Below are 57,671 nucleotides of genomic sequence, written 5' to 3' on the forward strand. Positions count from 1 at the left end.
CGCCGCAATCCTAACGGCGAACCCCTCCAGCCTAAATGCTGCGCGGCCGGGTAACGCGGTCTACCAGGTAGACCAGGCCGTGATAGTCGATGCCGCTGTGGCTCGACAGGCCAATCTCGCAGGTGCGGCTGGTGGAGATGCCTTCGCTGCAATACTGCACCGCATCCTTCAGGCTGCGCAGCGAGTGGGCATTGAGCTCGGGGGTGGTGAAGCCTTTGTCGCCGGCAAAGCCGCAGCAATGAATGCCTTCCGGGATTACCACCTGTTTGCTGCAACGTCGCGCAAGGTCGATCAAGGCCTGGCTCTCACCCAGGTGCTGGGTGCTGCACGTCACGTGTACAGCCACCGGCTCGTCCTGGGGGGTGAACTCCAGGCGGTCGAGCAGGTGGGTGCGGATGAAGCGCACGGGGTCGTACAGGTCCAGCCGTGTTTCGCCCAGGTCTTGCACCAGGCGCAGGGTGCAGGGGCTGGTGTCGCAGTAGATCGGGTCAAGGCCGCCGCGGCTGGCGTGCAGCAGGGCGTTGATCAGTTCCTGGCGCTTGTGCTCGGCCTGCTCGGGGTAGCCCTTGGAGGCGAACGGCTGGCCGCAGCACAGGCTGTCGGCGTTGTCGGGGAACACCACCTGGTAGCCGGCCTTTTCCAGCAGGGCGCGGGTTTTGTCCAGCAGCGAACTTTGCTCGCGGTCGGCATAGGCCGGGCCCATCACCCGTGAAACACAGGCGGCCAGGTACACCACGCGGGGGCGGGCGTCGTTGCTGGCCGGGCCGAAGTCCAGCGGGCGCAGCGGCTGTGGCATCGCGGGCGTCCACTGGGGCAGGCGGCCTTTGCTGGCTTTGCTCAACGAGGCGGTCAGGCGGCTCAGGCGGGGGGCGCCGAGCAGCTTGCGTGCGGTGTTGGCGGCAGTCAGGGTCAGGCGGGCGCCGCCCAGTGCGGTGTGGAAGTGATCGGCCAGCCAGTCGGCGGTCTTGCCGTGGTCGGCAGCTTGGCTGCGCAGTTTTTTCACCAGTTCGCCGGTATTGATGCCCACCGGGCAGCGCTGGGCGCACAGGCCGGTGGCGGCGCAGGTGTCGATGCCTTGGTACTGGTAGGTTTGCATCAGTTCGCGGGTGTCGATGCCGGCGCGCTGCTTGGCCTGAATGTCACGCCACATGACGATGCGCTGGCGCGGGCTGAGGGTCAGCCCCTTGGACGGGCACACCGGTTCGCAGAAGCCGCACTCGATGCACTTGTCGACGATTTCGTCGGCGGCAGGCAGCGGCTTGAGGTTCTTCAGGTGGATGTCCGGATCGATGCTCAGCACCACGTCGGGGTTGAGGATGCCGTTGGGGTCGAGCAGGCGCTTGAGCGTCCACATCAGCTGGTAGGCGTCATGGCCCCATTCCAGCTCTACGAACGGCGCCATGTTGCGCCCGGTGCCGTGTTCGGCCTTCAGCGAGCCGCCGAACTCCACGGCCACCAGTTGCGCCACGTCGTCCATGAACGCCTGGTAACGGGCGACTTCCTCGGCGCTGTTGAAGCCCTGGGTGAAGACGAAGTGCAGGTTGCCTTCCAGCGCGTGGCCGAAAATGATCGCTTCGTCATAGCGGTGTTTGTCGAACAGCTGGATCAGTCGGTTGACGCCTTCGGCCAGCTGCTCGACGGGGAAGGTCACGTCTTCGATGATGACCGTGGTGCCGGTCTGGCGCACGGCGCCAACAGCGGGGAAGGTGTCCTTGCGGATTTTCCACAGCTGGTTGTACACGGCCGGGTCTTCGCTGAAGTCCACCTGTTGTTCCAGCGGGAAATCGGTGATGGAGGCCATCACCTGTTGCAGTTGCTCATGCAGCAGGCTCTGGCTGGCGGCGCGGGACTCGATCAGCAGGGCGCAGGCGTTATCCGACAGGCCTTTTACCCACAGCGGCATGCCGGGCATGTTCTGCACCGAGCGCAGGCTGCGGCGGTCGAGCAGTTCCACAGCGGAAACCGGCTGACGCTTGAGCACGGTGACCGCGCGGCAGCAGCTTTCGACACTCGGGAACACCAGCAGGGCACTGGCCTTGTGCGGGTGGTCGGGCACGGTGTCGTAGGTGACGGCGCTGATAAAGCCCAGAGTGCCTTCGGAACCCACCAGCAGGTGTTGCAGGATGTCCAGCGGCTGGTCGAAGTCCACCAGTGCGTTCAGCGACAGGCCGGTGGTGTTCTTCAGCCGGTATTTGTGCCGAATGCGCTCAGCCAGTGCCGTGTTGGCGCGGGTTTCGCGGCCCAGGCGGGCCAGCGCTTCCAGCAGGTCGGCATGGCTGCGTTCAAAGGCGGCCACGCTGGCCGGGTCTTCGCTGTCCAGGCGAGTGCCGTCGGCCAGCACCAAGCGCAGGCCGGCCAGGGTGTGGTAGGTGTTTTGCGCGGTGCCGCAGCACATGCCGCTGGCGTTGTTGGCGACGATGCCGCCGATCTTGCAGGCGTTGATCGAGGCAGGGTCCGGGCCGATCTTGCGCCCGAAGGGGGCCAGCCAGGCGTTGGCCTGGGCGCCGATGACGCCGGGTTGCAGGCGGATCTGCTCGCCCTGGCCGCGAATTTCTTTACCCCCCCAGCTATCGCCAAGCACGATCAGCACCGAGTCGGTGATGGCCTGGCCAGACAGGCTGGTGCCAGCGGCGCGGAAGGTGACCGGCACCCGCTCGCGCTGGGCCAGTTTGATCAGGCCGACCACTTCGTCTTCGGACTCGACACGCACCACCAGCTTGGGGATCAGCCGGTAGAAGCTGGCGTCGGTGCCAAAGGCCAGGGTGGAAGTGGGGTCGTCGAAGCGGCGTTCGGCGGGTATCAGGCGCTCGGCATCACGCAGGAACGCAGCGGGCAAGCTCATGCAGTCTCCTCGCGGGGCCGTGGCGTCTGTGCGCCACATGCCCCGGGTCAATCAGGCGGTCGTTCTTGCAGGCGGTCAGGCGCCCAGTTCGCGTACCAGCGAGTCGCGGGTGATCTCGCTGATCGACTTGGCGCCAGTCAGCACCATGGCCACGCGCATTTCCTTCTCGAACAGCTCCAGCAGGTTTTTCACCCCGGCCTGGCCATGCACGGCCAAGGCGTAGAGGAAGGCGCGGCCGATCAGCACGGTGTCGGCGCCCAGGGCGATCATGCGCACCACGTCGAGGCCGCTGCGGATGCCGGAGTCGGCGAGAATCTTCAGGTCGCCTTTGACCGCGTCGGCAATCGCCGGCAGGGCGCGGGCACTGGACAGCACGCCATCAAGCTGGCGGCCGCCGTGGTTGGACACCACGATACCGTCGGCGCCGAACTTGACCGCATCGCGGGCGTCATCGGCGTCGAGGATGCCTTTGATGATCATCGGGCCGTCCCAGTACTCGCGGATCCACTCCAGGTCTTTCCAGGAGATGGACGGGTCGAAGTTGTTGCCCAGCCAGCCGATGTAGTCGGCAAGGCCGGTGGGGTTGCCACGGTACTTGGAGATGTTGCCCAGGTCATGCGGGCGGCCCATCACGCCGACGTCCCACGCCCATTCAGGGTGGGTCATGGCCTGCAGCACGCGGCGCAGCGGGCCGTTCTTGCCGCTCATGCCGGAATGGGCGTCGCGGTAGCGGGCGCCGGGTACGGGCATGTCGACGGTGAACACCAAGGTCTTGACCCCGGCAGCCTTGGCTCGCTCCAGCGCGTTGCGCATGAAGCCGCGGTCTTTCAGCACGTACAGCTGGAACCACATCGGCCGGTCGATGGCCGGGGCCACTTCTTCGATCGGGCACACCGACACCGTAGACATGGTGAACGGGATGCCGTGGGCCGCAGCCGCGCGGGCTGCCTGCACCTCGCCACGGCGGGCGTACATGCCAGTGAGGCCGACCGGGGCCAGCGCCACGGGCATGCTCAGGGTTTCGTCGAACAGCTTGGTCTCAAGGCTGAGCTCGGACATGTTGTTCAGCACGCGCTGGCGCAGGGCAATGCTGGCCAGGTCCGACACGTTGTGGCGCAGGGTGTGCTCGGCGTAGGCGCCGCCGTCAGCATAGTGGAACAGGAAAGGAGGCAGCTTGCGTTGGGCCGCGGCGCGATAGTCGGTAGAGGCAGAAATGATCATGGATTCTCGCAGCGTTGCTTGTGGGGAGTGCCGGGCGCGCGATGGCGCCCGGCCCCTTTCACTTTAGTGATGAACCAGCATGCCGGTCAGCCAGTAAGCCTGGATCAGGGTGATCAGGCCGACGATGGTGGCGAAGAACAGGCTGTGCTTGACGGTGAAGCGGAACAGGTCGGACTCCTTGCCCACCAGGCCGGTGGCGGCGCAGGCCACGGCGATCGATTGCGGCGAGATCATCTTGCCGGTCACGCCGCCGCTGGTGTTGGCGGCTACCAGCAGGGTGTCGTTCACCCCGATCTGGTGCGCGGTGGTGGCCTGCAGCGAGCTGAACAGCGCGTTGGACGACGTGTCGGAACCGGTCAGGAACACGCCCAGCCAGCCGAGGAACGGCGAGAAGAACGGGAACGCGGCGCCGGTGCCGGCCAGTACCAGGGCCATGGTCGAAGACATGCCCGAGTAGTTGGTGACAAAGGCGAAGGCCAGCACCATGCCGATCGACAGAATAGGCCAGCGCAGCTCCCAGAAGGTCTCTTTGAAAGTGGTCAGACCAGTTTTGAAGTTGATCTTCAGCACTGCCATGGAAATCAGCGCCGAGAGGAAGATCGCGGTGCCGGTGGCGGAGATCGGGTCGAGCTTGAATACCGCTGGCATGGCGGTTGGCGCGGCAACGATCGGTGCGGTCTTGATCACCAGTTGGTCGAGGTGCGGGATGGCGAAGTTGAACACGAAGTTGTACATCGCGCCGCCCGGGGCGAACGCTGCCTTGAACGGCTTCAGGGTCCAGATGGTGACCAGCACGGTGAGGATCAGGAACGGCGACCAGGCCTTGAAGATCTCGCCAAAGCTGTACGGGCTAGGCTGGCTGCCGCTTGGCTGCACAACCGCTGCGCCGACGCTGCCTTTGGCTTCGCTGAACGAACGCTTGGGCTGCCACACTTTCAGGAACAGGGTCAGGGCGATCAGGCTGGCCAGGGCCGAGGTGATGTCGGGCAGTTCCGGGCCAATGAAGTTCGACGTGAAGTACTGGGTGACGGCGAAGCTCAGGCCGGCGACCAGGGCGGCAGGCCAGGTTTCTTTCACGCCACGCAGGCCGTCCATCATGAACACCAGCCAGAACGGTACGAACAGCGACAGCAGCGGCAGCTGGCGGCCGGTCATGGCGCCGATGTGGAAGGCGTCGATGCCCGTCACCTGGCCGGCCACGATGATCGGGATGCCCAGGGCGCCAAAGGCTACCGGTGCGGTGTTGGCGATCAGGCACAGGCCGGCGGCGTACAGCGGATTGAAGCCCAGGCCCACCAGCAGCGCGGCAGTGATTGCCACCGGTGCACCAAAGCCTGCCGCACCTTCCAGGAAGGCACCGAAGCAGAAGCCGATCAGCAGCACTTGCAGGCGCTGGTCGTCGGTAATCGACAGCACCGAGCTGCGGATCACTTCGAACTGGCCGCTCTTGACCGTGAGTTTGTACAGGAACACCGCCGCAACGATGATCCAGGCAATTGGCCAGAGGCCATAGAGGAAGCCATAACCCGCGGCGGCGAAAGCCATGTCGACAGGCATCTGGAAGGCGAAGATGGCCACCAGGATCGACAACGCGAGGGTGATGCTGCCGGCTACGTGGCCTTTAAGGCGGAACACGGCGAGGGCAAGGAAGAAGAACACGATGGGAATGACCGCCGCCAATGCGGACAGGCCAAGACTACCAAGCGGGCTATAGAGTTGTTGCCAGGTTTGCATATGGGGTGGCCCCTAATTGTTGTTGGTCAGCACTGGCATTGGATAATTGGTAAGACCAATTTACAATGACTGGGCGCTAGGTTAAAAGCGCTGTTATGGGTGTGTCAATTTGTCCCGTGCAAAACTTTGGTCGCGTGCCGATGAGCGGGCACCTGATGTGCTGGGAAAATCGCGACTTGATGGGTGTTTGCGCGGCCTGGATCGGCGAGAATAGGCGCCCCCTGAAATTTGCCGGGGGTTTGTGGAGAGCATGTGATGGTTTTTGATCAGGTCCGCCAACGGCGCCTGTCCGACGACATTGTCGATCGTCTGGAAGGGATGATTCTGGAAGGTACGCTGACCTCGGGGCAGCGGCTGCCGGCCGAGCGCGTCCTTGCCGAACAGTTCGGCGTGTCCCGCCCGTCACTGCGTGAGGCGATCCAGAAACTGGTGGCCAAGGGGCTGCTGGTCAGCCGGCAGGGCGGGGGCAATTTTGTTGCCGAGTCGTTGGGGTCCACTTTCAGCGACCCGTTGCTGCAGTTGCTAGAGCACAGTGCCGAGGCCCAGCGTGATTTGCTTGAGTTCCGCCACACGTTGGAGGCGTCCTGCGCCTATTACGCTGCCCAGCGTGCCACCGAGCCGGATCGGGCGCGGTTGAAGGCGGCCTTCGATGCACTGCAGGACTGCTATGCCCGGGTCGATGAAGTGACCCGTGCGGAAGAGGGCGCAGCCGATGCAAGCTTCCACCTGGCGATTGCCGAGGCCAGCCACAACGCGGTGTTGCTGCATACCATCCGAGGGCTGTTCGACCTGCTCAAGCGCAACGTGGTGACCAACATTGGTGGCATGTACCAGCAACGCACCGAGACCCGGGACATGCTGATCAGCCAGCACCGGGAGCTGTACCTGGCGATTGTCGAGGGCAGGGCGGAGGATGCGCGGGAGGTGTCCAGCCGGCACATTTTGTATGTGCAGGAGGTGCTGGAAGAGGCGCACGAAGAAGCGCAGCGCGTGGCGCGGGCGGAGCGGCGCAGCGGGCGTTGAGATTTGTATGGGCAGTGCTGGCCTCTTCGCGGGTAAACCCGCGAAGAGGCCGGAACAGGCTGAAGAAGAGCTAGTCTTCCTTGCCCTTGTTTCGTACAGCCCGCTGCAGCTCGCGGTTGGAATCGCGTTCGCGCATGGTGTCGCGCTTGTCGAATTCCTTCTTACCCTTGCCCAGTGCGATTTCGCACTTGATCAGGTGCTTGCTCCAGTACAGCGCCAAGGCTACGCAGGTGTAGCCTTTTTGCGCCACGGCGGCCTCCAGGCGCTCCAGCTCGCGCTTGTTCAGCAGCAGCTTGCGGGTGCGGATGGGGTCGGCGATGACGTGGGTGCTGGCGGTGGTCAGCGGGGTGATGTGGCTGCCGAACAGCCAGGCTTCACCGTCCTTGAGCAGCACATAGCTGTCTGTCAGGTGTGCCTTGCCGGCGCGCAGGCTTTTTACTTCCCAGCCGGACAGGACCAGCCCGGCCTCGAACTTGTGTTCGATGAAGTAATCGTGTCGCGCTTTCTTGTTTTGCGCGATGGTCCCGGTCGGATGTTTTTTTTGCTTAGCCATAGGGGCGGCATTATAGGCAAGTCCGCGCGTCGTCCGCTATGGGATTTCGGTGTGCTTGAGCCACTGGAATGAATACCGGACAATACAAACCCTGTCATACGCACAGAACCTGTTTTCGGCACGCTGCGAAGCGTCGCCACCCAGCCTTGGAAGTGACGCCTGGATGACTACCCATATTCAACGCTCTGCCCTGCTGCCATACCCCGCCCAGGCGCTCTACGATCTGGTCAACGATGTGGCCAGCTACCCTGAGTTTCTGCCGTGGTGCTCGGCCTCGACGGTAATGGAAGCCAGCGAAACGCATATGCGCGCCAAGCTCGAAGTGGCCAAGGGGGGCATGAGCCAGCACTTCGTCACGCGTAACGTGCTGGTACCGGGGCAGTCCATCGAGATGAACCTCGAAGAAGGGCCGTTCACCCAGCTGCATGGTGTGTGGGTGTTCAAGCCGCTCGGTGAAAAGGCCTGCAAGATCAGCCTCGACCTGTCCTTCGACTATGCCGGTCCGATTGTGCGCGCCACGTTGGGCCCACTGTTCAACCAGGCGGCCAACACGTTGGTTGATGCTTTCTGCCAGCGCGCCAAGCAACTGAATGCCTGATTGAAACGAGCGAAAATAAAAAGCCCGGAACACGTCCGGGCTTTTTTGTGCCTGCTGGCCCTATTAGCGGGTTTCCAGCGGTGCAGGGGTCGGGACCGGGGTGGTCTCGATGGTGTCGATTTCGCGCTGGATGGCCTCTTCGGTCGAGCCAGGCTTGGCTGGTTTTTCCACAGGCTGCGCGGTTGGCTGTTCGGCTTGGCCTGGCTCGGTGGCCGGGCTGACCGTGGTGTCGCTGCTGCCGCCGAGGATTTCCTGGTCGCGGCTGACGCCTGGCATGAAGTCGCCAGACAGGCTGACCAGTTGGTCGCTTTCGTTGAAGAACACGCTCATGCGTTCTTGCTGACGTTTACCGCCACCTGGCTGCAGGCTGTACAGGTAGTCCCAACGGTTGGTGTTGAAGGTGTCCTGAATCAGCGGGTTGCCCATGATAAACCTTACTTGCCGTCGGGTCATTCCGGGGCGCAATTGGTCTATCATGTCTTGCGTGACGACATTGCCCTGCTGGATGTCGATTTTGTAAACCCCGGGAAACGAGCAACCGGCGAGTGCGAGCAGTCCCGCGAGGGCGAGGCTGTTTAGCAAGAGCTTGGTGTTTTGCATCGGTGGGCGACTTCCACTATCTTGGCTGGACAACGTAAACCCCGATCATACCCGTATTAAGAGAAGCTGCGAAGCAGCATCGGCGAGAAAGCTGACCATGGTTGAAAATAGCGAATTGCGCAAAGCCGGTCTCAAGGTGACCCTGCCTCGAGTCAAGATCCTTCAGATGCTCGATTCCACCGAGCAGCGTCACATGAGCGCCGAAGATGTCTACAAGGCGCTGATGGAGGCAGGCGAGGACGTAGGCCTGGCCACCGTCTATCGCGTACTGACCCAGTTCGAAGCGGCTGGCCTGGTGGTTCGCCACAACTTCGATGGCGGCCACGCCGTGTTCGAGTTGGCCGATGGCGGTCACCACGACCATATGGTGAACGTGGATACCAGTGAAGTCATCGAGTTCATGGACGCCGAAATCGAGAAGCGCCAGCGCGAAATCGTGGCCGAGCATGGCTACGAGCTGGTGGACCATAATCTGGTCCTGTATGTGCGTAAGAAGAAGTAACGATTTTTTATCGTTATGAATGGCAAAGGCGACCCTAGGGTCGCCTTTGTGCTTTTGGAGGGTCCGAACAAGAAGGGGTCAGGCTTTGCCGCTCACGACCATCTTGCGCGCATGCGCCAGGGATTCTTTGGTCAGGTCGATGCCGCCTAGCATTCGCGCTACTTCCTCGACCCGCTCACGCTTGCCCAGGCTGGCCACGGCCGTGTGGGTGGTATCGCTGTTGCGCACCTTGTGCACGAACAGGTGGTGATGCCCTTGCGCGGCCACCTGAGGCAGGTGGGTCACGGTCAGTACTTGCCCGCGCTCGCCCAGGCGGCGCAGCAGTTGCCCGACGATTTCTGCAGTGGGGCCGCCGATGCCCACGTCGACTTCGTCGAACACCAAGGTGGGGATCCGCGAGGTCTGCGCGGTAATCACCTGGATCGCCAGGCTGATACGCGACAGTTCGCCGCCTGAGGCTACCTTTGCCAGCCCTTTGAGCGGTTGACCGGGGTTGGCGCTGACCAGCAGCTCGATCTGCTCCAAACCGTGGGGCGACAAATCTGCGCCTTCGTTGGGCGTCAGTTCGATGCAGAAGCGCCCACCAGGCATGCCCAGGCGTTGGATTTCCTGCTCCACCGCGCCTGCTAGCTGCTGCGCCGCTTGCTGGCGCAGGCTGCTGAGTTCACGAGCCTTCTCTTTATAGTGCTGGGCGAAGGCGGCAAGCTCTTCGCCCAATCGCTCGATTGACTCGTCGCTGGCGTTCAGGCCCTCGATCTCTTCCATCAACTGCTGCTGCAGGTGAGGCAGCTCGGTGGGGTGCACGCGATGTTTGCGCGCCAGCGTATAGATGGTGTCGAGGCGCTCTTCCAAGGCTTGCAGGCGCATAGGGTCGGCGTCGAAGTTGTCGAGGAAGCGGTTGAGCTCGCCCACGGCTTCTTCTACCTGGATCTGCGCGCTGGCAATCAGGTTGGCCGCTTCAACCAGGGCTTTGGGTGAGTGGGTGGCTGCACCCAGCCGGTTGAGGCTGGAGGTGAGGGCGCTCAGCACGTTGCCCGAATCGCTTTCGCTGCACTGATCGATAACCTGGCGGCAGATGCCGAACAGCGCTTCGGCGCTGGTCAGGTTCTTGTGCTCCTGCTCCAGGTGCTCCAGTTCGTGTTCACCCAGGCCAAGGTTGTCCAGCTCTTCCAGTTGATAGCTCAGCAACTGGTGGCGGGCGCGCTGCTCATCGCCGGAGTTGGACAGCCGTTCCAGCTCCAGGCGCGTCTGGTTCCAGCGCTTGGCCGCCAGTTGCACCTGGCGGGCCAGGTCGACGGCACCAGCGTACTCGTCGAGCAGGCGGCGGTGAGTATCGGTCTTGAGCAGCGACTGGTGTTCGTGCTGGCTGTGGATATCGATCAGCAGTTCGCCCAGCGCCTTGAGGTCGCCGAGCGGGCAGGGCGTGCCGTTGATGTAGCCGCGGCTGCGGCCTTCGGCGGTGATGACCCGGCGCAGGATGCACAGGCCTTCGTTGTCCAGGTCGCGTTCGGCCAGCCAGGCATGGGCCTCGGGAATGTCCACCAGGTCGAAGGTGGCAAGGATATCTGCCTTGTCGGTGCCGGGGCGCACCACGCCGCTGTCGGCCCGGTCGCCCAGGGCAAGGCCGAGGGCGTCGAGCATGATCGATTTGCCGGCACCGGTCTCGCCGGTGATGACGGACATGCCGCGGGCAATTTCGAGGTCGAGGTGCTCGACGATGGCGTAGTTGTGAATGGACAGGTGCACCAGCATGGGGGCGGCTCCCGAAAGTCAGGTCTGGTTATTTATACAGTACTTTTTTCAGGCCTGCCAATGCTCCTTGGCAGATTCTGTTGCTGCCCGGAAAACCACCTTGCCCCTTGAAGCTGGTTTTTCCGACCCCATATAGCCGACATCCAAGGCGAGCCTGGCTCGCAGTCCACAAAATTGCGCAGGAGAGACCCCATGGCTGACGAACAGCTGAATGAAAAAGACCTTAACGTTGAAGACACCGGTGCAGAAACCACTGCGGACGCCCGTGTTCTGGAACTCGAGGAGCAGCTGGCCGCCGCCAAGGATCAGTCGCTGCGCGCTGTAGCCGACTTGCAGAACGTGCGCCGTCGCGCCGAGCAGGATGTGGAAAAAGCCCACAAGTTTGCCCTGGAGAAGTTCTCCAACGACCTGTTGCCGGTAATTGACAGCCTGGAACTGGCCCTGGCGCACTCCAATGACGAAGACGAGCAAGTCAAAGCCATTCGCGAAGGCGTCAAGCTGACCCTCAAGATGTTCCAGGACACCCTCAAGCGCTACAACCTCGAAGCCGTGGACCCGCACGGTGAGCCGTTCAACCCGGAGCACCACCAGGCCATGGCTATGCAGGAAAGCGCTGAGGTCGAGCCGAACAGTGTGCTGAACGTGTTCCAGAAGGGTTACCTGCTGAACGGCCGCCTGCTGCGCCCCGCCATGGTGGTGGTCAGCAAGGCGCCGAGCGCGGCGCAACCCTCTATCAATGAAAAGGCTTGAAATCCATCGGGGCATCCCCATTTAGGTGTCAAGCCTTCAAGTATTACCGCAGTTGGCCAAAGTAGTCGCTGCTACCAAATTCAAGTTTCGGGAGAGTTAACATGGGCAAAATCATCGGTATCGACCTGGGGACCACCAACTCGTGCGTCTCCGTTCTGGAAAACGGTAACGTCAAGGTCATCGAAAACGCTGAGGGTGCGCGTACCACCCCTTCGATCGTGGCCTACGCCAACGACGGCGAAATCCTGGTTGGCCAGTCGGCCAAGCGCCAGGCCGTCACCAACCCGCACAACACCCTGTTCGCAGTGAAGCGCCTGATCGGCCGCCGCTTCGAAGAAGACGTCGTGCAGAAAGACATCAAGCTGGTGCCGTACAAGATCGTCAAGGCCAATAACGGCGACGCTTGGGTGCAGGCCAGCGGCAAGGACATGGCACCGCCGCAGATCAGCGCCGAAGTCCTGAAAAAAATGAAGAAAACCGCCGAAGACTACCTCGGCGAGCCGGTCACCGAAGCGGTCATCACCGTTCCGGCCTACTTCAACGACAGCCAGCGTCAGGCCACCAAAGACGCCGGCCGTATCGCTGGTCTGGACGTAAAACGTATCATCAACGAGCCGACCGCCGCTGCGCTGGCCTACGGCATGGACAAGGCCAAGGGCGACCACACTGTCATCGTTTATGACCTGGGTGGCGGTACCTTCGACGTGTCGGTCATCGAGATCGCCGAAGTCGACGGTGAGCACCAGTTCGAAGTACTGGCCACCAACGGTGACACCTTCCTGGGTGGTGAAGACTTCGACATGCGCCTGATCGACTACCTCGTCGACGAGTTCAAGAAAGAGTCCGGCATGGACCTGAAGAACGATCCGCTGGCTCTGCAGCGCCTGAAAGAAGCTGCTGAAAAGGCCAAGATCGAGCTGTCGTCCGCCCAGTCGACCGACGTCAACCTGCCGTACATCACTGCAGACGCCACCGGTCCGAAGCACCTGAACGTGAAGATCTCCCGCGCCAAGCTGGAGTCGCTGGTCGAAGACCTGGTCAACCGTACCATCGAGCCTTGCCGCATCGCCCTGAAAGACGCTGGCATCGATGCCAGCAAGATCGACGACGTGATCCTGGTCGGTGGCCAGACCCGTATGCCGCTGGTGCAGAAAGCCGTTGCTGACTTCTTCGGTAAAGAAGCTCGCAAGGACGTCAACCCGGACGAAGCCGTTGCCATGGGTGCTGCCATCCAGGGCGCCGTTCTGGCCGGTGACGTGAAAGACGTACTGCTGCTGGACGTCAGCCCGCTGACCCTGGGTATCGAAACCATGGGTGGCGTGATGACTTCGCTGATCGAGAAGAACACCACCATCCCGACCAAGAAGTCGCAGGTGTTCTCGACTGCCGACGACAACCAGGGCGCCGTGACCATTCACGTGCTGCAAGGCGAGCGTAAGCAGGCTGCGCAGAACAAGTCGCTGGGCAAGTTCGACCTGGCTGACATTCCGCCAGCTCCGCGTGGCGTGCCGCAAATCGAAGTCACCTTCGACATCGACGCCAACGGCATCCTGCATGTCAGCGCCAAAGACAAGGCCACCGGCAAGTCGCAGTCGATCGTGATCAAGGCCAACTCCGGCCTGTCGGACGAAGAAATCGAGCGCATGGTGCGTGACGCCGAGGCCAACGCCGAGGAAGACCGCAAGTTCGAAGAGCTGGCCGCTGCCCGTAACCAGGGTGATGCGCTGGTTCACTCGACCCGCAAGATGGTCGCTGACGCAGGTGACAAGGTTACCGCTGAAGAGAAAACCGCCATCGAGGCCGCCGTTGTTGCCCTGGAAGCCGCTGTCAAAGGCGACGACAAGGCCGCAATCGATGCCAAGGTTGAAGAGCTGTCCAAGGTCTCTGCCCCGGTTGCCCAGAAGATGTACGCCGAGCAGTCGGCTGAACAGCCTCAGGGTGGCGCGCAGCAGGCCGAGCCGGAAGCCAAGCACGATGACGTGGTTGACGCCGAGTTCGAAGAAGTGAAAGACAACAACAAGCAGTAATCCCTGCATGTTGTCGGCCAGTTCACCGCCGTTTGGCGGTGAGCTGGTAGGATGTCGCCGCGCGGGGGCTTGCTCCCGCGTTGGCGTATCTGGAATTCGAGAATTTTTACAGTATCTGTCAGCGCTCCTGGAGGGGGCGGCAGGTGCTGATGGCGCGGCGCAGATGCCAGACGCCCAACAAGGTGCAAATGACCTATGTCCAAGCGTGATTACTATGAGGTTCTGGGTGTCGAGCGCGGCGCCAGTGAAGCTGACCTCAAAAAGGCTTACCGCCGACTGGCGATGAAGTACCACCCGGACCGCAACCCGGGCGATAAAGAGTCGGAAGACAAGTTCAAAGAGGCCAACGAGGCCTACGAAGTACTGTCTGATGCCAGCAAGCGTGCGGCGTTCGACCAGTACGGCCATGCAGGCGTAGACCCAAGCATGGGTGGCGGCGGTGCTGGCTTCGGCGGCGCCAACTTCTCCGACATTTTCGGCGATGTATTCAGTGACTTCTTCGGTGGCGGCCGTGGTGGTGGTCGTGGCGGTGCCCAGCGTGGCAGCGACCTGCGTTACACCCTGGAGCTGAACCTGGAAGAAGCGGTGCGTGGCACCACGGTCAGCATCCGCGTACCTACCCTGGTCAACTGCCAGCCTTGCGATGGTTCCGGCGCCAAGAAGGGCTCGACTCCATCGACTTGCCCGACTTGCGGTGGCATTGGCCAGGTGCGCATGCAGCAAGGTTTCTTCTCGGTACAACAGACCTGCCCGCGCTGCCATGGCCAGGGCAAGATCATCACCGACCCATGCACCTCGTGCCACGGCGAAGGCCGGGTCGAGGAATACAAGACGCTGTCGGTCAAGGTGCCGGCGGGCGTCGATACGGGCGACCGCATCCGCCTGTCTGGCGAGGGCGAGGCGGGTACCCATGGTGGCCCGACTGGCGACCTGTATGTGGTGATCAGCGTGCGTGAGCACGAGATCTTCCAGCGTGATGGCAAGCACCTGTATTGCGAAGTACCGATCAGCTACACCGACGCTGCCTTGGGTGGCGAGCTGGAAGTGCCGACCCTGGATGGCCGCGTGAAGCTGAAAATTCCGGAAGGTACCCAGACCGGCAAGCAGTTCCGCCTGCGTGGCAAGGGTGTGGCGCCGGTGCGTGGCGGTGGTGCGGGCGACCTGCTGTGCCGTGTGGCGGTGGAAACCCCGGTCAACCTCAGCCGTCGCCAGCGCGAGCTGCTGGAAGAACTGCGTGACTCGCTGGAAGGCGACAGCTCCCACTCGCCCAAGGCCAGTGGCTGGTTCGATGGCGTGAAGCGCTTCTTCGGCGATCTCTGACAAGGAAAAGGCTATGCGACGTATTGCAGTGATGGGTGCGGCGGGGCGGATGGGCAAGACCCTTATCGAGGCCGTGCAACAAACGCCGGGTGCAGGGCTGACGGCGGCGATCGATCGCCCTGACAGCTCGCTCGTCGGGGCTGATGCCGGCGAGCTGGCGGCTCTTGGCCGGATTGGTGTGTTGTTGTCTGACGATCTGGCCAAGGTCGCCGACGAATTCGACGTGCTGATCGACTTCACCCACCCATCGGTGACCCTGAAAAACCTCGCATTCTGCCGCAAGCACGGTAAGGCGATGATCATCGGCACCACCGGTTTTACGGTTGAAGAAAAGCAGCTGCTGGCTGAGGCTGGCAAGGACATTCCAATTGTGTTCGCTGCCAACTTCAGCGTGGGTGTGAACCTTAGCCTGAAGCTGCTTGATCTGGCTGCCCGGGTGTTGGGCGATGATGTCGATATCGAGATCATCGAGGCGCATCACCGGCACAAGGTCGATGCACCGTCGGGTACTGCGCTGCGCATGGGTGAAGTGGTTGCCAATGCGCTGGGCCGCGATCTGCAGGAAGTGGCCGTGTATGGCCGTGAAGGGCAGACTGGCGCGCGTGATCGCAAGACGATCGGCTTTGCCACTGTACGCGCCGGCGATGTGGTGGGTGATCACACCGTTCTGTTCGCAGCTGAAGGCGAGCGCCTGGAAATTACCCACAAGGCCTCCAGCCGCATGACGTTTGCCAAGGGTGCCGTGCGTGCGGCGCTGTGGCTGGATGGGCGTGAGCCTGGCCTGTACGATATGCAGGATGTGCTCGAACTGCATTGAGCCTTGCAAGGGCCTGGCCCACGATTGGGGTGCGATGCACCCCTTTGTCGCAATCTTGTGTTTTAGAGACACATCCGCGGTAGACCCAAAACGCACTTTTCTGTAAGCTACAGCTTTAGTGTGTCCACTAAAAGCGCGCAGCGAATTGAATTCAGCACATGAAAGCGGGGTGACGTGTCCATACGTCACTCCGCTTTTTTGCAACCTGCGATCGCCCTTTCATGCTTGATTTACGGGAGGTCTTCTTGACAAAGCCAGCCATACTCGCCCTTGCCGACGGCAGTATTTTCCGCGGTGAAGCTATCGGTGCCGACGGTCAGACCGTTGGTGAGGTGGTATTCAACACCGCTATGACCGGCTACCAGGAAATCCTTACAGACCCTTCCTACGCGCAGCAAATCGTTACCCTGACCTACCCGCACATCGGCAACACCGGTACCACGCCGGAAGATGCCGAGTCGAACCGCGTCTGGTCCGCTGGCCTGGTCATCCGTGACCTGCCGCTGCTGGCCAGCAACTGGCGTAACACCCAGTCGCTGCCTGAGTACCTCAAGGCCAACAACGTTGTTGCCATCGCTGGCATCGACACCCGTCGCCTGACCCGAATCCTGCGTGAAAAGGGCGCCCAGAACGGTTGCATCCTCGCCGGTGACAACATCAGCGAAGAAGCCGCCATTGCCGCCGCCCGCGGCTTCCCGGGCCTGAAGGGCATGGACCTGGCCAAGGTCGTTTCCACCAAGGAACGCTACGAGTGGCGCTCCAGCGTGTGGGAACTGAAGACCGACAGCCACCCGACCATCGATGCGGCCGACCTGCCGTACCACGTGGTTGCCTTCGACTACGGCGTCAAGCTGAACATCCTGCGCATGCTGGTGGCCCGTGGCTGCCGCGTGACCGTGGTACCGGCCCAGACTCCGGCCAGCGAAGTGCTGGCACTCAACCCGGATGGCGTGTTCCTGTCCAACGGCCCTGGTGACCCTGAGCCTTGCGACTACGCGATCCAGGCGATCAAGGAAATCCTCGAAACCGAGATCCCGGTATTCGGCATCTGCCTCGGCCACCAGTTGCTGGCCCTGGCTTCCGGCGCCAAGACCGTGAAAATGGGCCACGGCCACCACGGTGCCAACCACCCGGTCCAGGACCTGGACACCGGCGTGGTCATGATCACCAGCCAGAACCACGGCTTTGCCGTTGACGAGGCCACCCTGCCGGGCAACGTCCGCGCCATTCACAAGTCGCTGTTCGACGGCACCCTGCAGGGTATCGAGCGCACTGACAAGAGCGCGTTCAGCTTCCAGGGCCACCCTGAAGCGAGCCCAGGCCCGACCGACGTCGCGCCACTGTTCGATCGTTTCACCGATGCCATGGCCAAGCGCCGCTGAGCATCCTGCTTCAAGGCCCCGGGCCGGCTCGCGCCGCGCCCGGAAGCGCCTGACCCAGATTGTTCAAAGCGGCTTGCCGACTGACCCCGGATTTGAGTGACAACCATGCCAAAACGTACAGACATCAAAAGCATCCTGATTCTCGGCGCTGGCCCGATCGTGATCGGCCAGGCCTGCGAATTCGACTACTCCGGCGCCCAGGCTTGTAAAGCCCTGCGCGAGGAAGGTTTCCGCGTCATCCTGGTGAACTCCAACCCAGCCACCATCATGACCGACCCGGCCATGGCCGACGCCACCTACATCGAGCCGATCAAATGGCAGTCGGTGGCCAAGATCATCGAGAAAGAGCGCCCAGACGCCGTCCTGCCGACCATGGGTGGCCAGACCGCACTGAACTGCGCCCTGGACCTGGAGCGCCACGGCGTTCTGGAGAAGTTCGGCGTAGAGATGATCGGTGCCAACGCCGACACCATCGACAAGGCCGAAGACCGTTCGCGCTTCGACAAGGCCATGAAGGACATCGGCCTGGAGTGCCCGCGCTCCGGTATCGCCCACAGCATGGAAGAGGCCAATGCGGTCCTCGAGAAGCTCGGTTTCCCATGCATCATCCGCCCGTCGTTCACCATGGGCGGTACGGGGGGTGGTATCGCCTACAACCGTGAAGAGTTCGAAGAAATCTGCACCCGTGGTCTGGACCTGTCGCCGACCAAAGAGCTGCTGATCGACGAATCGCTGATCGGCTGGAAAGAGTACGAGATGGAAGTGGTCCGTGACAAAAAGGACAACTGCATCATCGTATGCTCGATCGAGAACTTCGACCCGATGGGCGTGCACACCGGTGACTCGATCACCGTTGCTCCGGCACAGACCCTGACCGACAAGGAATACCAGATCATGCGCAACGCCTCGCTGGCGGTGCTGCGTGAAATCGGTGTTGAAACCGGCGGTTCCAACGTTCAGTTCGGTATCTGCCCGAACACCGGCCGCATGGTCGTGATCGAGATGAACCCGCGTGTGTCGCGTTCCTCGGCACTGGCCTCCAAGGCTACCGGCTTCCCGATCGCCAAAATCGCTGCCAAGCTGGCCATTGGTTACACCCTCGACGAACTGCAGAACGACATCACCGGCGGCCGCACCCCGGCGTCCTTCGAGCCGTCGATCGACTACGTCGTCACCAAGCTGCCACGCTTCGCCTTCGAGAAATTCCCGAAAGCCGACGCCCGCCTGACCACCCAGATGAAGTCTGTGGGTGAAGTCATGGCCATCGGCCGTACCTTCCAGGAATCCCTGCAGAAAGCCCTGCGCGGCCTGGAAGTCGGTGCCTGCGGCCTCGACCCGAAAGTCGACCTGGCCAGCCCGGAAGCTGCCGGCATCCTCAAGCGCGAGCTGACTGTGCCGGGTGCCGAGCGTATCTGGTACGTGGCTGACGCCATGCGTTCCGGCATGACCATCGAGGAAATCTTCGAGCTGACCGGCATCGACCTGTGGTTCCTGGTGCAGATGGAAGACCTGATCAAGGAAGAAGAGAAGGTCAAGACCCTGGCCCTGTCGGCGATCGACAAGGACTACATGCTGCGCCTCAAGCGCAAGGGCTTCTCGGACCAGCGTCTGGCCAAGCTGCTGGGCATCACCGACAAGAACCTGCGCCGTCACCGCCACAAGCTGGAAGTGTTCCCGGTCTACAAACGCGTCGACACCTGCGCCGCCGAGTTCGCCACCGACACCGCCTACCTGTACTCCACCTACGAGGAAGAGTGCGAGGCCAACCCGTCGACCCGCGACAAGATCATGATCCTGGGCGGTGGCCCGAACCGTATCGGTCAAGGTATCGAGTTCGACTACTGCTGCGTACACGCCGCACTGGCGCTGCGTGAAGACGGTTACGAGACCATCATGGTCAACTGCAACCCGGAAACCGTCTCCACCGACTACGACACCTCCGACCGCCTGTACTTCGAGCCGCTGACCCTGGAAGACGTGCTGGAAGTTTGCCGCGTCGAGAAGCCGAAAGGCGTGATCGTGCACTATGGCGGCCAGACGCCGCTGAAACTGGCCCGCGCCCTGGAAGAAGCCGGCGTACCGATCATTGGTACCAGCCCGGACGCTATCGACCGCGCCGAAGACCGTGAGCGCTTCCAGCAGATGGTTCAGCGCCTGAACCTGCTGCAGCCGCCAAACGCCACCGTACGCAGCGAAGAAGAAGCCATCAGCGCTGCTGGCAGCATCGGTTACCCGCTGGTGGTGCGCCCGTCGTACGTCCTGGGTGGCCGCGCCATGGAAATCGTCTACGAACTGGACGAGCTCAAGCGCTACCTGCGTGAAGCCGTACAGGTGTCCAACGACAGCCCGGTACTGCTCGACCACTTCCTCAACTGCGCCATCGAGATGGACGTGGACGCCGTGTGCGACGGTACCGATGTGGTGATCGGCGCAATCATGCAGCACATCGAGCAGGCCGGCGTTCACTCCGGTGACTCGGCGTGCTCGCTGCCACCTTACTCGCTGAGCAAGGAAGTGCAGGACGAAGTTCGCGTACAGGTCAAGAAAATGGCCCTGGAGCTGGGCGTCGTCGGCCTGATGAACGTGCAGTTGGCCCTGCAAGGCGACAAGATCTATGTGATCGAAGTCAACCCGCGCGCCTCGCGTACCGTGCCGTTCGTGTCCAAGTGCATCGGCACTTCCCTGGCCATGATCGCCGCCCGCGTGATGGCTGGCAAAACCCTGAAAGAGCTGGGCTTCACCCAGGAAATCATCCCGAACTTCTACAGCGTCAAGGAAGCCGTCTTCCCGTTCGCCAAGTTCCCAGGGGTTGACCCGATCCTCGGCCCTGAGATGAAATCGACCGGTGAAGTCATGGGCGTGGGTGACAGCTTCGGTGAAGCCTTCGCCAAGGCCCAGATGGGTGCCAGCGAAGTGCTGCCGACCGGCGGTACCGCGTTCATCAGCGTGCGTGACGACGACAAGCCACAAGTGGCTGGCGTTGCTCGCGACCTGATCGCCCTGGGCTTCGAAGTGGTTGCAACTGCTGGCACCGCCAAGGTTATCGAAGCGGCTGGCCTGAAAGTGCGCCGTGTGAACAAGGTGACCGAAGGTCGCCCGCACGTGGTCGACATGATCAAGAACGACGAAGTGTCGCTGATCATCAACACCACCGAAGGCCGTCAGTCGATCGCCGATTCCTACTCGATTCGTCGCAATGCGCTGCAGCACAAGATTTACTGCACCACTACCATTGCGGCCGGTGAAGCCATCTGCGAAGCGCTGAAGTTTGGTCCGGAAAAGACCGTTCGTCGCTTGCAAGATCTGCATGCAGGACTGAAAGCATGAGCATTACCAAGTACCCGATGACCGTCCAGGGCGCTCGCGCCCTGGAAGAGGAGCACCTGTTCCTGAGCAAGACCGAGCGCCCGCGCCTGAGCCAGGCAATCGGCGAAGCGCGCGAACTGGGTGACCTCAAGGAAAACGCCGAATACCATGCCGCCCGCGAAGAGCAGGGCATGGTCGAAGCGCGTATCCGCGATATCGAAGGCCGCCTACAGAACTCGGTGGTGATCGACGTGACCACCATCCCCCACACCGGCAAGGTCATCTTCGGTACCACCGTAGACCTGGAAAACACCGAGACCGGTGACCAGGTGACCTACCAGATCGTTGGCGAGGACGAAGCCGACATCAAGAAGGGCAAGCTCTCGGCCGGTGCGCCGATTGCCCGTGCCATCATCGGCAAGGAAGAAGGTGATATTGTCGTCGTCAAGACGCCTAGTGGCACGGTCGAGTACGAGATTGTCGAAGTCAAGCACATCTGACCGGCGCCTGCGGGCGCCGTCCCTCGAGGGGATCCTCTGGCAGCTGGCCCAGGTTTTCTGGGTTGGTGGCCTTTGGGTGTTTCACGTGGGGCTGGTGCCTGCGCTCAAAGTCAGTGGCCTGGCGCCGCTGCTGGTGCAGGATATCGCCGGGCAGATCGACCGCTGGTTGATCGGTGTGGCGTTGCTTGGCTTGTTGACCCAGCTGGCAGTGCTGGCAAGGGTGGACGGCCTGGCGGCCTGGTGGCGGCAGTTCCGTGGCCAGATGCTGTTGCTCGGCTTCGGCGCCTGCGTGGGGTACTACACCTTGCGCTACGGTATTTCCGTGGGCGAGCGCTGGCAGATGTTCTGCTTCTTGGTACTGGGCTTTTCCGGCATCGTGCTGGTGGCCCAGCCGGTGCCGGTCAGGGCGCGTTCGCCGCGCCACTGACCGGAGCCACCGTTACTTGTAGCGGTGGATGTTGGACAGCTGCTTGTTCGGCTGTGGATTCTTGCGGTAGATCAGGGCTTTCTTGCCAATGGTCTGCACCAGCTCGGCACGGCCAGCCTTGCACAGCTCGGCAATGGTTTCGGCGCGTTCTTCGCGGTCTTCCGAGCGAATCTCGACCTTGATCAGTTCATGGTCGACCAGCGCGCGTTCCAGTTCGGCGATGACGCCTTCATTCAAACCGTTGCCAGCAACGATCAGGACCGGCTTCAGGTCATGACCAATGGACTTGTATTGCTTCTTCTGCTCGTTATTGAGCGGCATAATCTGACCCTTTCCGTCTGATTCTGTAAAATTGACGGGCATTTTACCCGAGGGCCACCGGCTCCGCCCAGTCAATCACGACGCATATCATCGAGGTGCCCCGTGGTACAACGTTCCAAAAGCAGCGCAAACTGGCTGCGAGAGCATTTCAACGATCCTTTTGTGAAGCAGGCGCAGAAGGATGGCTACCGTTCGCGTGCGAGCTACAAACTGCTTGAGATCCAGGAAAAGGACCGCCTGATCCGTCCAGGCATGAGCGTAATCGACCTCGGTGCGGCCCCGGGAGGCTGGTCACAGGTGACCAGTCGTCTGATTGGTGGTCAGGGCCGGCTGATCGCGTCCGACATCCTGGAAATGGACTCGATTGCCGATGTGACCTTCATCCAGGGCGATTTCACCCACGACGAAGTCCTACAGCGCATTCTCGAAGCGGTCGGTGATTCGCACGTAGACCTTGTGATTTCCGACATGGCCCCCAATATGAGTGGTACGCCTGCGGTGGACATACCGCGCGCCATGTTCCTCTGCGAGCTGGCCCTCGATCTGGCGACCCGCGTGCTCAAGCCCGGCGGCGACTTCCTGATCAAGATTTTCCAGGGTGAAGGTTTTGACGTGTACCTGAAGGACGTGCGCAGCAAGTTCGACAAGGTGCAGATGCGCAAGCCGTCGTCGTCGCGGGATCGTTCCCGTGAGCAATACCTGTTGGGCAGGGGCTTCAAAGGGGCGTGAAAGGTGTCAAGCGGGGTGGCCGATAGTTAATTCCAATCGGCCACCGCGTCAGGATTGTCCGAACTTCGTGTAGTCTAGCTTTCACAAAGGGTTACAGACGGTGCCTGCGGCTGCGTGGGTAATGTAGTAAGTTAGGGCGATGAATATCATGCGAGGCACGGCTGCGTCGTGCGCCGGCCTCAGAGGGTAGCGAATTGAACGACATGGCAAAGAATCTGATCCTGTGGTTGATCATCGCAGCTGTCCTGGTGACAGTGATGAACAACTTCTCCAGCCCTAACGAGCCGCAGACCCTCAACTACTCCGACTTCATCCAGCAGGTCAAGGATGGCAAGGTCGAGCGTGTGACCGTCGACGGCTACATCATTACCGGCAAGCGCGCCGACGGCGACAACTTCAAGACCGTGCGCCCGGCCATTACCGACAATGGTCTGATCGGTGACCTGGTCGATAACCACGTCATCATCGAAGGCAAGCAGCCTGAGCAGCAGAGCATCTGGACGCAATTGCTGGTGGCGAGCTTCCCGATCCTGGTCATCATTGCCGTGTTCATGTTCTTCATGCGCCAGATGCAAGGCGGTGCGGGCGGCAAGGGTGGGCCGATGAGCTTTGGCAAGAGCAAGGCGCGCCTGCTGTCCGAAGACCAGGTCAAGACTACGCTGGCCGATGTTGCCGGCTGCGACGAGGCCAAGGAAGAGGTTGGCGAGCTGGTCGAGTTCCTGCGTGATCCGGGGAAATTCCAGCGTCTGGGTGGCCGCATCCCGCGCGGTGTGCTGATGGTTGGTCCGCCAGGTACCGGTAAGACCCTGCTGGCCAAGGCAATTGCCGGCGAAGCGAAAGTACCGTTCTTCACCATTTCCGGTTCGGACTTCGTGGAAATGTTCGTAGGTGTCGGTGCCAGCCGTGTGCGCGACATGTTCGAGCAAGCCAAGAAGCATGCCCCGTGCATCATCTTCATCGACGAGATCGACGCTGTGGGTCGCCACCGTGGCGCCGGCATGGGTGGCGGTCACGACGAGCGTGAACAAACCCTCAACCAGTTGCTGGTAGAGATGGACGGCTTCGAGATGAACGATGGCATCATCGTCATCGCTGCTACCAACCGACCGGACGTACTCGACCCGGCGCTGCTTCGTCCTGGCCGTTTCGACCGCCAGGTGGTGGTAGGCCTGCCAGACATCCGCGGTCGCGAACAGATCCTCAAGGTACATATGCGCAAAGTGCCGGTCGGCGAAAACGTCAACCCGGCGGTCATTGCCCGTGGTACCCCTGGCTTCTCCGGCGCCGACCTGGCCAACCTGGTCAACGAAGCCTCGCTGTTTGCCGCACGCTCCAACAAGCGCCTGGTCGAGATGAAAGAGTTCGAACTGGCCAAGGACAAGATCATGATGGGCGCCGAGCGCAAGACCATGGTCATGTCCGAGAAAGAAAAGCGCAACACGGCCTACCACGAGGCTGGCCACGCCATTGTTGGTCGCCTGGTGCCTGAGCACGACCCGGTCTACAAGGTTTCCATCATTCCGCGCGGTCGCGCCCTGGGTGTGACCATGTTCCTGCCGGAAGAAGACCGCTACAGCCTGTCCAAGCGTGCGCTGATCAGCCAGATCTGTTCGCTGTACGGTGGCCGTATCGCCGAAGAGATGACGCTGGGCTTCGATGGCGTCACGACCGGCGCGTCCAACGACATCATGCGTGCCAGCCAGATCGCGCGTAACATGGTCACCAAATGGGGCCTGTCCGAGAAGCTCGGGCCGCTGATGTACGCAGAAGAAGAGGGTGAGGTGTTCCTCGGTCGTAGCGCCGGCAGCCAGCACGCCAGTGTTTCTGGCGAGACTGCCAAGCTGATCGACTCCGAGGTGCGCAGCATCATCGATCAGTGCTACGCCACAGCCAAGCAGCTGCTGGTCGACAACCGCGACAAGCTCGAAGCGATGACCGAAGCGCTGATGAAGTATGAGACCATCGATGCCGATCAGATCGACGACATCATGGCTGGGCGTACGCCGCGCGAACCGCGTGACTGGGACGATGACAAGGATTCGGGTACGCCTGCGGCCCAGAATGACCGTCCGGAATCGCCAATCGGCGGCCCAGCAGCTCAACACTAAGGGCATCTATGAGCTCAGTGCAGTACCCGACCCGGTTGCCTTGCGGCAACCGGGTTCTTGATTTGTCGCGTACCCATGTCATGGGTATTCTCAATATCACCCCCGATTCCTTTTCCGATGGCGGACGCTTCAGTCAGCGTGACGAGGCTCTGCGCCATGCCGAGGCAATGGTCGCCGCCGGCGCCACGCTGATCGACATCGGTGGCGAGTCCACGCGCCCTGGTGCGCGGGCGGTATCGGTCACTGAGGAGTTGGAGCGTGTCGCGCCGATGGTCGAGGCAATCAATAGCCGCCTCGATGTGGTCATCTCGGTCGACACTTCTACACCTGCCGTCATCCGTGAATCGGCCCGTCTCGGTGCCGGGCTCATCAATGACGTGCGCGCCCTGGAGCGCGATGGGGCTCTGGACGCTGCGGCGGATACCGGCCTGCCGGTGTGCCTCATGCACATGCGTGGCGAGCCGGGTAACATGCAGGACGACCCGCATTACGATGATGTGACCGCTGACGTTACGCGTTATCTTGAGCAGCGGATGGCCGCCTGTGCGGCGGTGGGCATCGACGCAAACAGAATCATCCTTGACCCGGGCTTTGGTTTCGCCAAGACACTGGCGCACAACCTGAGCCTGTTCAAGCACATGGAAGCGCTCTATCGCCTTGGGCGCCCGCTGCTGGTGGGCGTTTCACGAAAGAGCATGATCGGCCTGACGCTGGAACGTCCGGTCGGCGAGCGGTTGTACGGCAGCCTTGCGCTGGCGGCGTTGGCCATGACCAAGGGGGCTAGCATCCTTCGTGTCCATGACGTGGCTGAAACTGTCGATGTGGTGCGCATGATTGCTGCGGTACAACACGCCGAATAAGAACATTGGAGTCCCTATGAGCAGAAAATACTTTGGTACCGACGGCATTCGTGGCCGCGTCGGCGAATACCCGATCACGCCTGACTTCATGCTGAAGCTGGGTTGGGCGGCCGGCATGGCCTTCCGCAAGCAAGGCCATTGCCGGGTGCTGGTGGGCAAGGACACGCGTATCTCCGGCTACATGTTCGAGTCTGCACTCGAAGCCGGTCTGGCCGCGGCAGGTGCCGACGTCATGCTGCTGGGGCCAATGCCTACGCCGGCCATCGCCTATCTGACGCGCACGTTCCATGCCCAGGCTGGCATTGTCATCAGTGCCTCGCACAACCCGCACGAAGACAACGGCATCAAGTTCTTCTCGGGCCAGGGCACCAAGCTGCCAGACGAAGTCGAGCTGATGATCGAAGAGCTGCTCGACCAGCCGATGACCGTGGTCGACTCGGGCAAGTTGGGCAAGGTTTCGCGCATCAACGACGCTGCCGGCCGTTATATCGAGTTCTGCAAGAGCAGCGTACCCACGGGTACTGGCTTTGAAGGCCTCAAGCTGGTGGTCGATTGCGCCCACGGTGCCACCTACAAGGTTGCGCCGAGCGTGTTCCGTGAGTTGGGTGCCGACGTGACCGTGCTGCATGCGCAGCCGGATGGCCTTAACATCAACGAAGGTTGCGGCTCGACGCACATCGAATCGCTGCAGGCCGCCGTGCTGGTGGGGCATGCCGACCTCGGTATCGCCTTCGACGGAGACGGCGATCGCGTGTTGATGGTCGACCACACCGGCGCCATCGTCGATGGTGACGAGTTGCTGTTCATCATCGCCCGGGATCTGCGCGACCGCGGCAAGCTGCAGGGCGGGGTAGTGGGCACGCTGATGAGCAACCTGGGCCTGGAGCTGGCGCTGAAGGACCTGGATATCCCGTTCGTGCGGGCCAAGGTCGGTGACCGTTACGTCATGGCCGAGCTGCTTGAGCGTGAGTGGCTGGTCGGCGGTGAAAACTCCGGCCACGTCGTGTGCTGCAACCACACCACTACCGGTGATGCGATCATCGCCGCGCTGCAGGTGCTGATGGCGCTCAAGCGCCGTGGCGAAACCCTTGCCCAGGCCCGCCAGGCCCTGCGCAAGTGCCCACAGGTGCTGATCAACGTGCGCTTCGGCGCCAGCAAGGTCGACCCGCTGGAGCACCCGGCTGTCAAGGAAGCCAGTGCCAAGGTGACCGAGGCGTTGGCGGGTCGTGGCCGTGTGCTGTTGCGCAAATCCGGTACCGAGCCGCTGGTTCGGGTCATGGTCGAGGGCGAGGACGAAAACCAGGTGCGGATGCACGCTGAAGCGCTGGCCAAACTGGTCGGCGAAGTTTGTGTCTGAAGGCGCTTGCCAGCGCAGATCTGGTTGGGTAAGATCTGCGCCCACTTTGACCGACGAGGTAAAGCATGCGTCGCCCTATGGTAGCTGGTAACTGGAAGATGCACGGTACCCGCGCTAGCGTCGCTGAGCTGACCAAAGGCTTGAGTAATCTCGCCTTGCCGAGCGGAGTGGAAGTCGCGGTATTTCCGCCGGCCTTGTTCATCAATCAAGTGATTGATGGCCTGGCAGGTAAAGAAATTACTGTTGGCGCACAGAATTCTGCTGTACAACCCGAACAGGGTGCGCTGACCGGGGAAGTTGCTCCCGAGCAGCTGGTTGAAGCGGGTTGCAAGTTGGTGTTGATTGGTCATTCGGAGCGTCGCCAGATCATTGGTGAAACCGACGAAGTGCTCAATCGCAAGTTTGCAGCAGCGCAGGCCAAAGGTTTGAAGCCAGTGCTTTGCATCGGGGAAACCCTTGAAGAGCGCGAGGCTGGCAAGACGCTTGAAGTTGTCGGGCGTCAACTAAGCAGTATCATCGAAGCATTCGGTGTTAAGGCTTTTGCCAATGCAGTAATTGCTTATGAGCCTGTATGGGCCATCGGCACTGGCCTGACGGCCACGCCTCAGCAGGCCCAGGATGTGCATGCCGCCATCCGCGGCCAGCTGGCGGCAGAAGATGCTGAAGTGGCTGCGAAGGTGCAGTTGCTCTACGGCGGCAGCGTGAAGGCGGCCAATGCGGCCGAACTGTTCGGCATGCCGGATATCGATGGGGGTCTCATTGGTGGGGCTTCCCTGAACGCAGACGAATTCGGTGCAATTTGTCGCGCCGCAGGAAACTGAACAAATGCTGGAAACAGTCATCGTTGTTTTTCATCTGTTGGCAGCGCTGTCGCTAGTAGTGCTGGTTCTGTTGCAACAGGGTAAGGGTGCTGAAGCAGGTGCATCTTTCGGCGCGGGTGCCTCAAACACCGTGTTCGGAAGCCAGGGCTCTGCAACGTTCCTAAGTAAATTAACTGCTATACTCGCTGCCACTTTCTTTTTGACAGCACTTGGGTTAGGATACTTCGCGAAGCAACAAGCTCACCAGCTTAGCCAAGCAGGTCTTCCAGATCCAGCAGTGCTAGAAGTGAAAGAGCCGCAAAAACCGGCAGTTAATGATGATGTACCGGTGCTCCAGCAGCAGAAGAGTGAAACCACCAGCAACTCGGGTGATGTACCTCCTCCGGCACAAGAGCAGAAGTAACGGGTTTCAAGTAGTAGTATTGCCGAGGTGGTGGAATTGGTAGACACGCAACCTTGAGGTGGTTGTGCCCATAGGGTGTAGGGGTTCGAGTCCCCTTCTCGGTACCAATTAAAGCTTGAGAGCCCGCTTTAGCGGGCTTTCTTGCAGGTGAAGGTTCTGATTTGACCCTCAATAGGGTTCGGTCTTATACTTTTGCCCCAGCTTTGTCGCGGGGTGGAGCAGCTTGGTAGCTCGTCGGGCTCATAACCCGAAGGTCGTTGGTTCAAATCCAGCCCCCGCAACCAGCTTCAGCGGAGCCCCTTTTCAGGGGCTTTTTGCTAACCGAACAGTTTTCGGCGTCGTTGTCCAACGGCGCTTTCAGGGATGGGCGCTTTGCCCATTTTTTATTTGCACAGCATGCACGAGGGGGTTCAGGTGTCGAGCAAGCTAGAACAGTTGCAGGCCTTGTTGGCCCCGGTTGTCGAGGGTCTGGGCTATCAGTGCTGGGGGATCGAGTTCGTTTCCCAGGGTAAGCATTCGGTACTGCGCATCTACATCGACAAGGAAGGTGGCATCCTGGTGGACGACTGCGAAGCGGTCAGCCGTCAGGCCAGCGCAATCCTCGATGTGGAAGATCCAATCAGCAGTGAGTACACCCTCGAGGTGTCTTCTCCAGGCATGGATCGCCCACTGTTCACTCTGGAACAGTTTGCCTCGCATGCCGGCGAACAAGTGAAGATCAAGCTGCGCTCACCCTTCGAGGGTCGTCGTAACTTCCAGGGCCTTCTCCGCGGTGTGGAGGAGCAGGATGTGGTGGTCCAGGTGGACAACCAGGAGTTCCTGTTGCCGATCGACTCGATCGACAAGGCCAATATTATTCCCAGTTTTGACTGAGACGTGCCGGGCCCGGTGAACTGTCCGGGCCCAATGGCTTGCGCAAGGCGAGGCGTACGATGAGCAAAGAAGTACTGCTGGTTGTTGAATCGGTATCCAACGAAAAAGGTGTACCGCCCGGCGTCATTTTCGAAGCGCTGGAAGTGGCCCTGGCCACTGCAACCAAAAAACGTTTTGAAGACGAAGTCGACCTGCGTGTGGAAATCAACCGCCACACCGGTAGCTACGAGACTTTCCGTCGCTGGACCGTGGTCGACGAAGCTGATCTTGATGATCCGGCAATCGAGACCTGGCTGGACAAGATCAAGGACACCCACCCTGAAGCCAAGGTCGGTGACGTGATCGAGGAGAAGATCGAGTCCATCGAGTTCGGTCGTATCGCCGCCCAGACCGCCAAGCAGGTCATCGTGCAGAAGGTACGTGAGGCCGAGCGTGCGCAGGTGGTCGATGCTTACCGTGAGCGCGTGGGCGAGATCATCTCCGGCACCGTCAAAAAGGTTACCCGCGACAACGTGATCGTTGACCTGGGCAACAACGCCGAGGCCCTGCTGGCCCGCGAAGACATCATTCCGCGCGAAACCTTCCGTGTTGGTGTGCGCCTGCGTGCGCTGCTCAAGGAAATTCGCACCGAAAACCGTGGCCCACAGCTGATCCTGTCGCGCACCGCGCCGCAGATGCTGATCGAGCTTTTCCGCATTGAAGTGCCGGAAATTGCCGAGGGCCTGATCGAAGTCATGGCTGCTTCCCGTGATCCGGGTTCGCGAGCCAAGATCGCCGTCCGCTCCAAGGACAAGCGCATCGACCCGCAAGGCGCCTGCATCGGCATGCGTGGTTCGCGCGTCCAGGCCGTATCCGGGGAGCTGGGTGGTGAGCGTGTGGATATCGTCCTGTGGGACGATAACCCGGCGCAGTTTGTCATCAACGCCATGTCGCCGGCTGAAGTCGCGGCGATCATCGTTGATGAAGATGCCCATGCCATGGACATCGCCGTCGCCGAGGATAACCTGGCTCAGGCCATTGGCCGTGGTGGTCAGAACGTTCGCCTGGCCAGTCAGCTGACCGGCTGGACCCTGAACGTGATGACCGAGAAGGACATCCAGGCCAAGCAGCAGGCCGAAACCGGTGACATCCTGCGCAATTTCATCGATGAGCTGGAAGTCGACGAGGAGCTGGCCCAAGTGCTGGTCGACGAAGGCTTCACCAGCCTCGAAGAAATTGCCTACGTACCGTTGGAAGAAATGCTCAACATCGATGGCTTTGACGAAGATATCGTCAATGAGCTCCGCGCTCGAGCCAAGGACCGTTTGTTGACCAAGGCCATCGCTACCGAAGAAAAACTGGCAGACGCCCACCCGGCCGAAGACTTGCTCTCCCTTGAGGGCATGGACAAGGACCTGGCGGCTGAACTGGCGGTGCGCGGCGTGGTTAACCGCGAAGACCTGGCCGAGCAGTCGATCGACGATCTGCTCGACATCGACGGCATCGACGAAGAGCGTGCCGGCAAGTTGATCATGGCCGCCCGAGCCCATTGGTTCGAGTAATTAGGCGCGGCCTGAGGAGAGAAGTGCATGACGCAAGTCACGGTGAAAGAACTGGCCCAAGAGGTCGAGGCACCGGTAGAGCGCCTGCTGCAGCAGATGCGTGAGGCAGGTCTGCCGCACACCGACGCCGGTCAGGTAGTGACCGACAATGAGAAGCAGACCCTGCTGACTCATTTGAAGAGCAGCCACAAAAGCAAGGCGGAAGAGCCGCGCAAGATTACCTTGCAGCGCAAAACCACCAGTACGCTGCGTGTCGCCGGTAGCAAGAGCATCAGCGTAGAAGTACGCAAGAAGAAAGTATTCGTGCAGCGCAGCCCTGAAGAAATTCAGGCTGAGCAGAAGCGTGAGCTGGATGAGCGCCGCGCGGCTGAAAATGCCGCTCGCGACAAGGTCGAGGCCGAAGTTCGCCAGCGCAACGAAGAGCAGGCTCGCCGTCAGGCCGCCGAAGCTGCTGTATCCGCACCTGCGCCAGCCGCCAAGCCTGAGCCTGCGCCTGCCGCTGCTCCGGCCCCGGTAGTCGCCGACGCCCCGGCGTCCGAAGACGCCGCAGCCCGTGCTGCCGAGCGCAAGAAGGACGAAGCCCGTCGCAACGAAGGCCGTACCCGTGACGAAGACCGTCGTGGCGGCGAGCGTCGTGGCGAAGCCCCGCGCGTGTCGATCAAGGTCAAGGTCAAGGAGAAGGAAAAGGCTCCGACTCCACGTGCCGCACCGCGCACCACCGATGAAGAAAGCGATGGCGTACGCCGTGGCCGCGGTGGCAAGAGCAAGCTGAAGAAGCGCAATCAGCATGGCTTCCAGAACCCGACTGGCCCCATCATCCGTGATGTGACCATCGGCGAGACCATCACGGTCTCTGAACTGGCCAACCAGATGTCCGTCAAGGGCGCTGAAGTCGTCAAGTTCATGTTCAAGCTGGGCACCCCGGTTACCATCAACCAGGTGCTCGACCAGGAAACCGCTCAGCTGATCGCAGAAGAGCTGGGCCACAAGGTCACCCTGGTCAGCGATACCGCACTGGAAGACTCCCTGGCCGAATCGCTCAAGTTCGAAGGCCAGACCGAGTCGCGTGCACCGGTCGTTACTGTCATGGGTCACGTTGACCACGGTAAGACCTCGCTGCTCGACTACATCCGTCGTGCCAAGGTGGCTGCTGGCGAAGCCGGTGGTATTACCCAGCACATCGGTGCGTACCACGTGGAAACCGACCGTGGCATGGTCACCTTCCTCGACACCCCTGGCCACGCCGCGTTTACCGCCATGCGTGCCCGTGGTGCCAAGGCCACCGACATCGTCATCCTGGTGGTGGCGGCGGACGACGGCGTGATGCCGCAAACCCGCGAAGCGGTTCAGCATGCCAAGGCAGCTGGCGTTCCGCTGGTGGTTGCAGTGAACAAGATCGACAAGCCGGGTGCCGATCTCGATCGCATCCGCAACGAGCTGGCCGTCGAAGGCGTTACCTCCGAGGACTGGGGTGGTGACACGCCGTTCGTCAAGGTTTCGGCGAAGATGGGTACCGGTGTCGACGAGCTGCTCGAAGCCGTCCTGCTGCAGGCCGAGATTCTCGAACTGACCGCTACCCCGACCGCTCCAGGTCGTGGCGTGGTCGTTGAATCGCGCCTGGACAAGGGCCGCGGCCCGGTGGCGACCATCCTGGTTCAGGACGGTACCCTGCGTCAGGGCGACATGGTCCTGTGCGGTTCCAACTATGGCCGCGTGCGCGCCATGCTCGACGAGAACGGCAAGCCTGTGAAGGAAGCCGGCCCGTCGATCCCGGTCGAAATCCTCGGCCTGGACGGTACTCCGGAAGCCGGTGACGAGCTGTCCGTGGTTGCCGACGAGAAGAAAGCCCGCGAAGTTGCCCTGTTCCGTCAAGGCAAGTACCGCGAGGTCAAGCTGGCCCGTGCTCACGCCGGCAAGCTGGAAAACATCTTCGAGACCATGGGTCAGGAAGAGAAGAAGACCCTCAACATCGTCCTCAAGACTGACGTGCGTGGTTCCCTGGAAGCACTGCAGGGCTCGCTCGGCAGCCTGGGCAACGACGAAGTTCAGGTGCGCGTGATTGGTGGCGGCGTCGGTGGTATCACCGAAAGCGACGCCAACCTGGCGCTGGCTTCGAATGCAGTACTGTTCGGCTTCAACGTGCGTGCCGATGCCGGCGCGCGCAAGATCGTCGAGCAGGAAGGTCTGGATATGCGTTACTACAACGTGATCTACGACATCATCGAAGACGTCAAGAAGGCCCTGACCGGTATGCTGGGCAGCGATGTTCGCGAGAACATCCTGGGCGTTGCCGAAGTACGTGACGTGTTCCGTTCGCCGAAGTTCGGCGCCATCGCTGGCTGTATGGTCATCGAGGGTACCGTGTACCGCAACCGTCCGATCCGTGTACTGCGCGAAGACGTTGTGATCTTCGAAGGCGAGCTGGAATCGCTGCGTCGCTTCAAGGACGATGCCTCCGAAGTGCGTAACGGCATGGAGTGCGGTATTGGCGTCAAGAGCTACAACGACGTCAAGGTCGGCGACAAGATCGAAGTCTTCGAGAAAGTCCAGGTTGCTCGTACCCTCTAAGGGTGAGCTGGCTGCAAACCGCTTCTCTACGCGGCGGTTTTCAGCACCTCTACAGGTAGCGCCCGGTCAGGCATTGGTCTGACCGGGCGTTTGCCGCTTTAAGTTACAGGTAACAAGAATGGCCAAAGAATATAGCCGTACCCAACGTATTGGCGATCAGATGCAGCGTGAGCTGGCCGAGCTGATCCGTCGCGAAGTCAAAGACCCGCGTGTTGGCCTGGTGACCATCACCGCCGTGGACGTCAGCCGTGACCTGGGCCATGCCAAGGTGTTCATCACCGTCATGGGCGAGGAAACGCCAGATGCCGTGCAGCAGTCGCTGAAGGCGTTGAACAGCGCTGCCAGCTTCCTGCGTTTGCACCTGGGCCGCTCGATGCAGCTGCGCAGCGTGCCGCAACTGCACTTCCACTTCGATGAAAGCGTCAGCCGCGGTGTCCACCTGTCGGCGCTGATCGAACGTGCAGTGGCCGAAGACCGCGCGCACAAGGAAGCCGACGAGCCGGACACCAAGGAGTAAGCGGTGGCCCAGGTCAAACGTATCCGCCGCAACGTCAGCGGCATCATCCTGCTCGACAAGCCGCTGGGTTTCACCTCCAATGCCGCCCTGCAAAAGGTGCGCTGGCTGCTCAATGCGGAAAAGGCCGGGCACACCGGTAGCCTCGACCCGCTGGCAACCGGCGTGCTGCCGCTGTGCTTCGGTGAAGCGACCAAGTTTTCGCAGTACCTGCTCGATTCCGACAAGGGCTACGAAACCGTCATGCAGATGGGGCAGACTACCAACACCGGCGATGCCGAAGGTGAGGTACTGCAGACCCGCGACGTGACCGTTGGTCGCGCCGACATCGAGGCGCTGTTGCCGCGTTTTCGTGGCCAGATCAGCCAGATACCGCCGATGTACTCGGCGCTCAAGCGTGACGGCCAGCCACTGTATAAGCTGGCTCGTGCAGGAGAGGTAGTGGAGCGCGAGGCGCGTTCTGTTACTATTAACCGCTTGGAGTTGCTCGAGTGCGAAGGCACCCGTGCACGGTTGAGCGTAGGATGCAGCAAAGGCACCTATATCCGTACCCTGGTGGAGGATATTGGCGAGGCCCTTGGCTGTGGCGCCTATGTCGCCGAGCTGCGCAGGACCCAGGCCGGGCCTTTCGCGCTGGCACAGACGGTCACCCTTGAGGAACTCGAACAGGCCCACGCCGAAGGTGGCAACGAAGCGCTCGATCGCTTCCTGATGCCATCGGACAGCGGCCTGCAGGACTGGCCTTTGGTGTGCCTGTCCGAACACAGTGCGTTCTACTGGCTGCATGGGCAGGCGGTACGCGCACCGGACGCGCCACAATTTGGCATGGTCCGGGTACAGGATCACAATGCGCGCTTCATCGGTATCGGTGAAGTGAGCGAAGACGGGCGCATTGCGCCGCGTCGGCTGATTCGGTCGGAATGACCGAAACCGGGGGGGCCAGGCAGTAGCCGAACCCCACGGTATCAAGGGTGGCTGTCAGTAGGCACGGTCACACCTTTTTTATTAATACAGGGATTTGTCCCTGGCCTATTGGACCCCGCTTGCGGGATCCGTTATCAGGAGAAGCCAAATGGCCCTCAGCGTTGAAGAAAAAGCTCAGATCGTTGCCGAATACCAGCAAGCCGCCGGCGATACCGGTAGCCCGGAAGTGCAGGTTGCTCTGCTGACCGCCAACATCAACAAGCTGCAAGGCCACTTCAAGGCCAACGATAAAGACCACCACTCCCGTCGTGGTCTGATCCGTATGGTTAACCAGCGTCGTAAGCTGCTGGACTACCTGAAGGGCAAAGACACCACTCGTTACAGCGCCCTGATCGGTCGCCTGGGCCTGCGTCGCTAATAGCGGCCTGGTCAGTGGTGTGCATGGCGTGTCGCAGGCTTCGGCAGGGTTGTTTTGCAGTGCTGCCGTTGGACACGCCACGCGTATCTCCGAGGTTGGCAGCCTGGCAATGCTGAGCGGTTTTTCCGCTTGGTGCCAGGCTCCCAGCCTCGTGTTGTATCTGGACGGTCAATGGGGCCGATTCCCCGTTCTGCCCAAGAATTCGCAAGAAACCAGTTCCCCCAAGAGCCACTGAAAAAGGTAGGAAACCGTGAACCCGGTAATCAAGACTTTCCAGTTCGGTCAATCGACCGTTACTCTCGAAACGGGCCGTATTGCCCGTCAGGCAACCGGCGCTGTGCTGGTTACCGTCGACAACGACGTCACCGTGCTGGTGACTGTGGTAGGCGCCAAACAGGCTGATCCAGGCAAGGGCTTCTTCCCGCTGTCGGTTCACTACCAGGAAAAGACCTACGCCGCCGGCAAGATCCCGGGTGGCTTCTTCAAGCGTGAAGGCCGTCCTTCCGAGAAAGAGACCCTGACCTCGCGCCTGATCGACCGTCCGATCCGTCCGCTGTTCCCGGAAGGCTTCATGAACGAAGTGCAGGTCGTCTGCACCGTGGTTTCCACCAGCAAGAAGACCGATCCGGACATCGCCGCGATGATCGGTACCTCGGCTGCCCTGGCCATCTCCGGCATTCCGTTCGAAGGCCCGATCGGCGCCGCTCGCGTTGCCTTCCACGAAAGCACCGGCTACCTGCTGAACCCGACTTACGAGCAACTGGCTGCTTCGAGCCTGGACATGGTCGTAGCCGGTACTTCCGATGCCGTACTGATGGTTGAATCGGAAGCTCAAGAGCTGACCGAAGACCAGATGCTGGGTGCCGTACTGTTCGCCCACGACGAATTCCAGGCCGTTATCCAGGCTGTCAAGGAACTGGCTGCCGAAGCTGGCAAGCCGACCTGGGACTGGAAACCAGCCGTTGCCAACACCGAGCTGTTCAACGCCATCCGCGCCGAGTTCGGCGAAGCGGTTTCGCAGGGCTACACCATCACCGTCAAGGCTGACCGCTACGCGCGCCTGGGCGAGCTGCGTGACCAGGCCGTTGCCAAGTTCTCGGGTGAAGAAGGCCAGCCTTCGGCCTCCGAAGTAAAAGAAATCTTCGGCGAAATCGAATACCGCACCGTTCGCGAAAACATCGTAAACGGCAAGCCACGTATCGACGGCCGCGACACCAAGACTGTTCGCCCGCTGAACATCGAAGTAGGCGTGTTGCCGAAAACTCACGGTTCGGCATTGTTCACCCGTGGCGAAACCCAGGCTCTGGTCGTTGCGACCCTGGGTACTGCCCGTGACGCCCAGCTGCTGGACACCCTCGAAGGCGAGAAGAAAGACCCCTTCATGCTGCACTACAACTTCCCACCGTTCTCGGTAGGTGAGTGTGGCCGCATGGGCGGTGCTGGCCGTCGCGAAATCGGCCACGGCCGTCTGGCCCGTCGTTCGGTCCAGGCCATGCTGCCGGCCGCCGACGTGTTCCCGTACACCATCCGCGTGGTTTCGGAAATCACCGAATCCAACGGTTCCAGCTCCATGGCTTCGGTCTGCGGTGCTTCCCTGGCCCTGATGGACGCTGGTGTGCCGATGAAGGCGCCAGTTGCCGGCATCGCCATGGGCCTGGTCAAGGAAGGCGACAAGTTCGCGGTCCTGACCGACATCCTCGGTGACGAAGACCACCTGGGCGACATGGACTTCAAGGTAGCCGGTACCGCCAAAGGCGTTACTGCGCTGCAGATGGACATCAAGATCAACGGCATCACCGAAGAGATCATGGAAATCGCCCTGGGCCAGGCCCTGGAAGCGCGCCTGAACATCCTCGGCCAGATGAACCAGATCATTGGCCAGTCGCGTACCGAGCTGTCGGCCAACGCCCCGACCATGATCGCGATGAAAATTGACACCGACAAAATCCGTGACGTCATCGGTAAAGGCGGCGCCACCATTCGCGCCATCTGCGAAGAGACCAAGGCTTCGATCGATATCGAAGACGATGGCTCGATCAAGATCTTCGGCGAAACCAAGGAAGCTGCAGATGCTGCCAAGCAGCGCATCCTGGGCATCACCGCCGAGGCCGAAATCGGCAAGATCTACGTCGGCAAGGTTGAGCGCATCGTCGACTTCGGCGCCTTCGTCAACATCCTGCCTGGCAAGGACGGCCTGGTGCACATCTCCATGCTGAGCGATGCTCGCGTCGAGAAAGTCACCGACATCCTGAAAGAAGGCCAGGAAGTTGAAGTACTGGTACTGGACGTGGACAACCGCGGCCGTATCAAGCTGTCGATCAAGGACGTTGCCGCGGCCAAGGCCTCGGGCGTCTAAGCGACTGCCACGCAACAGGAAAAGGGCCCTTCGGGGCCCTTTTTTTATGGGCTGCGGGAACCTTTTGCGGACTTGCATCTTGCAAGCAGGTTTACCGTGCAGGTTGCAAAATGCACGACGCCGGAAGTGATGTATTTTTCTAACTTATTGATTTAAAAGGGTTAAGTTGAGGCGGAAAAGCTGGCACAACACATGCAACTACCTTCATACCTGCCGCCAGGACATACGGCGCAGACCTTTCGATAAACAGGAGTGACCCACATGAAGAAGTTCGCCATTGCTGCCGCTACTGCTACCGCTCTGACCCTGACCATGGCTAACGCGGCATTCGCCCAACAGTCCACCCAGGCCCCCATGACGCTGGCGGCCGGTGAGGTGACCAAAGCCAAGGAAGCTACCTCCGATACCTGGATCACCACCAAGGTCAAGGCTGACCTGATGACCGAGAAAGGCGTGCCAGGCAGTGACATCAAAGTCGAGACCAATAAAGGTGTCGTGTCGCTGTCGTCCGACGTGGCCATTACCGATGCACAGAAAGAGATGGCAGTCGCCATCGCCAAGAAGATCAAAGGCGTCCAGGCTGTATCGGCTGATGGCCTGAAGTCCGAATAAGGGATGTCCCGTCGGCCAAACGGATTTGGCCACCTCTACCGAAGCCCCGGCCTGTGCCGGGGCTTTGCTTTTGCGCTCAGTAGCCCGGGTTGAGGGCGATTACATCGCTTTCGAAGCATTGCTGCTCGACGATCAGCGGCTCCACCAGTGGCCGACTGTCGCGAAAGTGCGCGGTCTGGGTATGCGCTTCATACGCTGCATCATCGCGGTAGATTTCGTACAGGTAGATTACCTCCGGATCGAGTCGGTCCTGCGACACATCGAATACCAGGCAGCCTGGCTCGTGGGTGACAGAAGCCGCGGCATTGACCTTGATCGCCGTCAGGAAATCCTCGGCGCAACCGGGCTTCACACGGGTCTTGATAAACAGGCTATACACAAGGCGCTCCTTTTGTTTTAAATTCATTAATGAATTGTATACAAAAACGGAGTCTCGCTAATGTCCGAATTGCCTGCACGCCCCGGCCGCCTGAATGGCTTGCGCCATATCGCCTTGCTGGTACCCAACCTGGAAGAGTGCGAACGCTTTTATGTCGATGTGCTGGGTATGGAGGTGTTGAACCGTGCCAACGAAGACCTGGTGTACCTCACCTGTGGCAACGACAACCTTTCGCTGGGGCGTGGGGCTGGGGCGGCCAACGGGCTGCAGACCCTGGACCATTACGGGTTCATTGTGGACAGTGTGGAAGAGCTGGAGGCGTGGTACCAGTACTTCAAGGCCCACGGTGTGACGCTGCTGGACCGGCCATTCAACCACGGTGACGGGGCGCGCAGCTTCCATCTGCTGGACCCGGCGGGAAACAAGGTGCAGCCGCTGTATCACCCAGCAGTGTCGGGGCAGCGGTTGGTGTGAAGACTGTTCCGGCCTCTTCGCGGGTGAGCCCGCGAAGAGGCCGGGCCTGCTTTTAGAGATTATTCAGCATCCAGATGCATCGGCGTCACCACCCGCCCATCGCTCTCAGGCTGCCCAAGGCTGGTGTCGATGAAATACACCCTGTCATCTTCCAGCTTGCCCTTGTCCACCAGGTAATCCTTGATACTGCTGGCCCGCTCCTGGCCCAGCGTGCGCAGCAAGGCGGTACTCTCGGCCCACGACTTGATCACTGCCTCGCGTAGCTTGGTGGTGCGTTCGTCGCGGCCCAGTTGCTCCCATTCGGCAGGTGGCTGCTGCTTCAGGCGAGTGCGGTAAATGCCTTCGAGCATTGCCGATTTGTCGCTGTCGTCCACCACCAGCATCGAGGCATTGGCAGGCACCTTGTCGCCCCGGCGCTGCAGGATCTTGTACCAAGTGGCCTGGTACTCACGCTCCAGGCGCTGCTGGGCGATCAGCGGGCCATCGCTGGCCTGGGCGCTGGTGCCTTCGATTTCCAGGCGCAGTTCCGGGCGTTCTTTCAGCGCGGATGCCAGCTTGTCCAGAGACGACTGGGCGTCGCCACTGAGTTCGCTGGACCCTGGGGCGAAAGCCACGTTGCCCAGGTCTTCCGAGCCACCGCCGGTAATCAGCCCGCCAATGAACTTGAACGGCGCCTGTGCCGCACGCAGTACCAAGTTGCGCAGGGTTTGCCAGACGATCGGCATCACACTGAATTGCGGGTTGTTGAGGTCGCCAGACACGGGCAGCTCGATCGAAATCTTGCCCTCGGTATCTTTCAGCAACGCCACCGCAAGGCGGATCGGTAGGTCGACTGCGTCTGGGCTGTCGACTTTTTCACCCAGTTGCAGTTGCTCCACCACCACCTTGTTCTCGGCCTTGAGCTGGCCGTTGGTAATCAGGTAGTGCAGGTCGAGGTTGAGCCGGCCTTTGCGAATGCGGTAGCCCGCGAACTTGCCGGAGTAGGGCGTGAGGGTGGTCAGTTCGACGCGCTTGAAGCTGGTGGCGATATCCAGGCTGGCCAGCGGGTTGAACGGGTTGAGTGCGCCCTTGATGGTGACCGGTGCGTAGCGGTCGACCTTGCCCTTCACGTCGACCTTGGCCGGCACCGGCTTGCGGTTGTCGATGGTGCCGATCTGGCCATTGAGCTGCTGAATGGCCGTGGCGAAGTTGGGGGTGAGGGAGAGGTCGGCGAAGTTGGCCGAGCCGTCGTTGATGTCGATCTGGCCGATGTGGATACCCAGCGGCTTGTCATTGCTGGCTGCGGCCGGCTTGGCCTGGCTTTTCGCCGGGGTGCCAGCCGGTTGCGGGATCAGCAGGTCGTTGACGTTGGTGGTGCGGTCTTCGTTGATGATGAAGCGTGCATAGGGTTGCAGCAGGGTTACCTTGTCGATCGACAACGCATCGCCGTGTACATAAGACAAGCCATCGACGTTCACCTGCTGCCATTTGACGAAGTCGCGGCTCTTGATGGTGTCGAGGGTGTGCATCTGGTTCACCTGGGCCTTGCCTGTGATATTGAAGGCCAGCGGTGCGGTGTTCTTCAGGTCGACCTTGAGGTCGCTGGAGAGCATGCCACTGCGCAGTTCAAGCAGGATGAACGGGCTGATATAGGCCTGTGCTACGCGCAGGTCGATATCGCGGGTGCTTACGTCCAGCTTGGCCCATACTGGCGCCAGGTTGACCTGGCCGGCCGCCTGCAGCTTGCCTTGCTTGCCTACGCCCGTATCGAGCTTGAGCGTGAAGGGCGACTGATTGAGGCTGTCGAAGCCTTGCAGGTCGGCGTTGAGCGGGCCAATGTCCAAGGCTACCGGTTCTTTCTGGCTGCGGTCTGCCAGGTGCACCAGGTAGTTGCGCAATTGCACGTCCTTGAGCAGCACTTGCCAAGGCTTGCTCGGCTCTTTGGCGGCTTGCTGCTCAGGTGTCGGCTCGGCGGCTGCCGGCTCTGCCTTTTCCTTCGGCGTGGCTTTGGCAGGCTGGCTGGCAAACAGCTTTTGCCAATCGAGCTGGCCGTCTTTTTCCAGCGCAGCCCAGGTTTCGAGTTTCTCGCTGCGGATTTTGCCTACGGTGACCTGTTGCTTGACCAGGTCAACGGAGGTTTCGCTCACCTCCAGGCTGGCCAGGCGTGCCAAGGGGCGGCCATCCGGCGCCTTGATGGCGAACGGTGCAATGCGCACGGAGGTGTTTTCCAGCAACAGCTCCGTCTGTTTGGCGAGGTTGAGCTTGTAGTGCGTGTCGAGGCTGACCACGCCGTCTTCCAGCACCAGTGGCACGGCATCACGCACGTACGGCCAGAATGCCTTCATCTTGCCTTCCGTGATCTTCAGCGTGCCTTCAGAGGCGATCGGTGACAGGCTCAGGGTCCCGTTCCAATCAATGCGCCCGCCATTGGGGCCGTTGGCCACCAAGGTCATGTCGGCACTGTCGTCGGGCAAGGTGCTGAGGTTTTTCAGCTCCAGGTTCATGTTGTCGTAGAGGAACTCGATCGGCTCGCTGGGGCGCAAGTCCTCGAAATGCAGGTAGCCGTCGATGAGCTTGATGCTACCGATGCGCAGCGGAAACGGCTCGCTGGGTGGCTCGTCAGGTTTGGCTTCGCTGGCGGGCAGCTTGAACAGGCCGGTCAGGTTAAGGCTACCGTCCTTGGCAAACAGCACCTCGTTACGCGGTTTGTTGAGCTCGACGGCTTCCAGGTGCAGCGCTTTGGTCCACAGGCTGTCGAGCGAGAGGTTGGCGTACAGCCGCTCGAACCCGACCTGTTCCTTGCCGGGCTCGCCGATCTGCATGCCCCACAATGTCAGCTCCAGGCTGAAGGGGTTGAGTTCGATCCGTTCGAGGTGGGCCGGCACCGTCGCGTACTGGGCCAACTGCTGGTTGGCGATGCGCAGTGCCACACCGGGAAGAATGAGAAAGCCGAGCAGGCTGTAGAGGGCCACCAGGGCCAAGATTGCGCCAGCGGCGCGAGTCAATCCTTTGTACATGTGTTGCTTCGTCTGTCTAAGCAGGAGTGCTTGGAGTATGGCACGTTAAATCAGTTCCGCAGGGGCGAGCATTTGACCTTATTCGATGCCCATGCGCCGTTTGGCCCGGTGCGCCGAACCGTCACGCATGGCCCAGCGCAATACCGGTGCGGTGCGTCGCAGGCCCAGGCGTATCAGGCGCCGCTGCAAAGGCCCGTGCTGCAGGCCGAGCAGGGTCTGGGCCCAATCCGGCAACAGGTCGATACCGGCGTGCAGCATCAGTTTGCCCACCGGCTGTGCCAGGCGGCTGGGGGCCGGTGCATCGAGCAGAATCCCGACTACCTCGTGGCTGCGGCTGTCGCAGCGCAACTGCGCACGCATGCGCAGCAGGTAGTCTTCGATCTGCTGGCACGAACGTGGCACGTCACGGGCGCCAAGGCGCTCGGCAATCAGGGCGATTTCGGCGTAGTAGGCATCTTGCTCGGCGCGCGACAGCTGCGGGTTGCGGTAGCGCAAGTGGGCAGCGAGGAAGCTGCTGACCTCTGCCACATGGACCCAGGTCAGCAGGTCGGGGTCGCTGGCCGCATAAGGGCGGCCATCCGGCGCAGTGCCGGTGACCTGCAGGTGAATGGTGCGCACTTTGTCGATCAGCCATTCGGCATCGCGCGTGGAACCGAAGGTAGTGCCGGAAATAAACTGGCTGGTACGACGCAAGCGGCCGATCAGGTCCTCACGGAAATTGGAGTGGTCCCACACACCGGCCAGGGCCAGCGGGTGCAGTAACTGCAGCATGAGTGCACTGATGCCGCCGACAAGCATGCTCGGGAAGTCGCCATGCACTTGCCAACTGATGCTGTGGGGGCCGAACAGGCCGGGGTCGCCCTTGGGCGTTTCCAGGTCGAGCTGGCCGAGGGCCAGCCCGGTGAGGCTCATGACCTGGGTTTCGATACGGCGACGAAGGGCTTCCATGGCGACCTGCGGTGCAAGGCGGCCATGGGCAGCGGCCGCCGGTTACTGGTTGAGGCGTTTGTCGATCAGGCCTTGGACTACGCTGGGGTCGGCCAGGGTAGAGGTGTCACCCAGGTTGTCCAGCTCGTTGCAGGCGATTTTGCGCAGTATACGCCGCATGATCTTGCCTGAGCGTGTCTTGGGCAGCGCCGGGGCCCACTGGATCAGCTCGGGCTTGGCAAAACTGCCGATTTCCTTGCTGACGAGGGCCAGCAGTTCGGCCTTCAGCGTGTCGTCTGCCGTCACGCCATTCATAGGCGTGACAAAGGCGTAGACGCCTTGGCCTTTGAGGTCGTGGGGGTATCCGACCACTGCCGCTTCGGCGACTCTGTCATGCAGCACCAGTGCGCTTTCCACTTCGGCGGTGCCGATGCGGTGGCCCGAGACATTGATCACATCGTCGATGCGGCCGGTGATCCAGTAGTCGCCGTCGGCATCGCGGCGGGCACCGTCGCCAGTGAAGTAATAGCCGGGCATGGGCTTGAAGTAGGTATCCACCATGCGCTGGTGGTCGCCATACACGCTGCGAATCTGCCCAGGCCAGCTGGCCTTGATCACCAGCAGGCCGGCGCCGGGGCCTTCGATCAGCTTGCCCTTTTCGTCCAGCAGTACCGGTTGCACGCCGAACATGGGCTGGGTCGCGCAGCCGGGCTTGAGTGACTGGGAACCGGGAAGCGGGGTAAGCATGATGCCGCCGGTTTCGGTCTGCCACCAGGTGTCGACGATGGGGCAGCGCTTTTGCCCGACTTCCTCGAAATACCATTCCCAGGCTTCGGGGTTGATCGGCTCGCCGACGCTGCCCAGCAGGCGCAAGCTTTTGCGCGAAGTGCTTTGCAGCGGCGCGGAGCCCTCGCGCATCAGTGCGCGCAGGGCGGTCGGGGCGGTGTAGAAGATGTTCACCTGATGCTTGTCCACCACCTGCCAGAAGCGTGAGGTGTCCGGGTAGTTGGGCACGCCTTCGAACATCAGCGAAATCGCGCCATTGGCCAGTGGGCCGTAGACGATGTAGCTGTGGCCGGTGACCCAGCCGACGTCGGCGGTGCACCAGAACACCTCGCCGTCACGGTAGTCGAACACCACCTTGAAGGTCATCGTCGCCTGTAGCAGGTAACCGGCGGTGGTGTGCAGCACGCCCTTGGGTTTGCCGGTGCTGCCAGAGGTGTAGAGGATGAACAGCGGGTCTTCGGCATCCATTGGCTCGGGGACGCAGTCGTTGCCGGCATTTTCTGTTGCCTCGTGGTACCAAAGGTCACGGCCCTCGGCCCAGGCAACATCGCCACCGGTGCGGCGCACCACGAATACGCTGCTGACGGCAGGGCAATTGGCAAGGGCCTTGTCGACGTTCTGTTTCAGCGGGATGCACTTGCCGCCACGCACACCTTCATCGGCGGTGATCACGGTGCGGCAGTCGGCATCGAGAATACGGTCACGCAGGGCATCGGGGGAGAAACCGCCGAACACCACCGAGTGGATGGCGCCTATGCGGGTGCAGGCAAGCATGGCGAAGGCGGCCTCGGGGATCATCGGCATGTAGATGCATACCCGGTCGCCTTTCTTTACCCCGCGAGCCTTCAGGGCGTTGGCCAGGCGGCAGACCTGGCGGTGCAGCTCGCGGTAGGTGATGGCTTTTGAGTCTTTTGGGTCGTCGCCTTCCCACAACAGGGCAGTTTGCTCGCCACGCTGAGCCAGGTGGCGATCGATGCAGTTGTAGCTGACATTGAGTTGGGCACCCTCGAACCAACGGGCCTTGCCGGTTTTCAGGTCGCTTTGCTGCACGCTGGACCAAGGTTTGATCCAGTCCAGGCGCTTGGCCTGTTCGGCCCAGAAGGTATCGGGGTCATCGACCGACTGGCGGTAGAGGCGGCGATATTCGTCGGGAGTGAGGGCGGCAGACTGGCTGACGGCCAGGGCCTTGGGATACTGCTTGATATCGAACATGGCGGGTGGTCCTGCTCTTGTAAGGGGCGATGGACTGCAACGGCTATTCGATAGGACAGTGTAGCTGGGAGAGGTGTTCAACCTTGCTGGCCTCTTCGCGGGTGAACCCGCGAAGAGGCCCTTACAGGCTTTAGATCAACCGCGGTGACGGCCACGGAAGTAGTTGATCAGGCCTTGGGTGGAGCCATCTTCGGCGCTGTCTTCCAGGCTGCCAACCAAGCGCTGGTATACGCCTTTGCCCAGCTCTTTGCCCAGCTCTACGCCCCACTGGTCGAACGCGTTGATACCCCAGATCACGCTCTGCACGAACACCTTGTGCTCGTACATCGCCACCAGCGCACCCAGGCGGCGCGGGCTGATGCGCTCCACGACCAAGGTGTTGCTCGGGCGGTTGCCCGGGATCACCTTGTGCGGGGCCAGCTTTTCGATGTCCGCTTCATTTAGGCCTTTGCTGCGCAGCTCGGCTTCGGCTTCTTCACGGGTTTTGCCGAGCATCAGCGCCTGGCTCTGCGACAGGCAGTTGGCGTACAGCCACTGGTGATGGTCGGCCACCGGGTTGAAGCTCACCACCGGCACGATGAAGTCTGCCGGAATCAGCTGGGTGCCCTGGTGCAGCAACTGGTGGTAGGCGTGCTGGCCGTTACAGCCGACGCCGCCCCAGATCACCGGGCCGGTATCAACTTTCACCGGGGTGCCGTCCTGCAGCACGCTCTTGCCGTTGGACTCCATGTCCAGCTGCTGCAGGTGTTTGGTGATGTTACGCAGGTAGTGATCGTACGGCAGGATCGCATGGCTGTTGGCGCCCCAGAAGTTGCCGTACCACACGCCTAGCAGGGCCAGCAGCACTGGCATGTTCTTGTCGAACGGCGCGGTCTGGAAGTGCTGGTCCATGGTGTAGGCACCCGACAGCAACTCCTTGAAGTTGGCCATGCCGATAGCCAGAGCGATTGGCAGACCGATGGCCGACCACAGCGAGTAACGCCCGCCTACCCAGTCCCACATCGGGAAGATGTTCTCTTCGCGGATACCAAAGGCCACGGCGGCAGCCTTGTTGCTGGAAACGGCGATGAAGTGGCGGTACAGCTCGGCTTCCGAGCCGCCCTGGGCCAGGTACCAGGTACGCGCGGCCATGGCGTTTTTCAGGGTCTCGAGGGTATTGAACGACTTCGACGAGACAATGAACAGGGTGGTTTCGGCACGCAGGTTGGCCGACAGCTCGTGGAACTCACTGCCGTCGATGTTCGCCAGGTAGTGGCAGCGCACGCCGCGTTGGGCGTACGGCAGCAGTGCTTCGGACACCAGTTCGGGGCCGAGGAACGAGCCGCCGATGCCGATGTTGACCACGTCGGTGATCGGCTTTTCGCTGTAGCCGCGCCACAGGCCGTCGTGGATGCGCCCCACCAGTTCGGTGATCTGGTTGAGCACCTTGTGTACTTCCGGCATGACGTTCACGCCGTTGACGCTGAGCTTGTCGCCCACTGGCCGGCGCAGCGCAGTGTGCAGCACGGGGCGGCCTTCGGAGGCGTTGACGATTTCGCCGCCGAACATCGACTTGATGGCGTCTTGCAGGCCCACTTCGTTGGCCAGGTTGACCAGCAGGTCGCGGCTTTGTTCGGTGATCAGGTTTTTCGAGTAGTCCAGGAACAGGCCGCAGCAGCTCAGGGAGAACTGGTCGAAGCGTTTGGCATCGGCGGCAAAGGCTTCGCGCATGCTGAAACCTTGCATGGCGTCGCGGTGTTGCTGAAGCGCCTGCCAGGCGGGCAGGGCCGTCACATCGTGGGGTGTACGGTAATACGCCATTGCGCGGGGTTCCCTTGGTGCGTGGTGATGCCTTGGACACGGCAGTCATTGCCGGGTTCAGGCTGGCATCATTATAGGCAAAGGCCACGCGCTGGGAATGGGTATGGCAGGGTGATTTTGGGGCTGCAAAGCAGCCCCAGGCTATTACGCGGTCTTGTCTTCGACGTGCAGGTAAAGGTTGTCGATCAACCGGGTGTTACCGAGGTAAGCCGCCGCGATCACAACCAGGTCGCGATCATCGATCATTGCCGGGCGCAGGCTCACGGCATGACGCACTTCCAGGTAGTCCGGGCGGAAACCGGCAGTGCTCAGTTGCGCCTGGCCTTCAGCGACCAGCGCGGCAAAATCCCGTTGGCCACGGCTGATGCCCGCTGCAATGTGCTGCAGTGTGCGGTACAGCGCGGGCGCTGCAATACGCTGCTCGGGCGTGAGGTAACCATTGCGCGACGACAGCGCCAGGCCATCTTCAGCACGCACGGTGGGCTCGCCGATGATCTGGACCGGCATGTTCAGGTCGCGCACCATGGCACGGATCACTGCCAGTTGCTGAAAGTCCTTTTCACCGAATACGGCAAGGTCCGGCTGGACCATGTTGAACAGCTTGTTGACCACGGTGGCCACGCCTTCGAAATGCCCAGGCCGGCTGGCGCCGCAGAGGCCTTCGGAAAGCTGCGGTACGCTGACTCGGGTTTGCACGCTCATGCCGTCGGGGTACATCTCTTCCACGGTGGGCGCGAACAGCAGGTTGCAGCCGGCTTGTAGCAGGCGTTCCTGGTCGGCGGCCAGGGTGCGCGGGTATTTGTCCAGGTCTTCGTTGGCGCCGAACTGAAGCGGGTTGACGAAGATGCTGGCCACCACAAAGTCGGCGCGCTGTGCAGCTTTGGTCACCAAGGCTGCGTGGCCGCTGTGCAGGTTGCCCATGGTCGGCACGAAGCCGATGCGTTTGCCTTCACCGCGGGCGCGGGCAACGGCTGCACGCAGTTCACGGACGGTTTTGACTGTATTCATGCACTGAACCCGTGTTCGCTACCTGGGAAGCTGACTTGCTTGACGGCCTCGACATAGGCGACAAGGGCACCTTGAATGTCTGGCTGGCCTTCCATGAAGTTCTTCACGAACTTCGGTACCCGGCCGCTCAGTGACAGGCCGAGCATGTCGTGCAGCACCAGCACCTGGCCATCGGTGGCGCTGCCTGCGCCGATGCCGATTACCGGGATGCCCACGGCATTGGTGATTTCTGCCGCCAGTTCGCTGGGTACACATTCAAGCAGCAGCATGGCGGCACCGGCCTGCTCCAGGGCGATGGCGTCGGCACGCATCTGCCGGGCCTGGGCCTCCTGGCGGCCCTGCACCTTGTAGCCGCCCAGCACGTTGACGGTCTGCGGGGTCAGGCCCATGTGTGCGCACACCGGCACGCCACGCTCGGCCAGCAGGCGGATGGTTTCTGCCAGCCAGGCAGCGCCTTCGATCTTGATCATGTGGGCGCCGGCTTGCATCAGCGTGGCGCTGTTGGCGAAGGCCAGCTCCGGGGTGGCATGTGCCATGAATGGCAGGTCGGCAAGGATCAGGGCGCCGTCATTACCGCGTTTGACACAGGCGGTGTGGTAGGCCATGTCTGCTGTGGTGACCGGCAAGGTGCTGTCGTGGCCCTGCAGGACCATCCCCAGCGAGTCGCCCACCAGCAACACTTCGACACCGGCCTGGCTGGCGGCCTTGGCGAAGGTCGCGTCGTAGCAGGTCAGCATGGTGATTTTTTCACCCTTGGCCTTGAGGCCATTAAGGGTGGTGAGGGTTACTTCAGGCATGTAGGAAATTCCTCGTTCAGGCGCTGTAAAAAACGACTGCATTCAACGCGTGTAGTCATCTTCCGGAGCGGCACATCATCGCGCGTGATGTTCGGGCACAGGTCCGTCCGGGCCTAAATACGGGTATGCGGCACTTTGGTGTCACACGGGACGCCTATAGTCGTGAGCGATGTGGGGGAAGTCAATCACCCTGTTACCGCATTGTTACGATCAGGGTGTTACTGGCGTTACCGCGGTGGCGTGGCAGGCTGGAACGCCCGGTTTACAAGCGTTCCAGGCCGACGAACGGACAGTCGTCGAGTAACTGTGCGAGGGCGCGGCCATCGGCCAGGCGGAAATCGCCCGGTACCAGTTCGGCCAGCGGGTACAGCACGAAGGGGCGGGCGTGCATGTGGTAGTGCGGCACTTTCAGGCGTGGTTCGTCGAGTACCTGATCACCGAACAGCAGGATGTCCAGGTCCAGCGTGCGCGGGCCCCAGCGTTCCTTGCGTACGCGGCCCTGGTCGTTCTCGATGGCCTGCAGCGCATCGAGCAGGGCCAGGGGCGGCAGAGCGGTGTCCAGGGCAGCAACTGCGTTGGTGTAGCGCGGTTGGCCGGGCAGCAACGAGTCGCTGGTGTACAGGGCTGAGGCCGCTACCAGGCGCGTTCCGTCCACCTGGTCAAGCGCCTGCAAGGCGCTGCGCAGCTGCTCGGCAGGTGCGTCCAGGTTGCTGCCCAGACCGACGTAGGCGCGGGTCTTCACTCGAACGCCTCGTCGCCACCGCGTTTGCGCTTGCTGCCGCTGCGCTTGCGTTTGCGCGGGCCGGCACCGGTGCCTTCGTCACGGCTGCCCAGCTCGCGGATCATCTCGCGGCGCTCGCTGTCGTTGGCATCCTGGTAATCGGTCCACCACTGGCCGAGGTCGTCGGTTTCTTCGCCTGCGCTTTCACGCAGCAGCAGGAAGTCATAACCAGCCCGGAAGCGGGGGTTGTCCAGCAGCATGTCGGCACGCTTGCCACTGCGACGTGGCAGGCGCTCCTGCATGTCCCAGATCTCGCGGATCGGCAGGGTGAAGCGCTTGGGGATGGCGATGCGCGCGCATTGCTCGGCGATCAGGTCGTGAGCGGCACCGTTCATGGCCGGGATCGGCGGTACACCCTGGTTCTGTAGGTGCAGCACGCGGGATGGCAAGGCTGGCCACAGCAGTGCAGCGAACAGGAACGCCGGCGTGACCGGCTTGCCTTGCTTCACGCGCAGGTCGGTGTTGTTCAGGGCCTGGCTGATCAGCGTGTGGGTGTAGGTCGGGCGCTCGTCCAGGGCGTGGGCACTGGCCGGGAACAGCGGCTCGAACAGCTGCAGGTCGACCAGCATTTCGAAAGCGATGGCGCCTTGGCCGGAAAGGAACAGCTTGAGGCTTTCCTCGAACAGGCGCGCTGGCGGGATTTCGCGCAGCAACGGGGCCAGTTCGCGAATCGGCTGGACCGTGTGCTTTTCGATGCCAAAGTCGAGTTTGGCGGCGAAACGCACCGCGCGCAGCATGCGCACCGGGTCTTCCTGGTAGCGGTGGGTCGGGTCACCGATCAGCCGCAGCAGGCGGTTGCGCACGTCATGCACACCGTTGGCGTAATCGAGAATGCGCTCGCTGACCGGGTCGTAGTACAGGGCGTTGATGGTGAAGTCGCGGCGTTGCGCGTCTTCTTCCAGGGTGCCGTACACGTTGTCACGCAGGATGCGGCCACTGGCATTGTGCGACGAACGGTGGCTGTCGCCCTGATCGTCTTCCGAGTGAGGGGCGCGGAAGGTGGCGACTTCGATGATCTCACGGCCGAAATGCACGTGGACCAGCTTGAAGCGGCGACCAATGATGCGCGCGTTGCGGAACTCGGCACGGACCTGTTCGGGAGTGGCACTGGTGGCGACGTCGAAGTCTTTCGGCGTGATGCCCAGCATCAGGTCGCGGACACAGCCACCGACCAGGTAAGCCTGGTAGCCGGCGCTTTGCAGGCGTTCCACGATGTTCACCGCATGGCGGCTGAACTGGTGGCGCTGCAGCGAGTGCTGGCTTTTGTTGATCACCTCAGGCGTGGTGCGCCTGTGGTGTTGGCCCGGTACGGGCGGGCGGAACGACTGGAACAGCTTCTTCAGCATGGGATGCACTGTTTGAAGGAATGTTCGGCCAAGAATAGGAGAATGGCCGCATGATGGGCGGGGATTCTAGCATTTACTCAGGGAATGGTGTAGGCGGGTAGCAGGATGCCTGCCAGAAGGGTGGAAACGACAAGGGGAGCCTAAGCTCCCCAAGAAGTCGTTGCGTGCTCTTATTGTTTTTTTGCTGGGCTTCTTGTTTTTGTTGAGTGCCCTGTCCACAAATCTCGAAGCTTGTGGACGACCCCCAATCCAGGGGTTAAGAGCAAACGGATTGCTTTGGCCGCTGATGTCACGTTGATCTGTCGATCCAACCAGTTCAGGCGCTGCTTTTTAGTGCAGTTTTTGTTGTTCTCTGCCTGGTTGTGGGGCAAGCCCCAAACACGCATCCTCTCCAAAAGAATCAGTTAGCTGCGCCTCCGCCGTCTTGTTTTTATTGTGCGTGAGCCGTTTCGTCTTGTTCTTATTCTGAGTTGCAGTGCTTGTTATTGTTTTTGTACTAAGCATATAGCAGGTGCCGTGCCAACTTTTGCAAACCTAGTAAAATCAAGGGGTTGAGGCGTTCTAGCGATTTTCGAGAGGCTGAAAATGCCAGGATTTCGTTACCGTACGCCTCGGGAACTGTTACGGCTCAAAGGTTGGGTAACAGATTTTTGCGGGGACTGATGTGTTACCTGGGTTTTCGCCGTGACAGGTTCAGCGCCTGTGAGATCAAGCGCCGCGCGGGCGGCGCTCGATCTCCCCGACGCCGCATATGCTGCGGCGTACGCCAGGCAGGTCAGTTATCGCTGGTAACGTTGCTCTTGCGCCGCGGGATGCCCAGGCGCTGACGGCGTTCCCAAAGGCACTTGCGGCTGACGCCAAGCTTGCGTGCCAGCTCGGTCTCGGTCATGTGATCCTGGTGTTTGAGCACGAAGTGCTGGAAGTAGTCTTCCAGCGACAGGTCTTCGGTCGGCTCGTGGCTGGCATTGGCAGCACTGGCTGCAACCAGGGCGTTGTTGAGGACTTCGTCCTCCTCCAGGTCGCCCAGTTCAATGTCGATGCCCAGCAGGTCGGCCGAAATTTCTGCGCTCTCGCTAAGAATCACCGCACGCTCCACGGCGTTTTCCAGCTCACGCACGTTACCCGGCCAGCTGTAATGACGAATGGCTTGCTCGGCTTCAGCCGAGAAGTGCAGGTCGTCGCGACCAATACGCGCGCGTTGGCGGGCGAGGAAGGCGCTGGCGATCTCGTTCACGTCACTGCCGCGCTCGCGCAGGGCAGGCAGTTTCAGGGCGATGACGTGCAGGCGATAGTAAAGGTCTTCGCGGAACTGGCCGGCCTTGGCCAGGTTCTTCAGGTCGCGGTGGGTCGCGGCGATCAGGCGCACATCGACCTTTTGCGACTGCACCGAACCCACCCGGCGAATCTCGCCTTCCTGCAGTACACGCAGCAGACGGGCCTGGGCTTCCAGTGGCAGTTCACCGATTTCGTCAAGGAACAGCGTGCCACCGTCGGCAGCCTCTACCAGGCCCGCACGCCCGGCGCTGGCACCGGTGAATGCGCCTTTCTCGTGGCCGAACAGTTCGGACTCGATCAAGGTCTCGGGGATGGCCGCGCAGTTCACCGAGATCATCGGTGCCTTGGCCCGGCGTGACAGGTTGTGCAGGGCGCGGGCCACCAGCTCTTTACCGGTACCCGACTCACCCTGGATCAGCACATTGGAGTCGGTGGGCGCAACCTTGCGGATCTTGCTGTACATGTCCTGCATGGGCGGGCATGAACCGATAATGCCGATTTCGCCATTGGCCGCAGCCGCGCTGGCTTTGTCGGCCGGGGCGGCCTTGCCATTGGTGGCGCGTGGCTCGGCAGCTGGTGCAGCGGCCGGAGCGTTCTGCCGGTCGCGCAAGATACGCGCCACGGCCTGCAGCATCTCGTCGTGGTCGAAGGGCTTGGCGATGTAGTCCACCGCGCCCATTTTCATCGAGTCCACCGCAGAGCGCAGGCTGGCGTAGCTGGTCATGATCAGCACCGGGGTACCTTGGCCGAGCTTGATCAGCTCGGTGCCAGGCGCACCTGGCAGGCGCAGGTCGCTGACGATGAGGTCGAAGGTGGCAATGCTGAAGCGTTCCTGGGCTTCCTGCACCGAGCCGGCTTCGCTGACCTGGTACTGGTTCCGCTCGAGCAGGCGACGCAAGGCCGAGCGGATGATGGTTTCGTCTTCGACGATCAGAATGTGCGGCATTGATTCAATTCTCTCGACGGTCTCGAATTTCAGGGGACGTCGCTACGACATGCCGGGGCAGGGTCACGCGGATCCGGGTGCCACGTTGCCGTTCGATATCGGCCGGGCTGTCGATGGTAATTTGCCCATAATGCTCTTCCACGATGGAATAGACCAGAGCGAGCCCCAGTCCGGTTCCTTCGCCCGGGTCCTTGGTGGTGAAGAAGGGTTCGAACAGGCGGTCCATGATGCTCTTCGGTATCCCGCTGCCCTCATCCTCGACGATCAGGTCGACGGTGTGCTCGCTCACTTCGCTGCGCACGCGCACGGCGCTGCCGGGCTTTGATGCGTCGCGGGCGTTGGAGAGCAGGTTGATCAGCACCTGGGCCAGGCGCTGCGGGTCCCCTTCGGCCCAGTGGTCCGGGTCGCAGAGGTTGAAGAACTGTACTTCGAAATTACGCCGGTTCAACGCCAGCAGACCGATGGCGTCCTGCGCCACTTCGGCCAGGCACACCGGCTCTTCGCTGTTCTGGTGGCTGCCGCCGGCATGGGCGAAGCTCATCAGCGACTGGACGATGCGTGAGACGCGCTTGGTCTGGTCGAGGATCTGGCTGGACAGCTCGATGATTTCGCCATCACCTTCACGTTCCTCACGAAGGTTTTGCGCCAGGCAGGCGATGCCGGTAATCGGGTTGCCGATTTCGTGGGCTACGCCAGCGGCCAGGCGGCCGATGCTGGCCAGGCGCTCGGAATGCACCAGCTTGTCTTCCAGTGCCTGGGTTTCGGTCAGGTCTTCCACCAGCAGCACCAGGCCGCTGTTTCCGGGTGCCAGCGGCTCGTCGATGGCGGCCTTGTGCAGGTTCAGCCAGCGCGGCTGGCCGTCCAGCGCCAGGCGCTGCTTGTGCAGGTGTTCGTCGGGCACGTTGATGAAGCCTTGCAGCAGGCCGCGCCAAGGCTCGTCGATGGTGACCAGACGCGAGCCGACCACATGCTTGGCGGCGATGCCGGTGAGCTCTTCCATGGCCTTGTTCCACATCAGGATTTCCTGGTCCTTGGCCAGCGAGCAGACGCCCATGGGCAGCTCCTGCAGGGTCTGGCGGTGGTAACGGCGTAGGGCATCGAGCTCTGCGGCAAGGCCGGTCAGGCGCGAGTGGTAGTCTTCCAGGCGGCTTTCGATGAAATGGATGTCTTCGGTCACGTAGTTTTCGTTACCGGACTTGTACGGCAGGAAGGTCTCGACCATGTCCTGGGCCACGCTCGGTCCCATCAACCCGGACAGGTTGGCTTCGATGCGGTCTCGCAGGCGACGCAGGGCATAGGGGCGGCGCTCGTCGAACGGCAGGTAGAGGTCACGCAGGGCCTGCTCCACTTCCTTTTGTGCGGCCTTGGCGCCCAGCGGTTTGGCCAGCTGGGTGGCGAACTCCTGGGGCGAGGCAGCGTGCAGCTCGCGGCGCTGCGGACGGCGCACGTTGTCCACCGCGCAGGCTTCGGCGGCGCTGACTTCTTCGTTGCTGGCGTTGGTGAACAGCGAGATCAGGGTAAACAGCAGCACGTTGGCCGCCAGCGAGGCAATGGCCGCCATGTGCCAGCTGGTGTCGTCCAGCACATAGATCATGTCCAGCAGCGGGATGTAGAAGCCCTGCAGGTTGCCCAGCAGCGGCAGCAGCATGGTCACCATCCACACCAGGGTGCCGGCCAGCAGCCCGGCGATGAAGCCACGGCGGTTGGCTGTGGGCCAGTACAGCACCGACAGCACGCCGGGCAGGAACTGCAGGGTGGCGACGAAGGCGACGATGCCCAGGTTGGCCAGGCTCTGGTGGTTGTTCTGGGTCAGGTAGAACATGAAACCGGCAGTGATGATGGCAACGATCAGCGCGCGGCGGGTCCACTTCAGCCAGCGGTAGATGTTGCCCTCGGCCGGGGGTTGATACAGCGGCAATACCAGGTGGTTGAGGGCCATGCCCGACAGCGCCAGGGTGGTAACGATGATCAGGCCGCTGGCGGCAGACAAGCCGCCGATGTAGGCCAACAGTGCCAGTGCCTCGTTGTTGGCGGCAATACCCAGGCCCAGGGTGAAGTACTCGGGGTTGGTACTGGCGCCCAGGCGCAGGCCGGCCCACAGCACCAGCGGCACGGCCAGGCTCATCAGCAGTAGGAACAGCGGCAGGCCCCAGCTGGCGCTGACCAGCGAGCGTGGGTTGAGGTTTTCGGTGAAGGCCATGTGGTACATGTGCGGCATGACGATGGCCGAGGCGAAGAACACCAGTAGCAGGGTGCGCCATGGCCCCTCCTGCAGCGGGGTGTGCAGGGCGGCCAGGGCGGTCTGGTTCTGCAGCAGCCAGACTTCCAGTTCGTGCGGGCCGCCAAATACGCCATAAAGGGCGTAGAGGCCGATGCCGCCCAGGGCCAGCAGCTTGATCACCGATTCGAAGGCGATGGCGAACACCAGCCCTTCATGTTTCTCGCGCGTGGCGATGTGCCGCGAACCGAAGAAGATGGTGAACAGGATGATCAGCGTACAGAAGGCGAATGCCACCCTTGCCTTGACCGGCTCACCGGTGAGGATGCTGATCGAGTCGGCCACCGCCTGGATTTGCAGCGCCAGCAAAGGCAGCACGCCAATCAGCATGATGATGGTGGTCAGCGCCCCCGCCCAGGTACTGCGGAAGCGGAATGCCAACAGGTCGGCCAGTGATGACAGCTGGTAGGTGCGGGTGATCTTGAGGATCGGGTAAAGCAGCACCGGTGCCAGCAGGAACGCGCCGGACACGCCCAGGTAACAGGCGAGGAAGCCGTAGCCGTACTGGTAGGCCAGGCCGACTGAGCCGTAGAAGGCCCAGGCACTGGCGTACACGCCCAGCGACAGGGTGTAGGTAAGCGGGTGGCGAATGATCGAACGCGGGATGACCCCCCGCTCGCTGATCCAGGCCACGCCGAACAGCACCATGAGGTACCCGGCGCTGATCAGGATCATCTGGGTCAGGCTAAAGCTCATCGGCATCTCGTTGGCTCTGCAGGATGAAGGTGACGACGATCAGGATCAGCCAGAGCAGGTAAGGGCGGTACCAGGCTCCGGTCGGTTCGATCCACCAGTCCATGATGGCCGGGGAGAACAGGTAGATCCCCACGACCAGAAGCAGGACCAAACGATAGATGTACATGCTGGCCTCGATGGTTGGGCGCTGCGGGCTTGGACTTATTATTGGCGCAAATGGCGGGGGGGATGCTAGCGGGAAACCATAGGGTTCGCCAACGGTTTGAATTTAATGGGCTTTTGTTTTTTAAAGGTGGTTTGCCTGTGCCGGCCTCAGCGCAAATCAGCCTCTGGCACTGTGGCCCTCTGTGCAATCGCCTCCGGCCGCCACTGCTGGCGGGCCACTGCCAACACTTCAGCCGGCGTCGCCAGCAGCAACTCCGGGTCAGTCTCCTGCCCCAGCGCCCGCAACGCCCGCAACAACAGCGGCGTGGCATGCTCCGCCTGCAGGGGTGGCGAGCGGTACGATTTGCCCAGCTTGTGCCCATCCGGCTGCACGATCAGCGGAATATGCAGGTAGCGCGGCTGTGAGAAGCCCAGCAACTCCTGCAGGTACAGCTGACGCGGGGTGTTGTCGAGCAGGTCGGCGCCGCGCACGACGTCGGTAACACCCTGCCAGGCATCGTCCAGCACCACCGCCAGCTGGTACGCATACAGCCCGTCGCGGCGCTGGATGACGAAATCTCCCACTTCACGGCCCAGGTGTTGCTGGTACTCGCCCTGTACCCGGTCAGTAAAGCGGTAAATCAGCTCTGGCACGCGCAAGCGGATCGCCGCACCTTCACGGGCATGACCGGCGTTGCGGCACAAGCCTGGGTAGATGCCTTTGTAACCTTCCAGCTGCTTGCGCGAGCAGGTACAGGCATAGGCCAGGCCCATATTGAACAGGCGGTCGACTACTGCGGCGTAGGCATCGTGCCGCTGGCTCTGGAACACCACTTCGCCATCCCATTCCAGCCCGTAACGCTCCAAGGTTTGCAGGATTGCATCACGGGCACCGGGCATTTCCCGGGGTGGGTCGGTGTCTTCCATGCGCAGCAGCCAGCGGCCGTTGACGGCGCGGGCATCGAGCCAGGAGGCGAGGGCGGCGACCAGCGAGCCGAAGTGCAGGAAGCCGCTGGGGGTAGGGGCAAAGCGCCCGATGTAGCTGGAGTCGGTCATGGTCTGGCTGGGCATATAAATGAAACGGGGCGCATCGAGCGCCCCGTTCAGGTGGAAGAAAGATCAGCCTTTGCCGACCGTTTTTTCCTTTTTCTCGGCGATTTCCTTGCAGTCGAAGCACAGGTCGGCGGTCGGACGGGCTTCAAGACGGCGCAGGCCGATCTCGATACCGCACGATTCACACCAGCCGTAATCTTCGTCCTGGATCTTCTGCAGGGTCTTGTCGATTTTCTTGATCAGCTTGCGCTCGCGGTCACGGTTGCGCAGCTCCAGAGCGAATTCTTCTTCCTGACTGGCACGGTCGGCCGGGTCCGGGAAGTTCGCAGCTTCATCCTTCATGTGGTCTACGGTGCGATCCACACTCTGCATGAGCTCGCCTTTCCAGGCATTGAGAAGCTTGGTGAAGTGCTTCTTCATGGGCTCACCCATGTACTCTTCGCCCTTGGTCTCTTTATAGGGCTCGACACCGTACATGGTTTGACCGGTTTTTTGCTTTTCTACGGTGGACATGAATAGACCGCCTCTCACTCATCTGATCCAATGCGCAGGATGCTCCATCTCCGGCGACCGCCGGCCCTGCGACTGCGAGCCGCCGAACTTACCAGATAGATCGGGGGTGCGCTAGCCCGCCCGATCCTGCTTGTTGACACCGGCGCGAGCCGTACGTTCGGTGGCGTGCAGAGGTAGAATCTCTAGTTTAGACCCAATTGAGAGAAGGTCATGGCCCACCCCTACAGTGCGCGCAGTCGCGCCATCGAACCCTTCCATGTCATGGCACTGCTGGCCCGGGCCAACGAGCTGCAGGCGGCCGGGCACGACGTGATCCACCTGGAAATCGGCGAACCGGACTTCACCACTGCCACACCGATCGTCGCCGCCGGGCAGGCAGCGTTGGCCGCCGGGCACACCCGCTACACCGCTGCACGTGGGCTGCCACAACTGCGCGAAGCCATTGCCGGCTTTTATGGCCAGCGGTATGGGCTGAGTATCGACCCGGAGCGCATCCTCATC

General features: G+C 61.6%; 48 protein-coding genes and 2 tRNA genes (1 of these 50 running past the window's edge). 29 read left to right on the forward strand and 21 right to left on the reverse strand.

Translation table 11 applies throughout. The features are described from left to right. Positions 1-31: 31 nt before the first annotated feature. The 3 genes from PM2_RS22785 to PM2_RS22795 all read right to left on the reverse strand — a co-directional run bounded on the left by PM2_RS22785 (position 32) and on the right by PM2_RS22795 (position 5,797). A complete protein-coding gene (locus PM2_RS22785) occupies positions 32-2,842 on the reverse strand; it encodes an FAD-binding and (Fe-S)-binding domain-containing protein (RefSeq protein ID WP_028699670.1) in 2,811 nt (936 codons plus the stop codon). 75 nt (positions 2,843-2,917) lie between these two features. Continuing rightward, a complete protein-coding gene (gene lldD / locus PM2_RS22790) occupies positions 2,918-4,063 on the reverse strand; it encodes an FMN-dependent L-lactate dehydrogenase LldD (RefSeq protein WP_016712100.1) in 1,146 nt (381 codons plus the stop codon). Positions 4,064-4,126: 63 nt separating this feature from the next. Further along, positions 4,127-5,797, reverse strand: coding sequence for a lactate permease LctP family transporter (locus PM2_RS22795; RefSeq protein ID WP_019098165.1), 1,671 nt, complete (start codon positions 5,795-5,797; stop codon positions 4,127-4,129). Positions 5,798-6,052: 255 nt separating this feature from the next. Between PM2_RS22795 and PM2_RS22800 the strand changes: the two genes are divergently transcribed. Then, positions 6,053-6,820 (forward strand): FCD domain-containing protein, encoded by a 768-nt coding sequence (locus PM2_RS22800; protein WP_019098164.1) that lies wholly within the window; start codon positions 6,053-6,055, stop codon positions 6,818-6,820. A gap of 70 nt (positions 6,821-6,890) precedes the next feature. On the opposite strand, the gene smpB is transcribed toward PM2_RS22800, so the two are convergent. Further along, the gene (gene smpB, locus PM2_RS22805) at positions 6,891-7,373 is read right to left on the reverse strand and encodes an SsrA-binding protein SmpB (protein WP_012274261.1); all 483 of its coding nucleotides are present in this window, start codon (positions 7,371-7,373) and stop codon (positions 6,891-6,893) included. Between the two features lie 163 nt (positions 7,374-7,536). On the opposite strand from smpB, the gene PM2_RS22810 reads away from it, so the two are divergent. Next, complete coding sequence (locus PM2_RS22810) at positions 7,537-7,971, forward strand: type II toxin-antitoxin system RatA family toxin (protein WP_016712097.1); 435 nt, start codon at positions 7,537-7,539, stop codon at positions 7,969-7,971. Positions 7,972-8,034: 63 nt separating this feature from the next. Here the strand turns inward: PM2_RS22810 and PM2_RS22815 are convergent, their stop codons facing one another. After that, on the reverse strand, positions 8,035-8,571 hold the full coding sequence (locus tag PM2_RS22815) for an outer membrane protein assembly factor BamE (RefSeq protein WP_028699671.1): 537 nt from the start codon (positions 8,569-8,571) through the stop codon (positions 8,035-8,037). 97 nt (positions 8,572-8,668) lie between these two features. Here PM2_RS22815 and fur point away from each other — a divergent pair, with 97 nt between their 5' ends. Next, positions 8,669-9,073, forward strand: coding sequence for a ferric iron uptake transcriptional regulator (gene fur / locus PM2_RS22820; protein WP_012274258.1), 405 nt, complete (start codon positions 8,669-8,671; stop codon positions 9,071-9,073). A gap of 78 nt (positions 9,074-9,151) precedes the next feature. Here fur and recN read toward each other — a convergent pair whose 3' ends face one another. Further along, a complete protein-coding gene (gene recN / locus PM2_RS22825) occupies positions 9,152-10,825 on the reverse strand; it encodes a DNA repair protein RecN (RefSeq protein WP_016712095.1) in 1,674 nt (557 codons plus the stop codon). A gap of 192 nt (positions 10,826-11,017) precedes the next feature. Between recN and grpE the strand changes: the two genes are divergently transcribed. From grpE to PM2_RS22865, 8 genes are all read left to right on the forward strand, one after another. Further along, a complete protein-coding gene (grpE, locus tag PM2_RS22830; RefSeq protein ID WP_016712094.1) occupies positions 11,018-11,575 on the forward strand; it encodes a nucleotide exchange factor GrpE in 558 nt (185 codons plus the stop codon). Positions 11,576-11,676: 101 nt separating this feature from the next. Continuing rightward, positions 11,677-13,602 (forward strand): molecular chaperone DnaK, encoded by a 1,926-nt coding sequence (gene dnaK / locus PM2_RS22835; protein ID WP_016712093.1) that lies wholly within the window; start codon positions 11,677-11,679, stop codon positions 13,600-13,602. A 195-nt stretch (positions 13,603-13,797) separates the two neighbouring features. Beyond that, the gene (gene dnaJ, locus PM2_RS22840) at positions 13,798-14,922 is read left to right on the forward strand and encodes a molecular chaperone DnaJ (RefSeq protein ID WP_012274254.1); all 1,125 of its coding nucleotides are present in this window, start codon (positions 13,798-13,800) and stop codon (positions 14,920-14,922) included. A 13-nt stretch (positions 14,923-14,935) separates the two neighbouring features. Then, positions 14,936-15,739 (forward strand): 4-hydroxy-tetrahydrodipicolinate reductase, encoded by an 804-nt coding sequence (gene dapB, locus PM2_RS22845; protein WP_016712092.1) that lies wholly within the window; start codon positions 14,936-14,938, stop codon positions 15,737-15,739. 245 nt (positions 15,740-15,984) lie between these two features. Beyond that, entirely contained in the window at positions 15,985-17,121 is a 1,137-nt protein-coding gene (carA, locus tag PM2_RS22850) for a glutamine-hydrolyzing carbamoyl-phosphate synthase small subunit (protein WP_003249935.1), read from the forward strand. A 105-nt stretch (positions 17,122-17,226) separates the two neighbouring features. Continuing rightward, positions 17,227-20,448, forward strand: coding sequence for a carbamoyl-phosphate synthase large subunit (gene carB / locus PM2_RS22855; protein ID WP_016712091.1), 3,222 nt, complete (start codon positions 17,227-17,229; stop codon positions 20,446-20,448). Beyond that, positions 20,445-20,927: a transcription elongation factor GreA gene (gene greA, locus PM2_RS22860; protein WP_016712090.1), complete on the forward strand. Its 483-nt coding sequence runs from the start codon at positions 20,445-20,447 to the stop codon at positions 20,925-20,927. Before carB ends, greA begins: the two co-directional genes overlap by 4 nt. Then, positions 20,905-21,354 (forward strand): hypothetical protein, encoded by a 450-nt coding sequence (locus tag PM2_RS22865; RefSeq protein ID WP_012053750.1) that lies wholly within the window; start codon positions 20,905-20,907, stop codon positions 21,352-21,354. Before greA ends, PM2_RS22865 begins: the two co-directional genes overlap by 23 nt. 12 nt (positions 21,355-21,366) lie before the next feature. Here PM2_RS22865 and yhbY read toward each other — a convergent pair whose 3' ends face one another. After that, on the reverse strand, positions 21,367-21,675 hold the full coding sequence (yhbY, locus tag PM2_RS22870) for a ribosome assembly RNA-binding protein YhbY (protein WP_003249945.1): 309 nt from the start codon (positions 21,673-21,675) through the stop codon (positions 21,367-21,369). A 102-nt stretch (positions 21,676-21,777) separates the two neighbouring features. On the opposite strand from yhbY, the gene rlmE reads away from it, so the two are divergent. From rlmE to PM2_RS22950, 16 genes are all read left to right on the forward strand, one after another. After that, complete coding sequence (gene rlmE / locus PM2_RS22875) at positions 21,778-22,404, forward strand: 23S rRNA (uridine(2552)-2'-O)-methyltransferase RlmE (RefSeq protein ID WP_012274251.1); 627 nt, start codon at positions 21,778-21,780, stop codon at positions 22,402-22,404. A 203-nt stretch (positions 22,405-22,607) separates the two neighbouring features. Next, entirely contained in the window at positions 22,608-24,512 is a 1,905-nt protein-coding gene (gene ftsH, locus PM2_RS22880; protein ID WP_016712088.1) for an ATP-dependent zinc metalloprotease FtsH, read from the forward strand. A gap of 8 nt (positions 24,513-24,520) precedes the next feature. Continuing rightward, the gene (gene folP / locus PM2_RS22885) at positions 24,521-25,372 is read left to right on the forward strand and encodes a dihydropteroate synthase (protein WP_028699672.1); all 852 of its coding nucleotides are present in this window, start codon (positions 24,521-24,523) and stop codon (positions 25,370-25,372) included. A gap of 16 nt (positions 25,373-25,388) precedes the next feature. Next, positions 25,389-26,729 (forward strand): phosphoglucosamine mutase, encoded by a 1,341-nt coding sequence (gene glmM / locus PM2_RS22890; protein ID WP_016712086.1) that lies wholly within the window; start codon positions 25,389-25,391, stop codon positions 26,727-26,729. Between the two features lie 65 nt (positions 26,730-26,794). Then, positions 26,795-27,550 carry a triose-phosphate isomerase gene (gene tpiA / locus PM2_RS22895; protein WP_016712085.1) on the forward strand — a complete coding sequence of 252 codons (756 nt, stop codon included), beginning with the start codon at positions 26,795-26,797 and terminating at the stop codon, positions 27,548-27,550. A gap of 4 nt (positions 27,551-27,554) precedes the next feature. Further along, the gene (secG, locus tag PM2_RS22900; protein WP_016712084.1) at positions 27,555-27,953 is read left to right on the forward strand and encodes a preprotein translocase subunit SecG; all 399 of its coding nucleotides are present in this window, start codon (positions 27,555-27,557) and stop codon (positions 27,951-27,953) included. A gap of 21 nt (positions 27,954-27,974) precedes the next feature. After that, a tRNA-Leu gene (locus tag PM2_RS22905) sits at positions 27,975-28,060 on the forward strand. 100 nt (positions 28,061-28,160) lie between these two features. Next, positions 28,161-28,237 (forward strand) — tRNA-Met (locus PM2_RS22910). A 130-nt stretch (positions 28,238-28,367) separates the two neighbouring features. Further along, positions 28,368-28,826, forward strand: a complete 459-nt coding sequence (gene rimP, locus PM2_RS22915) for a ribosome maturation factor RimP (protein ID WP_009685348.1) — start codon at positions 28,368-28,370, stop codon at positions 28,824-28,826. A 59-nt stretch (positions 28,827-28,885) separates the two neighbouring features. Further along, a complete protein-coding gene (nusA, locus tag PM2_RS22920; protein WP_009685349.1) occupies positions 28,886-30,367 on the forward strand; it encodes a transcription termination factor NusA in 1,482 nt (493 codons plus the stop codon). Between the two features lie 27 nt (positions 30,368-30,394). Next, positions 30,395-32,935, forward strand: a complete 2,541-nt coding sequence (gene infB, locus PM2_RS22925) for a translation initiation factor IF-2 (protein ID WP_016712082.1) — start codon at positions 30,395-30,397, stop codon at positions 32,933-32,935. A gap of 118 nt (positions 32,936-33,053) precedes the next feature. Continuing rightward, entirely contained in the window at positions 33,054-33,452 is a 399-nt protein-coding gene (rbfA, locus tag PM2_RS22930; protein ID WP_028699673.1) for a 30S ribosome-binding factor RbfA, read from the forward strand. 3 nt (positions 33,453-33,455) lie between these two features. Further along, positions 33,456-34,373, forward strand: a complete 918-nt coding sequence (gene truB / locus PM2_RS22935; protein ID WP_016712081.1) for a tRNA pseudouridine(55) synthase TruB — start codon at positions 33,456-33,458, stop codon at positions 34,371-34,373. 148 nt (positions 34,374-34,521) lie between these two features. After that, positions 34,522-34,791, forward strand: a complete 270-nt coding sequence (gene rpsO, locus PM2_RS22940) for a 30S ribosomal protein S15 (protein ID WP_003249971.1) — start codon at positions 34,522-34,524, stop codon at positions 34,789-34,791. Positions 34,792-35,041: 250 nt separating this feature from the next. Further along, complete coding sequence (gene pnp, locus PM2_RS22945) at positions 35,042-37,147, forward strand: polyribonucleotide nucleotidyltransferase (protein ID WP_003249974.1); 2,106 nt, start codon at positions 35,042-35,044, stop codon at positions 37,145-37,147. A gap of 261 nt (positions 37,148-37,408) precedes the next feature. Next, positions 37,409-37,759, forward strand: coding sequence for a BON domain-containing protein (locus PM2_RS22950; RefSeq protein WP_016712080.1), 351 nt, complete (start codon positions 37,409-37,411; stop codon positions 37,757-37,759). A 76-nt stretch (positions 37,760-37,835) separates the two neighbouring features. On the opposite strand, the gene PM2_RS22955 is transcribed toward PM2_RS22950, so the two are convergent. Further along, on the reverse strand, positions 37,836-38,138 hold the full coding sequence (locus PM2_RS22955; protein ID WP_028699674.1) for a heme-binding protein: 303 nt from the start codon (positions 38,136-38,138) through the stop codon (positions 37,836-37,838). A 60-nt stretch (positions 38,139-38,198) separates the two neighbouring features. Between PM2_RS22955 and PM2_RS22960 the strand changes: the two genes are divergently transcribed. Continuing rightward, a complete protein-coding gene (locus tag PM2_RS22960; protein ID WP_010955354.1) occupies positions 38,199-38,612 on the forward strand; it encodes a VOC family protein in 414 nt (137 codons plus the stop codon). 59 nt (positions 38,613-38,671) lie between these two features. Here the strand turns inward: PM2_RS22960 and PM2_RS22965 are convergent, their stop codons facing one another. The 13 genes from PM2_RS22965 to dksA form a co-directional block, all read right to left on the reverse strand. Next, positions 38,672-41,608, reverse strand: a complete 2,937-nt coding sequence (locus tag PM2_RS22965; protein WP_016712078.1) for a DUF748 domain-containing protein — start codon at positions 41,606-41,608, stop codon at positions 38,672-38,674. A gap of 78 nt (positions 41,609-41,686) precedes the next feature. After that, the gene (locus PM2_RS22970; RefSeq protein ID WP_028699675.1) at positions 41,687-42,556 is read right to left on the reverse strand and encodes an oxygenase MpaB family protein; all 870 of its coding nucleotides are present in this window, start codon (positions 42,554-42,556) and stop codon (positions 41,687-41,689) included. A gap of 42 nt (positions 42,557-42,598) precedes the next feature. Beyond that, positions 42,599-44,533 (reverse strand): acetate--CoA ligase, encoded by a 1,935-nt coding sequence (acs, locus tag PM2_RS22975; protein WP_028699676.1) that lies wholly within the window; start codon positions 44,531-44,533, stop codon positions 42,599-42,601. Positions 44,534-44,668: 135 nt separating this feature from the next. After that, positions 44,669-46,333 carry a glucose-6-phosphate isomerase gene (pgi, locus tag PM2_RS22980; RefSeq protein ID WP_016712075.1) on the reverse strand — a complete coding sequence of 555 codons (1,665 nt, stop codon included), beginning with the start codon at positions 46,331-46,333 and terminating at the stop codon, positions 44,669-44,671. 144 nt (positions 46,334-46,477) lie between these two features. Further along, complete coding sequence (gene panC, locus PM2_RS22985) at positions 46,478-47,341, reverse strand: pantoate--beta-alanine ligase (RefSeq protein ID WP_016712074.1); 864 nt, start codon at positions 47,339-47,341, stop codon at positions 46,478-46,480. After that, entirely contained in the window at positions 47,338-48,138 is an 801-nt protein-coding gene (gene panB / locus PM2_RS22990) for a 3-methyl-2-oxobutanoate hydroxymethyltransferase (RefSeq protein WP_019098148.1), read from the reverse strand. Before panB ends, panC begins: the two co-directional genes overlap by 4 nt. A gap of 262 nt (positions 48,139-48,400) precedes the next feature. Continuing rightward, positions 48,401-48,880: a 2-amino-4-hydroxy-6-hydroxymethyldihydropteridine diphosphokinase gene (gene folK, locus PM2_RS22995; protein ID WP_016712072.1), complete on the reverse strand. Its 480-nt coding sequence runs from the start codon at positions 48,878-48,880 to the stop codon at positions 48,401-48,403. Continuing rightward, positions 48,877-50,265 carry a polynucleotide adenylyltransferase PcnB gene (locus PM2_RS23000; protein WP_016712071.1) on the reverse strand — a complete coding sequence of 463 codons (1,389 nt, stop codon included), beginning with the start codon at positions 50,263-50,265 and terminating at the stop codon, positions 48,877-48,879. Before PM2_RS23000 ends, folK begins: the two co-directional genes overlap by 4 nt. 775 nt (positions 50,266-51,040) lie before the next feature. After that, entirely contained in the window at positions 51,041-52,486 is a 1,446-nt protein-coding gene (locus tag PM2_RS23005; RefSeq protein WP_028699677.1) for a sigma-54-dependent transcriptional regulator, read from the reverse strand. Positions 52,487-52,490: 4 nt separating this feature from the next. After that, positions 52,491-55,466, reverse strand: coding sequence for a sensor histidine kinase (locus PM2_RS23010; protein WP_016712069.1), 2,976 nt, complete (start codon positions 55,464-55,466; stop codon positions 52,491-52,493). Then, positions 55,450-55,626 carry a hypothetical protein gene (locus PM2_RS30830; protein WP_003250005.1) on the reverse strand — a complete coding sequence of 59 codons (177 nt, stop codon included), beginning with the start codon at positions 55,624-55,626 and terminating at the stop codon, positions 55,450-55,452. Before PM2_RS30830 ends, PM2_RS23010 begins: the two co-directional genes overlap by 17 nt. Positions 55,627-55,772: 146 nt before the next feature. Further along, positions 55,773-56,660 carry a tRNA glutamyl-Q(34) synthetase GluQRS gene (gene gluQRS, locus PM2_RS23020; RefSeq protein WP_033723974.1) on the reverse strand — a complete coding sequence of 296 codons (888 nt, stop codon included), beginning with the start codon at positions 56,658-56,660 and terminating at the stop codon, positions 55,773-55,775. Between the two features lie 63 nt (positions 56,661-56,723). Beyond that, positions 56,724-57,170, reverse strand: coding sequence for an RNA polymerase-binding protein DksA (dksA, locus tag PM2_RS23025; RefSeq protein ID WP_016501618.1), 447 nt, complete (start codon positions 57,168-57,170; stop codon positions 56,724-56,726). Between the two features lie 210 nt (positions 57,171-57,380). On the opposite strand from dksA, the gene PM2_RS23030 reads away from it, so the two are divergent. Next, on the forward strand, positions 57,381-57,671 hold the 5' end (the start) of the coding sequence (locus PM2_RS23030; protein ID WP_016712067.1) for a pyridoxal phosphate-dependent aminotransferase. Its footprint extends 882 nt past the window's final position; the window shows 291 of its 1,173 coding nt (coding positions 1-291); the start codon lies at positions 57,381-57,383; its stop codon lies off the right edge, out of view.

This window comes from Pseudomonas monteilii NBRC 103158 = DSM 14164 (assembly GCF_000730605.1).
Lineage (GTDB): Bacteria > Pseudomonadota > Gammaproteobacteria > Pseudomonadales > Pseudomonadaceae > Aquipseudomonas > Aquipseudomonas monteilii.

Coding starts and splice junctions, on each gene's coding strand:
- pgi (WP_016712075.1), bottom strand. CDS start 46,333: ATGGCGTATTACCGTACACCCCACGATGTGACGGCCCTGCCCGCCTGG.
- PM2_RS22795 (WP_019098165.1), bottom strand. CDS start 5,797: ATGCAAACCTGGCAACAACTCTATAGCCCGCTTGGTAGTCTTGGCCTG.
- glmM (WP_016712086.1), top strand. CDS start 25,389: ATGAGCAGAAAATACTTTGGTACCGACGGCATTCGTGGCCGCGTCGGC.
- dksA (WP_016501618.1), bottom strand. CDS start 57,170: ATGTCCACCGTAGAAAAGCAAAAAACCGGTCAAACCATGTACGGTGTC.
- dnaJ (WP_012274254.1), top strand. CDS start 13,798: ATGTCCAAGCGTGATTACTATGAGGTTCTGGGTGTCGAGCGCGGCGCC.
- yhbY (WP_003249945.1), bottom strand. CDS start 21,675: ATGCCGCTCAATAACGAGCAGAAGAAGCAATACAAGTCCATTGGTCAT.
- PM2_RS23005 (WP_028699677.1), bottom strand. CDS start 52,486: ATGCCGCACATTCTGATCGTCGAAGACGAAACCATCATCCGCTCGGCC.
- PM2_RS22950 (WP_016712080.1), top strand. CDS start 37,409: ATGAAGAAGTTCGCCATTGCTGCCGCTACTGCTACCGCTCTGACCCTG.
- secG (WP_016712084.1), top strand. CDS start 27,555: ATGCTGGAAACAGTCATCGTTGTTTTTCATCTGTTGGCAGCGCTGTCG.
- PM2_RS22800 (WP_019098164.1), top strand. CDS start 6,053: ATGGTTTTTGATCAGGTCCGCCAACGGCGCCTGTCCGACGACATTGTC.
- recN (WP_016712095.1), bottom strand. CDS start 10,825: ATGCTGGTGCACCTGTCCATTCACAACTACGCCATCGTCGAGCACCTC.
- PM2_RS22785 (WP_028699670.1), bottom strand. CDS start 2,842: ATGAGCTTGCCCGCTGCGTTCCTGCGTGATGCCGAGCGCCTGATACCC.
- infB (WP_016712082.1), top strand. CDS start 30,395: ATGACGCAAGTCACGGTGAAAGAACTGGCCCAAGAGGTCGAGGCACCG.
- ftsH (WP_016712088.1), top strand. CDS start 22,608: ATGGCAAAGAATCTGATCCTGTGGTTGATCATCGCAGCTGTCCTGGTG.
- rbfA (WP_028699673.1), top strand. CDS start 33,054: ATGGCCAAAGAATATAGCCGTACCCAACGTATTGGCGATCAGATGCAG.
- dapB (WP_016712092.1), top strand. CDS start 14,936: ATGCGACGTATTGCAGTGATGGGTGCGGCGGGGCGGATGGGCAAGACC.
- smpB (WP_012274261.1), bottom strand. CDS start 7,373: ATGGCTAAGCAAAAAAAACATCCGACCGGGACCATCGCGCAAAACAAG.
- PM2_RS22965 (WP_016712078.1), bottom strand. CDS start 41,608: ATGTACAAAGGATTGACTCGCGCCGCTGGCGCAATCTTGGCCCTGGTG.
- acs (WP_028699676.1), bottom strand. CDS start 44,533: ATGTTCGATATCAAGCAGTATCCCAAGGCCCTGGCCGTCAGCCAGTCT.
- panB (WP_019098148.1), bottom strand. CDS start 48,138: ATGCCTGAAGTAACCCTCACCACCCTTAATGGCCTCAAGGCCAAGGGT.
- gluQRS (WP_033723974.1), bottom strand. CDS start 56,660: ATGACCGACTCCAGCTACATCGGGCGCTTTGCCCCTACCCCCAGCGGC.
- PM2_RS22815 (WP_028699671.1), bottom strand. CDS start 8,571: ATGCAAAACACCAAGCTCTTGCTAAACAGCCTCGCCCTCGCGGGACTG.
- carB (WP_016712091.1), top strand. CDS start 17,227: ATGCCAAAACGTACAGACATCAAAAGCATCCTGATTCTCGGCGCTGGC.
- grpE (WP_016712094.1), top strand. CDS start 11,018: ATGGCTGACGAACAGCTGAATGAAAAAGACCTTAACGTTGAAGACACC.
- lldD (WP_016712100.1), bottom strand. CDS start 4,063: ATGATCATTTCTGCCTCTACCGACTATCGCGCCGCGGCCCAACGCAAG.
- fur (WP_012274258.1), top strand. CDS start 8,669: ATGGTTGAAAATAGCGAATTGCGCAAAGCCGGTCTCAAGGTGACCCTG.
- PM2_RS23010 (WP_016712069.1), bottom strand. CDS start 55,466: ATGCCGATGAGCTTTAGCCTGACCCAGATGATCCTGATCAGCGCCGGG.
- nusA (WP_009685349.1), top strand. CDS start 28,886: ATGAGCAAAGAAGTACTGCTGGTTGTTGAATCGGTATCCAACGAAAAA.
- panC (WP_016712074.1), bottom strand. CDS start 47,341: ATGAATACAGTCAAAACCGTCCGTGAACTGCGTGCAGCCGTTGCCCGC.
- PM2_RS22810 (WP_016712097.1), top strand. CDS start 7,537: ATGACTACCCATATTCAACGCTCTGCCCTGCTGCCATACCCCGCCCAG.
- folP (WP_028699672.1), top strand. CDS start 24,521: ATGAGCTCAGTGCAGTACCCGACCCGGTTGCCTTGCGGCAACCGGGTT.
- greA (WP_016712090.1), top strand. CDS start 20,445: ATGAGCATTACCAAGTACCCGATGACCGTCCAGGGCGCTCGCGCCCTG.
- rpsO (WP_003249971.1), top strand. CDS start 34,522: ATGGCCCTCAGCGTTGAAGAAAAAGCTCAGATCGTTGCCGAATACCAG.
- PM2_RS30830 (WP_003250005.1), bottom strand. CDS start 55,626: ATGTACATCTATCGTTTGGTCCTGCTTCTGGTCGTGGGGATCTACCTG.
- tpiA (WP_016712085.1), top strand. CDS start 26,795: ATGCGTCGCCCTATGGTAGCTGGTAACTGGAAGATGCACGGTACCCGC.
- PM2_RS22970 (WP_028699675.1), bottom strand. CDS start 42,556: ATGGAAGCCCTTCGTCGCCGTATCGAAACCCAGGTCATGAGCCTCACC.
- PM2_RS23000 (WP_016712071.1), bottom strand. CDS start 50,265: ATGCTGAAGAAGCTGTTCCAGTCGTTCCGCCCGCCCGTACCGGGCCAA.
- dnaK (WP_016712093.1), top strand. CDS start 11,677: ATGGGCAAAATCATCGGTATCGACCTGGGGACCACCAACTCGTGCGTC.
- PM2_RS22960 (WP_010955354.1), top strand. CDS start 38,199: ATGTCCGAATTGCCTGCACGCCCCGGCCGCCTGAATGGCTTGCGCCAT.